Below are 57,671 nucleotides of genomic sequence, written 5' to 3' on the forward strand. Positions count from 1 at the left end.
CGTCTAAGGCGTCATCCAGCGCTTCCAGTACGGCCGAGGCGAGGTTCGTCGCGTGTACGATGCCCTCGTGCGCAGGGAGGCCGGACACTGTGGCGGCTTCGACGATGGTCCGGCCTGCGATGATTTCCGCGAGGATCGCGCGGCCGTGTGCTTCGGAGAACGCGTCGATACCGGCGAATTGCGGAAGCGGCGGAGGTCCAGGCCAATGCGCCGGGCGGGGCGGCTTCTTCTCGTTCATGGTTTGTACTCCGATCAGGCCGCGTGAAGGCGAGGTGGGGTTTCTAGGTCCGGCCCAAACACGGCCACCAGGGCGGGAGGCAAAGCGTCGGGAAGGTGCTGGCGGGGCGGGAGAAGGAGACGAAGAGCCGTCTGCCGGCCGTCCGTCCCCTCCGGGTCGGCGAGGTCTCGCATCTGCCGCTCGGCGGCCCGGAGGACGTCCGAAATCAGCGGCCGTCCGAGGGTGTCCGGGTGCTCCTCGACGATGTCGCGGATTGCTGCCTGGAGCGCGATCCCGGACCAAAGCCGGTCGAGGTCTCGCGCGCGATCAACCTTCCTCGCCATTGCTGTGCCCGGAGCCGGCGAGCCATGCCGGGCAACCAGACTGGCGGCGTGGGCGGCATGCCCCCTCGATAAGGCGCGCGCGGCCTCCACGAGCGCGAGGGCGGGAAGGTGCGCGAACCTTGCCTCCACCCGCTCTGCCGCTGCGCAATTCGACAGGCCGGTCATTTGAAGTTGTCGCCCGGCACCAAGCCGTCACGTCCCCAGACATTGCCGGAACGGACCCGAACCACTTGCGCGGCAAGCAGCTCCGAGCGGATCGCGTGGACGCGGTCGAAATCGAGACCCGTCGCCTTCGCGATATCGAACCCATCGAGTTCGAGGGGTTCGCCGGTACGGGTGTGATGCTCCACCACGAGGCCGAGAACCTTCGCGGCATCGGCCTTCAGCCTGCGGGTCTCGGCGAACTTGGCAACGCGCTCAGCGGTGGTGGTCACCACCGGGGCGGCCTTCTGTGTGGCGATCCCCCCGGAGAAGAGGTTGGTATGAGGGCCGCGCGTGCCGGGCCGGGCGCCTGCATTTCTGGCGGCAAGGGCGATGTCGGCCTTCTGGGACAGAGCCGCCGTAGCGGGAGTGGCGGAGGCCTTGCGCGTCGCGCGGGTGATCTGAGCATGGAACATGTGACACCTATGAGTGTGCCGGCGTGCAACTTGTTGCACGGCTCCGGCGGTGATTGCGAATGTAATCCGTGCACGCGGCACGGACGATAGAAGCTCTTGTGACGCGGCCCGGCGTCTTGCCCGCTTCAACCCGAACGATATCGTCGAGCTGATCTAGCAAGTCCGTCGGAGCGCGAACCTTGATGATTTGCACCGACAATTGTTCTCTCCCGTCACGGAGGAAGGATGGGTCCATTCCTCGCGGCTAGTACGTTCATGGACCGCGCCATTCCCGCTATGTTCCGCTTACCTTGCGGCCCCTAAGGTGGTCAATGGGGGGCAGCAGGTATTTTTCTAGACCATACCCTGTGCACGATCCCTCGTTACTTCACGATCCCTCGTCAACACTTTATCCGGACCTGACAGACGTCGAACTCTTACTGAAAAGGGACGGTGCACCCCTCGCCGAAGGGCGCCTTTCGCAGGCGCGCCTTCTCCGAGACACCTGAGCGGGGGGCGCGGTGTTGGCGCCCGCCGGTAGGGGGGAAGGTTGGGGCTGCAACGCTATGCCCCGTTACCTTCGCGCCATGCCGGTGGCGGAGAAGAGCCCGCCGCCGCGCATGTTGCTCTGAAGCTCCTCGCGGACCATGGCCCGCATGCTTTCCTTCACCTCGCGGGCCATCGCCTTTTGGTGCGCCTGATCCTGCGCCGCGTTCCCAGAGGAGCCCTGCGTCTGGATGATGATGTCTCCGAAGGTGACGTTGCCGCCCCCGCCGTTGCCGCCGTTGCCACCGCCGGACCCCGTGAAGCCTGTTGCACGGATGCCGAAGTTGCCGTCGGACATGCGGACGGTCGGGAAGATCGCCTCATCATCCTTCGCGATGATTGCCCGCTCGCGGCTCTTGAGCCCCATGCCGGGGGCACCGCCGCTCTGGACGATACCGCCCGCGTGGTAGCGCGGCGCGCCGTCCCAGAGGGAGCTTCCCGCCGGGGTCGAGCGCGTCACACCGGCACCCGTGCCGACGATGCCGCCCGTATGCATGACCCAACTGGAGAGCGAGCCCGCTCCGAGGTCGAGCCCGTCGCCCGCGAAGCCGGAGCCCACGTTGAACAGCTTCCCGATCCCGAGGTTCGCCCACGCGCCATCGCTGGAGCCGAGGGACTGGACCATCTTTTGGAAGGCGTTCTGGAGCGCGTTGCCGCTGGACGACACGTCCAGAGCGACGTCGTTGAACGCCTTGCCGAGCTGGGAGCCGCCCTGGTTGAGCGAGCCGGTCACGCCCTCCACGCCGTTGAGGATTTGCGGGTTCGCCCGGTCGAGCGAGTTGCCCATCTGGGAGAACGACGTATCGAGCCCGGCCGTCTTCGTGCTGATCTCGTCGAACTGCGAGTTGAGCTTGTTGACGGTCTCGTCCGACAGGGTTGCGCCCTGGAGGTCGAAGCCGCCGGCCTGCTGAGATGCCGTCGGGCCGAGCCCAGTCGTGGCGAAGCCCCGCGCGTTCTTCAGGCGAGCGCCGTAATCGTTGACTAGGGACAGGTCTCCGGCCGCCACCGCCTTCACGTAGCCTTCCGGCCGCTCGAACCGGATGCCGGCCTTCACGCCGTCCTCCAGGGTCGTGGCGCTCCGGAGCATCTTGAGTGACGCACCCTCGGAGGACGTCAGCTCCTTGCGGATGAACTCGATTTGCTGATCCGCCGTCGGATTGGGGCCGTACTCTCCGAGGAGCGCACGCTTGCGCGGGCCGAGAGCCTGGATCAGGCCATAAGCGCCACCGTTCGAGTTGACGACGTTCGGCTTGAAGCCACTCTCCGCCTGGACGTTGCCGAGGAAGCCGGCCACGCCCGCGTCCGTCGCCCCCAGGCCCTTGAGCATGGAGGAGAGCTTGGACGGGATGTCGCCGAAGCTGCCCGTGGCGCTGGTCGCTGCCGAGGACAGGTTCGCCACGGCGGTTGCCGCACCGTTGGCCGAGCTGGACAGAGAGGCCGAAACCGCCCCGCCGGCCCCGCCGCCCACGACGTTCGATAGGGTCGAGCCGATCCCGGCCGCCGCGACGCTGGACGCTGACGCAGCCGTGGTCGGAGCTGCCTTCACGCCGAAGGCCGACATGATCATGGTGCCGATGCTGCCGATCCCGCCGGCACCGGCCGTGCCACCCTGGCCGTCGCCGAACACGCTGGACAGGAGCGACCGGAAGAGCTGCCGCGAGGCGAACTTCAGGAGGTCGTTCGCGATGCTGTCCAGCATGTTCTTGAAGCCGGAGGAGCCGTTCTTAACGACGTCGACGAAGCCATCCTCAATCGTGTTGAAGATGGAGCCGAACATGCGGGCGCTTTCGTCGCCGACCTTCCGCGCGTCCTCGATGTAGCGCGTCACGGCGGTGTTGAAGCCGTCGCCGATGGTCTGGCGCGACTGCTTGGCCTTCTCCAGGGCATCGTATTCCTTGCCGTAGGCCGCCACCATGGCGTCCACGTCGGCCACGCCCGCCTTGCGTGCCGCGCGCTCCACCTCAATCATGGCCGCTGCACGCTCGCGCGCCTCGCCAGATAGGCCGAGAAGGCGGGCCTCGTCCTGCATCGCCGTGATGCGATCCTTCAGGTCTCCGTTCTGGAACTTCGTGTCGATGTTGTTAATTTCCTGCGCGCGCATAGCATTGCGAGCGGCAATGATGCGGTTCATCTCGGCTTCGTCTGTGACTTGCTCTTTCGTTGCACGGTTGAGCCGGTCGTATTTGATGTTGATCTCCTCGACGGCCTTGGCACGGTCCTGGCGCATGTCCGCCCGGAGGTCGCGGTCGGCGTCGGCAAGGTCGCGCTGTGCCTGCGTGACGCCGTTGATCGCTGCCTTGGCGCGGGCAAGCGTGGTTTCCGCGTCCAGCACCTTCGCATTGAAGGACCCCTGAGAGAGGGTGCCGGCATCGAGCGCCACCTTCAGGTCGCGAAGCACGGCCGTGTAGGTGTTCTGCGCAGCCGAGACGGCCGCCTGATTGTCGGCGAGCGTCTTCAGCGCGGGCACCTCGGCCGCGATTTTCTTCAGGTTCTCCGTGGCCTGCTGAAGGGCGATGGTGCCGTCCACCTTGGCAGGGCGGTCCAGCGTCGAGTTCACGCCGGCCACGGCCGCCTCCGTGGCAGTCGCGGTCTCCTTCAGCACCTTCATAGTAGCGGCGGCCCGGCCGAAGCCGTCCTGCGCCTTGGCGCCGGCCTCCGCCGCCTCCATCAGCTCCGTCGCGGCCCCGCGTAGGGCCGGGTTCGCCTCCGCCTTGATCGCGGCTGCATCCTGGAGGCCCTTGAAGTCGGCCTTGCCCGCCTGGACGCTCTTGCGGAAGGCTTCGATCTCCGTCCGGAACGGCAGGAACCGAGAGGAGAGCTTCGCGCCGTTCGTGGCCTCGAAGAAGCCGGGTGCGATGGCCGAGTTGAGGGCCTTGGCCTGCGCCTGGATTTCGTCGGCGAAGCCTTTGAGAGAGTTGCCCGTCTTCAGCGTCTCGCGGGCGCGCTCGGCAGCGGTGAGGCCCTTTACCGAGTTCGTGGCCGCGTCATAGTTCGCCCGGAGCTTGTCCGTCACGGCGGCGAGGTCGGTGCCGGCGGTAACCGACGCCTTGGTCTGCGTCAGCCAATAGGTGAGCGCGCCGGCCGCTGCCGTGATGGCGAGACCGATAGGACCACCGATGGCGCCCATGGCGACGGACAGGCCGCGCGTGGCAATGCTGGCGGCTGAAGCAGCCACGGCCACCCCGCGCGTCGCGACGCTGTAAACGAGGAGCTGGGACGCGGCTCCGCTGGCCGCCGCCCCCATTGCGAGGAACATCGGGACGATGCGCAGGGCCGCGATCACGGCGAGACCCGTTGCAACAAGTTGCACGTTCTCCGAGAGGAGTCGGAGAGCCGACAAGGCCGTGCTCACCGCCGAGGCGAAACCGCTCAAGGCGGTCTGCATCGCCGAGATGGCGGCCGGGTTCTGGAGGCCCTTCACGGCCTGGATGATGGCCTCGCCGATCCGGCGGGAGGCTCCGGTCGCAGCGTCCGCCTTGCCCACGAAGTCGATGGCGTAGTTTTTCGCCACCTCGAACGCCTGTCCGATGGTCACGCCCGTCTTGGCGAAGTCCGCCTCCAGGGCAACACGCTGGTTGCGCAGGGCGTTGAAGATGGCTTCGGTGGTGAGCTTGCCCTGTTCGGCATAGGTGCGCAGGGCGCCAATCGGGATGCCGACACCGCCTTCCGCATTCTTCAAGCCGGCGGCGATGGCCGCCGCGAGGCGCGGCGCCTGTTCCAGGACCGAGTTCAATTCCTCGCCCCGGAGCGTGCCGGAGGAGAGGCCCTGCGAGAACTGGAAGAGCGCGGCCTGCGCCGACTGCGAGTTGCCGCCAAAGATCGCAACGGCCTTGCTGACGCTGTCCGTCACCTCCAGCACTTCGCGCTGAGAGACGCCGAGCGTGCGGGTCGCCTGATTGAACTTCGTGTAGATTTCCGTGGTGCTCGCCATGGAAGTGCGGTTTCGGTTCGAGACCGCGAGCAAGGCGTCGTAGCTGTCCGTAAGGTTCTGAGTGCCGTCGGTGACCAGTTTGAGCTGGCTGATGACCTTCGTGTATTCGTCGGCGAGACCAAGCACGCGCCGCGCGCCGAAGGCCGTCGCCGATAGGATCGCGAAGGCGGCCAAGGCCGAGCGCACCTGTCCAATGCGGGACTGTGTCTCTCCGAGCGCGCGGTTGAAATCGAGCTGACTGCGGGTGCTTCCGGCCGAACCGTTGCCGGTTCCGCTACCACCTCCAGCCGGGCGCGGGGCCGGGGTTGGCGCAGGTATGGGACCGGGGGCCGGGATCGGGACAGGCGGAACGGGTCCGCTGCCGCCCAAACCGGCCATGCGCTGTGCGAGCGCGATCACCTTCCGATAGTCGCCCTGGAGCTGGACAAGCGAGGCGCTGAGGCTGGCGAGCTGCGCCCGGTAGGCTCCGATCCCGGCGGTGGAGGCCAGGGCCGTGTCCAGTCGGGCCACCTCCTTTCGCAGGGAAGCGAATACAGAGGCATTGGCAGTTAGGGTGGCAAGAGTAGCCGCCAGATTTTTGATGCCGCTGGCGGTGCCTCCAAGGCCATTTGCGGCCCTACTCGACTCACGGAGCTTCGTGGCGGTGTTCGATGCCTCCTGCCCAACCTGCGCAAGGGCGACACGTGCGGCCTGAAGCAGGCGCGCCATACGCGCGGCGTTCTGCTGGGCAGCGGCGGTGAAGGTATCGTTCGGGGACGTAGGGGCCGGCGAGGGGGAAGACGCTGGCGGGAGGATCGTCGGAGCAACCGGGCTCACGGGCGGAGGAGTCGTTGGCGGAGACGCGCCGCCACCGGCCCCGGTCGCCGGAAGGCGCGGAGGCGTGGTGCTGGCATATGCGGCAGCGGCGGCCGACGCGGCAGCGAACTGCGCTGGCAGAGCGGCAAGAGTGCCCTGGAGGGCCATGAGGCGCTGACGATACACCGTGACGCCTTGAGCGCTGCGCATCGTGGTATCGGCGCCCTGCACAGCCGTGGCGAGCTGCCCGGCGTTACGGGCCGCGCCGGACATGGCGGAGCCCATCTTGTTCGCCTGCGCCTGGGCATCCGCCATCTGCCGGGCAACCTGCCGGAGGGTGGTGCCCTGTGCCTGCAAGTCCGAACTGAGCTGCCGTATCGCAGCGCGCGCCTCGTTGCGCATGCGGATGGTGTAGAGGATTTCGCGACCTGTGGGCATAGCAGTGCCTCCCGTTGAGTTTGCTCAACTGAGACGGCTCACAAGCACAATGTCAATAATTCCTGCTATGCGCTGTAAATATTGATGCAGAAATTTACCCTCTAATATGCATAGCTCAGCCAGTGGCTACTCAGACCCTTAAGTGTTCGAGAGAAAGTCCTGGAAATTTGACGCTTGCAATGTCTTCAGCGAGCATTTTCGTCGGAAACCCACGGCCGTAGCCGGCGTCAACTCCAGTGTCGGCCCAACCGCCCAAGGCCCGCCGACGATCCTCTGGGACGCCAGCCTCGCGAAGTCGGTCGGCCCAGCCGTGTCGGAAGGAGTGGAATGTGGTCGAGGCCTTCGCTGCGCCGCAGCTCTTCAAAAAGCGAGCGAACCACTTCTGAAACGCGTCGGAGAAGTAGCCACGGCTATCCGCGCTCAACTCTGGGAACAGCCTACCTTGGGACGCCTTTCGAGCGTCGGCTACGAAGTCGAGAAAACCCATGGCGAGGATTTCCGGGTGTAGCGGGACGATGCGGGTTCCCGCCTTGCTCTTAACCCGCTGTGTGGCTTCTGCCGCCCGTACCAGGATGACCGGAACCCCATCGCGCTCCGCAATGTCATCCGGCGCGAGCTGGCAGCACTCATTCAGCCGAAGCCCATGGAACAGGCTCAGGATTGGAACCCAAAATCGTGCACGGCGTGGGCGGAGAGAACCAACCTTGGCGTAGCCTATCTCGTCGTCAGTGCATCCGGCGTAGAGCGGCGCGTTGAAAATGGCCCACATTTGTTGAAGCGAGAACGGCTCCCGCTTCGCTTGGGGGGCTTCCTCAATCGTTAGCCCAGCGGCGGGGTTCTTGCTCAACCACTCCTCCCGGACGGCCCAATTGAAGAGCGTTGCCATCTTCGTGATGTGCGAGTTCACGGTCTGTGTGTTGAGCGGAGCCAGCCCTTCACGCTTTGCAGTCTCAGCAGCCTGCGCCAGCGAGAAGGCGGGGAACCGCTTCGTCGCATTCGGTGGTAGCGCCCGGAACAGGTCACGAACCTGCTTAGCGTGGTCGCGCGAGAGCCCGGTGACGTCCATGTCCGTACCGACCAACTCTCGGAGGGCGCGGAAGACCATCCCATAGTCCGCGTTCGTTTTCCCGGTACGCGAGCCCCGACCGGGGTCGCTTTCGAAAGCGCGGATGAGATCGTCCAGCGTCCGTTTAGGCTGCACATCAGGTCGCGGCGTGCCGTCGAAGAGTGGATCGCCTTTGCTACCTGTGCTGCCCGCGAGGGCGGCCACTTGTCGGGCGTTGAGCGCGAGCATGGCGCGCCGCACCACGCTTGCCAATCGGCGGTAGGGATCGCCGTTCCAGTCAACGTTCGGCCGGCGCACCGAACGGCGCAGCTTTCCAGGGCCGTGCGGCTCCGGAGGCATGCCAGCGCGCAGTAGGATTTGATCTGTCGTCGCCCGCACCGCTTCGAGGTAATCGTCCGGCCGGGGGCTTTCGAGGATTTGGCCCTCCGCCCGCGCATCGGCCAGGACCACATCCCAATCCACAAAACGCAGCTCGTCCCTCTCTTCGGGCGAGCGTGCAACTTGTTGCACGGCTTCTTCGAACCACCGGACGGCAAGGTCTTCGATTTCGCGCGGTGCCAGCCTCTCTAGGCGGCCGGATACGAGAAGCTGCCGCGTATGAGCGATTTCTGAGCGCTGCCGCCTCACCGTCTCCCACTCTCGCTCCAGCCGCGCTTGCTCGATGCGAAACCGGGTAAGCGCGACGCGCCGATCCTTCGTCCGAAGGCTGCGAACGAGATGTGACCGCCCGACGTCACGGGCGATATCCACCGGCACCCGCATGCGGAGATAGAACGTGCCTTCGCGGGTCGTGAGATTGGGGTGGTGGGCCACAGGTTCACCGCTCAATGTGTCACAGTCGTGTGTCACAGTCGCGTCTGAGAAGCTGTTTTCCATCAGTATCTTGTGCCACCACAGGCACTTAGAAGGCAAGTGGTGGGGCACGCATCCTGTCCAAACCGGTCTCTGCTGCCGTTTCCCTGCTAACAGGGAAAACAACAGGGAAAACGGAGGGATGCAGCTGCCGGGGTCGATTTTGGCAAGCAATACCGCAGCGGATGCAATGATTTAGGGGGCAATTCCCTGTGCGGCGGAACAGGGAATTGGTCTCAGCCAAACAGGGACGCGCTTGGTCGAAACAGGCAAGCCGATCGGTTGGAACAGGGATCGTCTCGGGCCAAACGCAAAAAGGCCGGAGAGCCGCGAGGCTCTCCGGCTGTATGGAGTTTCGAGGATCAGGGGAGGGGGCTCAGGTCTCTCCCAGCTTCGAGCACATATCACCAGCGTCGACGAACCGAACCGTGATGCCAGGAGGATCCTTTGGTCCTTCATCGAGAAGCAGCAACCGCTCCTCGAACGACATGCCATCGGGCTCGTCCGCCGGCGCCAGGGCCTTGATGTTATCGAAGAGGAGTTTGGCGGCTTTCATATCGCCCTGCATGGCCTTCCGGGTGAGCTGCTGGGCGAGTGCCTCGATCTGGGTTGTCCGGATCGTGCGGCCATCCTTGGTGATGGTGATCGGCTCACGTGCAGCCTGGGTAAATGCGTCCAGAAGATCGCGCCGGCCGAGTGGGGCCGAGTGGCCTCGGGGCCGGCCGCGGGGATTGCCGGACTGGCCCTTCCGGAAGCGATGGTTGGCCGGCGGCTTGCCATACCCGACTTCGTACCCGGTGGGCCGCTTGGGTTTGATCATCGTGGTGTTCGCAGCGTCAGCCATCACGCAGCCTCCTCGAGCAGGGCAGGGGCCGTACGGGTCGATCGGACCTCGTCCCAGGTCTCGTCCGTACCGTCGAGAATGACGTCACGGCCCGTGAACGCCTGCCAGCGCCGAACAGCGACATCGACATAGACCGGGTCCAGTTCGAGCACCCGCGCCTCACGTCCCGTCTTCTCCGCAGCCAGCAAGGTCGTACCGCTGCCCGAGAACGGATCGAGGACGATCGCACCGCGGCGCGTGACGTCCTTGATCGCATCGACGACCAGGGCCACCGGCTTGACTGTCGGATGCAGTGCCAGATCCCCCGCGCCCTTGAAGGTGTTGACCCCGGAATAGGTCCACACGTTCGAACGGTTGCGCCCATGCCGGCCGAGCTCGACGTTGTTGGTGTGGATGGCCGTGCCGACCTTGTAGAGCGCGATCAGCTCGTGCTGCGAGCGGTAGAGCGAGCCCTGCCCCGGATTGGTCTTGCTCCACACGATCAGGTTCTTCTGCTCGCCGTAGAGCGGGCGGGTCGCGGCATGTAGCTCCGGTAGGTGACGCCAATCCATGCAGACGTAGTGCAGGGCGCCATCACGGGAGACCGAGACCGCATGTCCGAGGCTCTCGCTCAGGAAAGCCGTGAAGGCCTCCTCCGTCATCTCACCCGAGCCCATGACGAACTCGCGATGCTGGACGCGGCCGCGGCCCATGACGTGGCCGTTGACGGGCACGTTGTAGGGTGGATCGGTGAAGACCATGTCGGCCTCTCGTCCACCCATCAGACGCTCGACATCATCGCGGCTGCACGCGCTGCCGCACAGGATCCGGTGAGGTCCGAGCTGCCACAGGTCGCCGAGCCGGGAGACCGGTGCTTCCGGCTCAAAACACTCGTCCTCGCGCGAGGCGAGGCGCTCCTCTTCGAGATCCCCCGTCAGCAGATCGAGTTCGGCGATCTCGAAACCGGTGATCGACAGATCGAGGCCGATCTCGGGCAGGTGGATGGCGAGCTCACCGAGTTCGAGGGCAAGCGTTGCCCGATCCCAGCCGGCGAGGGTCGCGATCTTGTTGTCGGCGATCGCATAGGCGCGCTTCTGCGTCTCGCTCAGGTGATCGAGCTGGACGGTCGGGACCGTGGGCAGGCCGAGCTGCTTGGCCGCCAGCAACCGTCCGTGCCCAGCGAGCACGAGGCCGGCGTTGTCGACGACGAGCGGCACGGTGAAGCCGAACGCCCTGATGCTGTCGGCGATCTTGGCGATCTGCTTCTTCGAATGGGTGCGGGCGTTGCGCGGGTTGGCCCTGAGGGCAGCCGGAGCCTGGTCGAGGATGGTCAATCCGGCCGTGGGGAAGGCAGGCGTGTTCGTCGTCATGATGAGGATGTCCTTGGAAAAGCGCGCACGACGACGGGCCCGCATGCCCGAAGGCAGCAGGGTAGGAGTCAGCGCGGTGATCTGAGAGAAGGGCCGCTCGGCCCGGAGGCAGGAACGCCCCGGAGCAGGCGCTGCGGGGCGAGGGGACATGCAATCGCGCGGCGGGCTGTGCAAGCGCGCCGTTCGGGGAGGATCACAATTGCGGGTGGATCCAAGCCGGTGCGCTGCGGACGCAAAGACTTCGACTTAACGAAAGTGCGCAGTTTGCCCGTCGGGTGTCAAGATCGTCTCTCACCAGCATCTCCGCAGGGGGACTACTCATCGAAGATTTCGAGGAAATCCCTTCGGGTTCCGACATGCTAAGAGGAAGCACACAGGGTGGAGTTTCTGCCCATCATCCGTGCTTGATGGGATCTCGTAAGCCCGGTCTATGACTGAGTCGGTTGAAACTTCGCCAGTCCGGTCTGAAGAAACGAGATCAATGAAGCGGACGTTCGTCCGGGAAATGAGGATTGACGGCTCCGCGCCTATAGTTACCATCCGGTCTAATACGACGGCATCTCCTAAGCAAGGTATCGTGGTGAACCGCAGCAGGACTGTATCATTTTAGTATAATACACAATAAAAATCACCAATCATCTTAATTTCGTTTTCTATTTTGTTGTTACTTTTTTTATTCAATTATAAACGGAATCCTTATTGCAAGACCGCTCGAATGAAACTTGATACTGGAAACAGCCTCGAACATTAATAATGTTGATATTATTCAGCATTCATATTTTTGGGGTTATAAGCGATCGCGGGTATAATAACATAATCAACGAACAGCAGGTAATTTTCCGTGAGTTTTTAGTTTTGCTCGCCATACATTACTTTCGACAAGTTTCGCGATCACTGACGCGAGCACCTTCGCGACCCCTTCACTCCCGCGAACGTTTAACGTGCGCTGAGAAACCACGACCGATAGCCGCCAAGAAGGCGTCGGATCTACGATTGGGATTGCGACCATCTCGCCCCGTGCGATCTCCGCCGATAACGCGAAATGCGGCATAATTGCCGCGTACTTCTTCGAGCGCACGAGTTCCGCGATGGCCGGCAGGCTTTCGCAATCGATTGCCGTCGGCGTGACCTCGTGGCGTGCGGCCAATTGCTCGATCACAACGCGAAGGATGTTCGGACGCCCTGGCAACACGAGCGGCAATGGCAGCCGGAAGACATCCTGGAAGCTGATATGATCCTGGCAGGCGATCGGGTGGCGCGAAGGCATGATGAGCATCAGGTCCTCGATCATCATTTCGGTCCACGCCACATGCTCGAAAGCTTTGTGGTCGTAGAGCAGCGCCACGTCGAGGCGACCAGCCTGTATCCATTCGTCGAGGGTGCCGCTCATCGCCTCGACGATATGGAGCGTGATGTTCGGCAGCGCCTTGGCGATTTCCTCGTAGAGTGGCAGCGACAGTCCACGGCATGCGGAAGTCGGCAGGCCGATGGAGATGCGTCCGCTTGGGCTCGTAGCCTGGGAGCGAACGGTGTCCTTTGCCCGTTCGACCTCGTGCAGGATGCGACGGGCATGCTCGTAGAACGTCAGGCCCTGCTCGGTTGGCGTGACGCCACGAGCGTGGCGGAAAAACAGCTCGACGCCCAGCTCGTCTTCAAGATTCCGGATCTGCTGACTGAGCGAGGGCTGGGCCACGCTCAGAACTTCGGCAGCGCGGGAGACGTTCCCACTCTCCGCAATCTGTACGAAGTACCGAAGCTGACGAAGATCCATGTACGCTCGCTTTCCGACGAGAGATCCGCAAATTTCGAGGCTCGCGTCAAATGCTCTGCCAGAGAGCAATTTGCCTATCCTATGGGCAGTGATAAGAAATTTTCATACTTCTACCAATGAGTTATTCTCTACATCACTCGATCGATTCTGCCTATCGAGCAGGCCGATAGTTTTTTCCTATAGTAAGTATCGGAAATCGGTCTTTGATATTCGTTGTCTTGAGTGACCAATCTTATAAGTGTTCCGAGTGGAGCGAGCGCTATCCAGCGGCGCATATTAGGTAATCAGAGAGTTTTGCATGAAGGCGCAGAGATACTTGTGCAGCCTCGTCCTGGCTGCTCCGATCGTCCTTGGCGTGCCGACGTCCGTATTGGCGCAGCAGGAGTCCTGCATCGGGAATTCCGCAGCCATCACGGGTCCCGCAGCCTTCGGTGGTCAAGCCATCAAGATGGGCGCCGAAATCGCCATCGACGAAATCAACGCCAAGGGTGGCGTGCTGGGTAAGCCGCTGCGCTTCGTCCAGTACGACGATGCCGGGGCACCGCCCCGCGGCGTCGACAACACCCGCCGCATCGCTCTGGCGGACAAGTGCGTGGTGATCCTCGGAGGCTATCACTCCACCGTATCGGTCGCGCAGGTCGAGCCGGTGCACGCCCTTGGTATCCCGTTCGTCGGCGTGCTCGCCGCAAACACGCAGGCAATCGAGAACGGCCGTAGCCCGAACTACATGTTCCGGGTCTCGGCGAAGGACAAATGGGTCGCTCGATTCCTGGTCGAGCAGGCCGCGAAGGTTTCGAAAACTGGCAAGATCGCGTTCTTCTACGAGAATACCGGTTGGGGCAACGGCGCACTGCCCGACGTCAAGGACGCAGTTGCAAAGGCTGGTAAGCAACTCGTCGCGACGGAGACCTTCAACTGGAATGATCAGGACATGACTCCGCAGGCGATCCGCGCCCGGGATGCCGGCGCGGACGTGGCTCTGTTCTGGGCACTCGACCGCGAGGGCAACCAGATCCTGCGCTCGATGGACAAGGTCGGATACAAGCCGACGATCATCGGTGCTTGGGGCATCGCCGGCAATCTCGGTGAGCTCGCCGGGCCGCTCGCCAACGGCGTCGAGGTCGTGCAGACCTACAGCTTCATGGGCGATCTCGACCCGAAGGGCCAGGCGCTCTGGCAGAAGATCCAGGCCAAGTACGGCTTGAAGGATCCCGCGCAGATCAAGATGGGCTCGGGCGTCGCGAACGCCTACGACGCGGTCTTCATCGTAGCCAAGGCGATCGAGAAGGCCGGCGCCTACGATTGGAAGAAGGTCCGCGAGGGGTTGTACGGCGTCAGCCATGACGGGCTGGTTGCCAAGTACGCCCCGGCCTTCGACGTCTCGGATCCCGAGCGCCAGGACGCAATTCTGCCGCGCGACTACAAGCTCACTGTCTGGTTCGACGGCAAGCTGCTGCCGATCGCGCAAACTCCGTACGGTAAGGCGAACTGAGCGGGTTGCGGACCGGCGCTTCGTTGCCGGTCGACCACGCTGCGATGGGCGGGAAGCGGATCATGACGACGGCGCTGCAGTACACCCTCTCGGGCCTCGCCATCGGCGGGATCTACGCCCTGGTGGCGCTCGGCTTCCATATCATGTGGTCCGCCGCCAGGGCCGTGAACTTCGCCCATGGCGACACCCTCATGCTGGGAGCTGTGCTCGCGGTGCTCGGCGTCGATGCCGGTCTGCCCCTTCCGCTTGCCTGTCTGCTCGCCATCGCCGCCGGAGGGGTCTTCGGTATCGTGCTGGAGCGCTTCGCGGTGCGGCCCTTCACAGGCACGAACGCCTCGATCGGCTGGATGCTCACCACCATCGCGGTGGGCATCATGATCGAGTCGCTGGCAACGATGCAGTTCGGCGGCTTCTCGCGCCCGCTGCCCTCGCCGGGGGTCGCGAAGCCCATCACGATATGGGGGGCTGGCATCTACCCGCAGGAACTCCTGATCCCGGTCGTGGCCGTGGTGGCAATGATCGGCTTCCGCCTGCTCCAGAAGCGGACCCTGGTCGGGCGCGCCATGCAGGCCGTGGCACACAACCGACAGGCGGCCTCTCTCATGGGCATCGACGTCAACCGCATTGTGATGCTGTCGTTCGGGCTGGCCGCCCTGTTCGGCGCCGGGGCCGGGGTGCTGGTCGCGCCGGTCATCCAGGTCTCCGCCACGATGGGCGTGCTGCTCGGCCTGAAGGGCTTCGCGGTCGCGATCATCGGCGGCATCACCAGCGCGCCCGGCGTCGTCGTGGCCGGCTTGATTTTCGGCGTCATGGAGAAATTCGTCGAAGGATACGTCTCGACGGCAGCCCGCGAGATTGTCGGCTTCGGTTCGATGATCGTTGTCCTTCTCGCCTTTCCTCAGGGCCTGTTCGGCAAGCGGGAAATCTTCAAGGTATGAACGCGCTCTTCCGCCTCGGCTTTGCGCTCCTCGCGCTGACCCTCGTCGCCGTCCCCCTGACGGCCGGCAACGAGTACGAGCTCCGGCTCTTCATGCTCTTCCTGATCTACGGGATCATCGCCGTCGGTCTGAACGTGCTTGTCGGGCTCACCGGCCTCGTCTCCCTCGGTCAGGCTGGCTTGTTCGCGCTAGGCGCCTACACGGGCGGCATTCTGGCGATTCGGTTCGGCTTCGACATCCTGCTCGCCAGCCTCGGGGCGGCCGTGGTGTCCGGCCTGTTCGGCGTCCTCCTGGCATATCCCACGGTCCGGGTGCGCGGGGTCTATCTCGCGGTGGTGACCATCGCCTTCGGCCTCATCGTCGAGAATGTCGCGATCGAGTGGCAGTCGCTTACCGGCGGCACCACAGGCTTGAGTGGCATTCCGGGCCCCAACATCCTTGGTTTCCCGCTGACGGGCTACGCCTTCTACGGGGTTCTCGCCGTCACCCTGTTCACCGTCACCCTGCTTGCCCATCACCTCAAGTGGTCGCCCTATGGCCGCGCCATGCTGGCGGTTTCCCAGAGCGAGACCGCGGCGCGCAGCCTCGGCGTCAACGTGACGGCGATCCGCACCCTGGCCTTTGTGGTGGCGGCCATGACCGCCGGAATAGCCGGCAGCTTCTACGCGTTCCTCAATGCCTACATCTCGCCGGACATCTTCACCTTCTCGGATTCGATCCGCTTCCTGCTGATGGTCATCCTCGGCGGTGCGGCCTCAACGTTCGGTCCCGTCATCGGCGCGGCCGTCCTGACCTACCTTCCGGAGCTGCTGCAGCAGTTCGCCGAGTGGCAGAAGTTCGCCTACGGGGCGCTCCTCCTCCTCGTGATGTTCGGCTTGCCGCGGGGCATTCTCGGCACTTTGAGCAACCTGTCAGGCCGTCTGCGGCCGGTGGCGCGCGGCATCGATCCTCGTGAGGGGACCCTGGCAGCCGAGTTCCTGCGGGACGGTGCGCGTGGGTCGGCCGAACTGGTGACGGACAGTCTGACTGTGCGCTTCGGCGGGTTGACGGCGCTGTCGGCGGCCTCGGTCCGCGTCAGACCCGGCGAGATCCATGCTCTCATTGGTCCAAACGGTGCCGGCAAGTCGACCTTCGTGAACACGATCTCGGGTTTCTACAGTCCGACCGAAGGTTCGTTCAGCCTCGATGGCATCCCGCTCGCGGGCCTCAAGCCGCATCGGATCGCCCGGCTCGGCCTCGCCCGCACCTTCCAGAACACAGAGCTGTTCGGCGAGATGAGCGTGCTGGAGAACGTCATGGTCGGGGTCGAGCAACGCCGGCGCTACGGCTTGGCCAGCGCCCTCCTGCGGACCCCCGGTTTCCGGCACGAGCAGGATGCATGCCGCCGTGCCGCGATCGGCCTCTTGGACTTCGTCGGATTGGCAGAATACGCCAACGAGGCCGCGCGCTTCCTGCCCTTCGGCCATCAGCGCCGCCTGGAGATCGCCAGGGCCCTCGCGGCCCGGCCCCGCTTGCTCCTGCTGGACGAGCCGGCCGCCGGCCTCACCAGCGGGGAGATCGACGATCTGGAGCTCATGATCCGGAAGATTGCCGCCCTGGACGTCTCGGTCTTGCTGATTGAGCATCACGTCGACCTGATCATGGCGGTGGCCGACACTGTGACGGTGCTGGATTACGGCCAGATCATCGCCAGCGCATCACCCTCTGTCGTCCAGGCCGATCCTCGGGTGATCGAGGCCTATTTCGGCAGCCCCCTGGTGCAAGCATCCGTGACGGAGGCCGCATGAGCATTCCTGATCCCCTTCTCTCGGTCGAGGGTATCGAGGTCCGCTATGGCGCCGCCACGGCTCTGCGCGCGGCCAACCTGTCGATCCGGCCCGGCCAGCTCGTTGCGGTGATTGGCAACAACGGTGCCGGAAAGACATCGCTGATGCGTGGCCTCACCGGCCTCGTCCGGCCTTCCGCCGGGCGGGTGATGTTCAAGGGCGAGGACACGACGCGCCTGGCCGCCCACGCCAAGGTCGCGCGCGGGCTCGTGATGGTGCCCGAGGGCCGGATGCTGTTTCCCGACCAGAGCGTCGAGGACAATCTGATCCTAGGGGCCTACGTCCACGGCGGGTTGAAGCGGCTCGAGGCCAAACGCAACCTGGAACGGTCCCTGACCCTGTTTCCGCGCCTGCGCGAGCGCCTTCAGCAGCCGGCCGGCAGCATGTCGGGCGGCGAGCAGCAGATGCTAGCCATCGCCCGCGGCCTGATGACGGAGCCGGACCTCCTCGTCATCGACGAACTCTCCCTCGGCCTAGCGCCGAAGATCGTCGAACAACTCATCGGCATCCTGCGCGATCTCAACCGCCAGGGCCTTAGTATTCTTCTCGTCGAGCAGCTTGCCTCGTACGCCCTCGCCATCACGGACTACGCCTACGTAGTGGCGCATGGGCACGTCGAGCGCGAAGGGCCGAGCGCCGTCCTGGTGCGGGACCCGGACGTCATGGCGGCGTTTCTCGGCAAGAAGAAAGCCGCCTGATCCCGGGGCGGCCAGCCTCGCGACACGGTCGACAGAGACGCGCTTCGGTAAGCTTCGGAGCACGAACGATCCCCCACGTCCCAATCGAAGGACAAGCCATGCCCCAACGCGTCGTCGACCTGAGCCTCCTGATCGAGGACAACATGCCGGCCCACAAGCTGTTTCAGCGGCCGGTCATCACGACACATATGAGCCACGAGAGTTCGAAGGCGCTCAACCTCGGCGTCCCTGGCGACGCGATGACGTTCCAGACCAACTTCATCGCAATGCTTGACCACGTCGGTACCCATGTGGACGCTTTTCGCCACGTGAACCCGAACGGTGCGGCCGTCGACGAGATGCCGCTCGACCTGTTCATGGGCAAGGCGGTGTGCTTCGACCTGCGCCACATCCCAGATCTCGGCGACATCACGGTGGCCGACATGGAAGCGGCCGAGGAACAATGTGGCGTTAGGGTCGACGGTCACATCGTGCTGCTCTGCACCGGTTTCCATGCGCGCAACTACCCTGGCCTGGATTCCGTCTGGAAGAACCCACTGCTGACGGCGGAAGCCACGCGATGGCTCCACGCGCGCGGCTCGAAGATGCACGGCGTCGAGGGTCCCTCGACTGACAAGCCAAGCGACGACATCTTCGCCCAGCACCGGCTCTGTCGCGAACTTGGCATAAGCCATTGGGAATGGCTGGTGAACCTTGAGGAACTCGTCGGACAGGGAGTGGTGCAGTTCTTCGGGGTTCCGCTGAAGTTCAAGGGCGGCTCCGGCTCGCCGGTGCGTGCCTTCGCGATCCTCGACGCCTGATACCGCCGCCGGAGCCACGAACTTCGTGGGCTTCGGCCCCGGCATCCGTTTTTGAACCCAGGCCCCGTTCCGCAGCCACCTCGCCCGGAGGATCGTGATGAGCGAGTTCGACTTCATGAGTGCGCTGGACCTGCGGCGCCTCGTGGCGACCCGGCAGGTCTCACCGGTCGAGCTGACCGAGCGGGCCCTGAATCGGGCCGAGGCCACCCAATCCAGCCTGAACGCCTTCTTCGTGCTGATGCCGGAGGAAGCCCGCGCCGCCGCCCGGCAGGCGGAGGCGGCGGTCATGCAGGGGGGAGCGCTCGGCCTGCTGCACGGCCTGCCGGTGTCGGTGAAGGACCTCATCTCCATTGCGGGCCAACCCTTCGCCTCGGGCTCCCGGGCGATGGCGGACAACGTCGCCGCCGTCGATGCCCCTTCGGTGGAGCGCCTGGGGAGGCACGGGGCCGTCATCATCGGCAAGACCACGACCAGCGAGTTCGGCTGCAAGCCGGTCGGGGACTCGCCCCTGACTGGGATCACGCGCCACCCCTGGGATCTGGCCAAAACCCCCGGAGGATCGAGCGCCGGGGCCGCGGCGTCGGTCGCGGCCGGCATCACCCCGTTCGCACTCGGAACCGACGGTGGGGGCTCGCTCCGGATCCCCGCCGCGCTTACGGGTCTCGTCGGTCTCAAAGCGCAGTTCGGACGTATCCCCGTATGGCCGACCTCCGCGACCCCGACGCTCGCCCATGTCGGCGCGCTGGCCCGGTCCGTCGGGGATGCGGCGCTGCTAACCACGGCCGTGGCTGGCCACGACACACGGGACCCGTTCTCCGTCGCCGGCCCCGTTCCGGATCTCCTAGGAGCGGTCCAGTCTTCCGTCGCCGGACTGCGCGTCGCCTGGAGCCCGACGCTCGGCTATGCCCGGCCGGACCGGGACGTGGTCGAGATCTGCCGCGCTGCCGCGATGGCGCTAGCCGAACAAGGCGCCGTCGTCGAGGAGGTCGAGACCGTGTTCGACGGCGATCCCGGCGATCTCTGGACGGCTGAGTTCTATGCCGGCGTCGGCACGCGCCTGCGCGGCGTCCTGGAGACGCAGCGCGATCTCCTCGACCCGGCCGTGGCGGACGTGCTCGATGCGGCCCTCGCGCAGGAGATGCGTGCCTATTACGAGAGCGTGTTCCGGCGCTACGCGCTTCGCGATGCCATGGTTCGCTTCTTCGACCGCTACGACGTGCTGCTCTCGCCGACCGTTCCGGTCTCGTCGCTCGCGGCCGGATGCGATCTGCCCGCGCGGTTGTCGGACCGCAGCCTCGTCACCTGGGTATTCTATACCTATCCTTTCAATCTCACGGGGCAGCCGGCCGCCTCGGTCTGCGCGGGCCTGGGCGCGGACGGAATGCCGGTGGGTCTCCAGATCGTCGGCCGCAGCCTCGGTGAGGTGGACGTGGTTCGGGCGGCGGCGGCTATCGAGCGTACCAAGCCTCCGGGCTACAACCTCAAGCGGCCGGTCGTCTGATCGAGCCGTGTCGGTAGCCCCGATCAGGGAGCCGACTCCCTGTGGAATGTCCCGCAACCTTGCGTGCGCACGGCGGCCCTGTCTGTGGAGCGGAGCTGAAACATGGCCATCTCAAAATTCTACTTCGGTCATCGCTGAAGCGAGGGAATATCCCTGCCGAGCGCGGTCAGGATCGGCGCCGATCCTGACCGCGCCAAAATCTTGAATCCTGTTGATTTTTGAGAGACTTGGCGACGAGTATCATGGGGGTCATGCTTCGACGCCGATCCATAGCGATAGCCCGCCCTTTCGCGAGCGTAGAACGGTAAGCCTGTCCCCGAAAGAGGCTGGGTTGTTGAATGTTGCCGACGGTAGTTGCGGCGCTTGAGATCGATAGGATCGCCTTCGATCCCGAAGAGCGCCCGGTAGAGTGGCGTCACCTATTTGGCATCACCGCGATCAGGGCGAGGCTGATCAGGATGAGCACGGCCAGGGATGCCGATACCGCCAGCGCGACTTGCCGTCCGACACGTATGACCGCCCGCAAATCCACGCCAAGGCCAAGTGCTCCCATGGAGACGACAGTCAGCGTTGCGGCTAAGTCAGAGATCGGCGTCCTAAGCGAAAACGGGACAAGTTCGAGGGACCGCAAAGCGGCGAGGGTTAGAAATCCGAGAATGAACCAGGGCGCCACCTTGGAGAGAGCGATGCGCTCGTGCTGGACGGATGGGGCCGTGCTATTGGCACCGCCGCCGACCAGCCGGGGTGCCAGTATCATGAAGGCCATTACCATAGGCCCGAGCATCAGCACGCGTACCAGCTTCACCAAAGTGCCGACCTGCGTGCTAACGAGTCCTACCGGAGAGGTTGCGGCAATGACCTGCGGAACCGCGTAGACGGTCAGGCCAGCCAAGACGCCGTACTGGTGCTGGCTCAGGTTCAACAGTGGAACAAACAAGGGAAGCGCGACCACCAGGAGCACCCCAAGAATTGCAGTGAAGGCGATCGAGGCGGCAACGTCCTGTTCGTCCGCTCCGATCACGGGTGCGAGCGCCACGATAGCCGAGTTTCCGCAGATCGCGTTACCACAAGCGATCAGGATCGCCATCCGGATCGGGACACGAAGCGCTTGGCAGATCCACAATCCCGCACCGATCGAGATGACGACTATGGCAATGATCCCGCTCACCAGTAGTGGTCCCGTTTCAGCAATCTTGCCAATGCTCACGGAGGCGCCGAGAAGCGCGACGGCGAATTCGAGAAGAGGCTTTGCACTGAACTGGATGCCAGGCTGGAAGCCGGAGGCGGGTTGCCAAGCGGTTCGTATCGCTGCCCCGACCAGAATGGCGATAATCAACGCGTCGAGATAGGGCTGACCGAAGACACCTCGCTCGAGTTCGACGAGCTGGAACGAGATGAACGCGAGACCAGTGCAAAGCGCGATGCCCAGCAGGCGCGAGACGATCCATGTCCAGCAGGCTCGGATGACACTCAGCCTCTTTCTGGCGCAACGGTCGTGCGGGCTCGGCGCGAGTAAATCAACGGGTTCAACCGCCCTCGCGTGGACGATCTCGGGACGCCGCTCGTACGCACTCTGTTCGAGCAATCGGCACGTTTCCTTGAGTAGGGCATCTATTTCCGCGTCGCTGAAACGAAGGCTCACTTCTCGACGAAGGCCTTCTCGATGACGTAGTGGCCAGCCTCGCCGTGGTTACCTTCCACGTACCCGCCGCTGATCAGCATCTCGCGGGTGTCGCGGATCATGTCCGGCGAGCCGCACAGCATGAACCGGTCGTTCTCCACGGACATCGGCGGCAGTCCGATATCCTCGAACAGCTTACCGGAGGTAATCAGGTCAGTGATCCGGCCGCGGTTGCGGAAGGGCTCGCGGGTGACGGTGGGGTAATAGATCAGGCCGGCGGTGATGACCTCGCCGAGGAACTCGTGGTTGGGCAAGTCCTGCGTGATCGTCTCGCCATAGGCGAGCTCCGAGACCTGCCGGCAACCATGGACGAGAACGACCCTCTCGAAGCGCTCGTAGGTCTCAGGATCCTTGATGATCGACATGAACGGCGCGAGGCCAGTGCCAGTGCCTAGGAGATAGAGGTTTTTACCCGGCATCAAATTGTCGAGCACCAGCGTACCGGTAGGCTTCTTGCCGACGATGATCGGGTCCCCGACCTTGAGGTGCTGCAGCCGCGAGGTGAGCGGGCCGTTCTCGACTTTGATCGAGAAGAACTCAAGCTCTTCCTCGTAATTGGCCGAGACGACGCTGTAGGCGCGCAGCAGCGGACGGCCCTCGACCTCGATTCCCATCATCACGAACTCGCCGTTGCGGAAGCGGAACGCCGGGTCACGGGTGGTGCGGAAAGAGAACAGTGTGTCGGTCCAGTGGTGGACGCTGAGAACCCGTTCTTCAAGATACTTGCTCATGACATCACCTGCGGCGTCTAAATGAAATCACGCGGCTGCCGGGTCGGAGACGCCGAAGACGGCTTTGAGCTTGTCGCTGCGTCCGTCCCACTCAGCCGCGTCGGCGAGCGGGTCGAGCTTTTCACTGATATTCGGCCAGATAGCGGAATACTTTGCGTTGAGGGCAAGCCAGCCGTTGAGGGCCGGCTCAGTATCGGCTTTGATCGCCTCGGCGGGACATTCCGGCTCGCAGACGCCGCAATCGATGCACTCGTCGGGATTAATCACAAGCATGGTATCGCCGACATAGAAGCAATCGACCGGGCAGACTTCGACGCAGTCAGTGTATTTGCAGCGGATACAGTTGTCTGTGACGACATATGTCATTACAAAACCTTGCTAATTTATTCAGATTTCTGGCGCAATTAGAGAACAGCCGAGAGATCCTGTCCTTCGAGATTGATCGCGAGCCCCTTGAGCGAATCGAGGCTAACTTCGCCGCCCATGGCACGGATGCTTTCCTCGCGGATAAGCGACATCAGCCCCCGGCGCAGGCCCAGAAATTCCGATGACAGGGTCATCGAGGGCTCGCGCGGCCTCGGCAACGGCACCGCAACCTCGGCCTTGATGCCGCCGGGACGGGCCGTCATCACGTAGATGCGGTCCGACAGGAAGATCGCCTCGTCAATGTCGTGCGTCACGAAAAGGACCGAGATCTTTAACCGCTGCCACATATTGGTGAGGATCTGCTGCATGATCAGCCTGGTCTGCGCATCGAGCGCCCCGAACGGCTCGTCCAAGAGCAGGATGCGCGGTCCAGTGGCCAGCGCCCGCACGATGCCGACGCGCTGCTTCATGCCGCCGGACAGACGATCGGGATAGTGGTTCTCGAACGGGGTGAGACCTGCGAGACCGAGCAACGTGCGGGCACGGCGCTCGCGCTCGCTGCGGGACACGCCCTTCATCTTAAGGCCGAACTCGACATTCTCGCGGACGGTCTTCCAGGGGAACAGCGAGTATTGTTGGAAGATCATCCCCCGATCCGCGCTAGGGCCGGAGATCGCCTCGCCATCCACGGTCACGGTTCCGCCCGATGGCGTCAGGAAGCCAGCAAGCGCGTTCAGAAGAGTCGACTTCCCGCACCCGGATGGACCGACAATCGAGACGAACTCGCCGGGCTGGACGTTGAGAGAGACGTCGGAGACCGCATCGACGGCGCCCTCCATGGTCTCGTAGCGTAGGCAGAAGTCGTGGACCTCGATCAGGCCTCGAGCCGTTCCGGCCATGGCGTGTCCCCTTTGTCCAGTGAAACAGGAGGTCGAGTTGGAGTCGGCCTCAGCGGGCCGTCCCCCCGGGCATCACGATGCGGCCGAGCACGCGGATCGCGAAGCTCGATCCGAGACCGAGGACGCCGATCGTAATCATCCCGAGTGCGATGTCGGAATACTGGACCAGGGAGTATGCCTCCCAAGTGAAATAGCCGATGCCGAATTGGCCAGAGATCATTTCGGCGGCGATGAGCGAGACCCAGGCGACGCCCATGCCGACCGTCAGGCCAGTGAAAATCTGCGGGAGCGAGGCCGGAAGGTAGACCTCGCGGAAGACCGAGGCCTCCCGAGCACCAAGGCAGCGCGCGGCTCGCACCAGCACCGGATCGACGGTCGCCATACCCTGGAGCGTGTTGATGAGGATCGGGAAGAACGACCCGAGGAACGTGATGAAGACGATGGATTCCTCATTCGTCGGCCACAGCATGATCGCCATCGGCACCCAGGCGATGGCCGGGATCGGCCGCGTGAACTCGCAGATCGGAAACACGATCTCGCGAAGGATCTGAAAACGGCCCATCAACAGACCGAGGGGGATCGCGACTGAGCTGGCGAGGGTGAAACCGTAGACGATCCTTCGGCAGCTCATCCAGATATGCTCGCCGAATATGGGATTGTGGAACGCGAGGATCGCACGGTCCAGCACGTCGGCAGGGCTCGGGACGTTGGTGAAACGGACGTAGAACGTCGCACGGTTGACGGTCAAAAGCTGCCAGATTGCTACGAAGATGGCGATAGAGACGAGACCGAGCGCCATGGCCCGCAGCTGTCCACGATGAAGCCGGAGCCAGCGTGCCACGCGATCCGTCGGGACAGCCGGGAGGGGCGCCGGTCCAGCTTTGGCTTTGGCGGGTGCCTCGGCGGGAAGCGTCAACGCTGGCACGGTCTCAGGGAGTTGGCGAAGTGCGGCTTCCATGGGATCAACCTCCCGACACAGCGGCCTTGATGGCCTCGTCGTAGGGCATCACCCTCGCCCCGGATTTCTCGGCCGCAGCTTCGGCATCCCGCTTCAGCAGGTAGGGGGAAATGTCTCCCTTGCCACCGACCGCGTAGAACGCCTCCTTGGCGAAAAGCTTGATACCGCGCGATGTATCGAAGACGTAGGCAACGTTGATCTCCTTGCCCTTGGCCTTAAGATCATCGAGAGCGCCCAGCGTGCAGGCTGCACTCGAATAGGGATAGATATTTCCGCCCTTGACCCAGATTTCGCCGGCCTTCCGCGGATCGGAAACGGGTTTTTTGCAGAAGCCGTCCTTGCCCGAAACCTCGTAATTTGAGGTGCTAACGACCTGCTTCTCGTAGTCGAGCCCGCTGTCGGCAAAGACCCTGCGCAGCGGCTTGTCGTTTACCCAAGACGTAACGTCGAACTCCTTCACGCGGTCGAGCTTCTGCAGGACCTTCACGTCCTCCTTGGCCGCGTCGACCAGTTGCGGCTTAATGGTCGGATCGATGGTCATGATCCCGCCCGGACCGAGGAAGATGTAGACGACCTCCTTATCCGTACCGGTCCAGGCCGAGATCTGCTCGGCCGCGCGCTTCGGGTCGGCCTTCACCCAGGCCTGTGCATCGAGGATCGCTCTCAGATAGGCGTCGACGATTTCAGGATATCGCTTGGCGAAGTCGGTGCGGACCACGACGCCGTGCCAGGTCGGCAGATTGGTCTCGACGCCGTCGAAGACCTTGCGGGCAAAACCCCGGAACGGCAGCAATTCGGCGAACGGGACGAAATCGGCGTGCGCGTCGATCTTCTTCTCCTGGAGATTGGTCGAGCCGACTTCGGGGCTCTGGTTGACTAAGCGGAACCAAGTCTGCGGATAACCCTTGTCCTGCAATGCCTTGAGTACCATGCCGTGCGCGGCCGAGCCGAATGGGACGCTAACCACCTTCCCCTTCAGGTCATCGAAGGAAAACGCGTCGGTCTCTTTGTTAACGACGATGCCATTGCCGGAGCCGTAGAGATTGTAGGCTGCGACGGCAATGAGCTCGGACTGGCTCTCCGGGTTGTTCTTAAAGGTGAAGCCGTTCACGACAAGCGGATAATCGCCCATCGCTCCGAACTGCAGCTTGCCGGCCATCATGCCGTTGGTGACCGGCGGCCCGGAGGTGAAATTCTGCCAGTCAAGGGTAATCTTGACGTCGGCATACTTGCCGGTTTTCGGCAGGTGCTTCTCGAGCAGCTTAAGCTGGCGGATCACGACGCCGACGGTGGCGGTGTTCGTCGTGGTATCCTGCGTGCCGATGCCGACCGTCAGAGCGGTCTCGGCACAGGCGGGGGTCGCGAGCATCGCACCGGCTGCAGCGAGCAGCGCAATAGCAGAGACCGCACTTCGTCCAACCCAAGTCGACGTCATCATGCGCTCCCTTTGATGAAATGCCGTTTCGACATCCAGGGCATGATCGGGCGCTTGATGGATCGCGATCAAATGGAGAGACCAATGTCGAGTTGATTAGTTGCCCAAAAAGTTTGGCCCACCGCGGACGTGATGCAAATCTGTGCGAGAAGCATTCTAATTAAGCGTCTTTCTTGTCTCCCGGCATACGCGCGAGGACATCGGGACGCTGGATCAGGATCTGCGAGCGGCGGGCGGAGACGATACCCTGCTCCGTCAACCGCTTCAGGCTGATCGTGACCCATTGGCGGGTGGCGCCGACCATGTGCGCGAGATCGGCATGGGTGAAATCGGCGGCAATCAGGATGCCGCCCTCCTCCTCCACGCCATAGAGCCCTGAGAGGTGCATCAGCAGGAAGGCGAGGCGATCCGTGATGGATCGCGTGCCGAGCATTTGAGCGAGCGCCGAATAGCAGCGGCCCTTGAAGGAGAGGCCCTCGATGATTCCGAAAGCCAGTGCGGGAATCTTCGTCACGAGTTGGCGAAGCGCCGCGCCCGGGAGATGGAGAACGGTCGAGTTGCTCGCAGCCATGCCCGACCAGCTATGGGTACCTGTTCCGAACACCTCAGGGCCGCCGACGAAATTGCCGGGATACCAATAGGCCAGGGTGATCTCGCGCCCGGTCGGCGCGGCGTAGAACACGCGGATACGTCCTGTCTCGATCAGCCAGATGCCGTCGTTTGGCGCCTCCTGGGTGAACAGCGTCGCGCCACGGTAAAGGACCCGGCGACGTCCCTGCTCCATCACTAGGTTACGTTCGAGCTCACTTAGCCCATAGAGCAGCGGCCGAGGACCGGCTGGCTGCGGAAACGCCTCCATGGGGTTCGGGCCTCCGGAGCATGTGAGAAGCGAAAGGCCCGAAGAGAAATGGGCTGTCTCCGTCCGAACGGGGGTGGGCTGCATCGCTGAACCTCGCAGGTGACCAAGTGCGATGCCGCAAAGCCTATACCAGCTCTAAACTACGAATCAGTCCGATACCCAGAGAATGCGAGACTCAAGACAGGCAGCCAATGTCCGCAAAGAAGCGGCGCAGGACCTTGGAGGTCCTGCGCCGCTTCGTCGGCGTCATGGGCTGAGGTCTTCGTTCAAACCTCCGCCCGACACCGGCCGATGGCCCAGCGGATCAACTTGCGAACGTCCGGATCGGGGTCCTCCGACGCGCTTTCAAGGAAGCCAAGCGCCTCTGGATGGGCGATCTCGCCGAGAGCCGCAGCAGCTTCCTTGCGCACGTTACTGATGTCCGAATCGAGGGCGCGGCCGAGCACGTCTATGGCCGCAGTCGACTTAATCCGCCCAAGGGCATTGGCCGCCTTGGTCTTCACCTGCCAGACTTGGTCAGCCATAGCCGCGATCAGCGGCTCGACGGCCTCCGGAAGTCGGCTCTTCGCGATGGAAACGGCGGCCTCCTCTCGCACCTGCCAGTTCTCATCCTGCAGGCCGGCCAGCAGCGTCGAGACGCCGGGCCCACCCGAACGCAGGAAGACGAGGGCCGCCATCGTGGCGCGGCGCACGCTCGCATCGCTGTCGCGTGCCGTAGCGAGCAGGGCTGGAAGCGCCTCCTCGGCCTTGAGGTAGCCAATCACCCCGAGCCCTTCGCGGCGCACTTCGGGTGAGCCGCTGCATAGGGCTTTCAGCGCGGCGGAGAGAGCATCCGGGATAATCAACTCCCGGAGCGCCCGGAGGGCTGCGGCCTGGACGAAGGGATCGCTGTGCTCTGCCCGCTCGATGAGCAGCGGTCCACAGGTCGGCTCCTTTTTCTCGGAGAGGGTCTCGGCTGCGGTGCGGCGCACGTCCTCGTCCGCATCCTCGAGCGAAGCCACCAGGCCCTCGACCACATCGGGACCGTCATGTTCGTCAAGCGCCTTGGCGGCGGCGGCGCGGACCATCGGATCGTCGTCGCCGAGACCCTTAAGTAAAAGGACCTTAGCCTCGGATCCTACGGCCTCAGCGAGTTCCATCATCGCCACACGGCGAATGCCGGCATCGGGGCTGGCTGCGCGCTCGGCGAGATCCTCCAGATCATCGTCGAAGGTTTCGATTACGGGGCTCATTTTGACCTCTTGGATCACAACGTGGTGGTCTGGCCGGGGCCAATGCTCAGCGGAGCAAGTAGGGAATATTGACTTTGACAGCATTCGTTGGGCAATCAACTTCGCATGGCATGCAGTACCAGCACTCATCGTACTTCATATAAGCTTTTTGCCGCGTTTCATCGATCGCGAGGATGTCGAGTGGGCAGACGTCGACACATACGCGACAACCCTTCTCCGCGATGCACTTCTCGTCGTCGATAACGACCGCTGCGCTCTTGGCTTGTGTGATGATGGGCATGGAGGTCTCCGTGTCTCTGGGAAAAAGGCCGTCGCGGCGCGCTACTCGGCGGCGACTGGCGTCTTGATGCGGAGTTGATGGTAGGCGCTCATCTCTTCGTCCGCGACGGGAACGATGAAGGGGTCGACTTCGCGCTTGGCACTCGCCATGCGGCCGCACTCGTCCTTGAACAAGACTGTATGGCAGGCCCAGTTCGGATCGGTTTCGGGGTGGTCGACGCGCAGGTGGTAGAAGCCCCAGCGGCTCTCGGTGCGGTACAGCGAAGCGTGTGCTGCCATGTCGGCGCAATCAAGAATGGTCTGTGTCTCCAAAGCCCGCAGCAATTCGTGCGGGTCGCGAGCAACGAGGTGGCCAAGATCCTCGCGGATCTCCGCAAACCGGCGCTGGCCGAGCTCCATTTTAGCCGTGACCTTCGGCGGCTCGAGATAGTCGTTCACGAAGCGCCGGGTCTTGAACTCCATCTCGTTCGGGGTGATGCCATCCTCGCGCCGTGTCGGCGCCAGCACTCGCTCCTGCTCGGTCAGGAAGTCGCTCTCGTCGTAATTGGCGAGGGTCGTTGAAGCGCAATAGGCTGCTGCATCCGCACCGGCGATGCCGCCATTCACGAAGGCGCCGAGCATGTAGTTGTGCGGTACAGCCGCCATGTCGCCCACGGCGTAGAGGCCGGGAATGGTGGTACGAGCATACTCGTCGACCCAAACGCCCGAGGCGGAGTGGCCGGAGCAGAAGCCGATCTCCGAGATGTGCATCTCGACGGCACGCTGACGGTAGTTGGTGCCGCGGCGCTCGTGGAAGCGGCCTCGCGAGGGGCGCTCGTTCGAGTGCAGGATCGTTTCAATTTCCGAAATTGTCTCCTCGCGCAGGTGGTCCATCTTGAGGAAGACCGGGCCGTTGCCGCCCTGCAGTTCCCGCCAGAATTCGAGCATCATCTGACCCGACCAGTAGTCGCACTCGATGAAGCGTTCACCTTTGTTGTTGGCTGTGAAGCCGCCGAACGGGCCGGTAACGTAGGCGCAGGACGGGCCGTTGTAATCCTTGATGAGCGGGTTGATTTGGTAGCATTCGAGGTTCGCGAGCTGCGCACCGGCGTGGTAGGCCATCGCATAGCCGTCGCCGCAATTGGCCGCGTTCTCGTAGGTGCCGAACAGATAACCGGAAGCGGGCAGGCCGAGCCGCCCGGCAGCACCGCAGGCCAGCACCACCGCCTTGGCCTTGATCACGAGGAATTCGGAGGTGCGTGTGTTGACGCCGATCGCCCCCGCAATGCGGCCGTCTGGCCCCTTCAGCAGCCGGGTCGCCATGTAGCGATTGGTGACCGCGACCTGGAGGCGGCGCAGCTGCCTATAAAGCACCTTCTTGACGTTGTGCCCCTCTGGCATGGGCAGCACGTAGGTCCCCATATGGTGGACCTTGCGCATGTTGTATTCGCCCGAGCCGTCCTTCTCGAACTTGACCCCGAGCTTGTCGAGATACTGGATCATCGGGAAGGAGCCTTGGGCGTAGGCCATCACCGCCTTTTGATTGACGATGCCGTCATTGGCGACGGTGATTTCCTTCACGTATTGCTCGGGCGTGGCATAGCCCGGCACGACGGCGTTGTTCAGCCCATCCATGCCCATGCTGATTGCGCCTGAGCGCTTCACATTCGCCTTCTCCATCAGCAGCACCCGCAGCTTCGGATCGGCCTCCTTGGCCTTGATCGCGGCCATCGGACCGCCCGTGCCGCCGCCGATGACGAGAAGATCGGTCTCGATGATTTCGACCTTGGGGCTGGTGACGCTCATGATGTGCACTCGCATGTCGGGCGCAGATGCGGACCGCGCGCTCGGGAAAGGAAAGACGGGTCAGCGATCAGGCAGCCTTGGGCGTCCGGTCATCGGCCGTGCCGATTTCCAGCTTTGCGGCCTCGCGAGCCAGGTCGCGGAGATAGACCCACGGGAAGATTCCACGCGCGTGTCCGTCGGAGAACCCGAGGTTCACCGCATATCCGCCCATCGGGTCGATTTTGGTAACGGCGACGGTCTCGAAGGATATAGGAAAATTGCCCTGTACTCGGTCCCGCGTGCACCAGGCGCAGCGGCAGCGCAGCCGCAGCGTCTCCGCCTGCAGTACAGCTTCCTCACCATTGGGCCAGACAAGGCGCATATCGCGACCACCACGGGAGACCACGGCATCGGTCGGGATCGCTTCCGGATCAAACGGCGGCTGTTCGGGCAGTCTCATCGGCATGTCCGTTATCTACTGGTGCCAGAAGGCAGACGGATTAGACCCGGCGAGGCGGATGCCAGCGAGCAATTAGTTGCCGAAAGCGGCCGAAATAATTATGCAAGGTAGAAGCGAGTGCCCTGCGAGATTTATAAATCAGAGGGGAGCACAAGCCCGTCATCGATGGCGCCCCAATGCACATTCAACGTCAAGCTAACAACATCCGATAGGTTATCGCATTGGCAACACTGCGGTCATGCCTTCTAACCATTATCCAAAACCAAAAGATGAAAATTATATAAATATAATTATCATTTTTATCTGAAATAATTATAATCTATAGCTGTAAGAATCGATCAATTGCCATATGTATATTTTTAAATATAAATAAATACAAATATGTACGCGCCGCAATCAGCAAGCTTCAGTCGCACAATGACTCCTCACTCTACGAAAGCCTCGGGCATCACGTCAATTGAGTAGAACTCCTTTGCTGGATCGAACCCTGCATCACTGATTTGAACAATCGAACTAGAGAAAAGGCCGTTGAACGCATATTTTTCAATGGTTCCTGACCCGGAGCGGACGCAGGGACGGTCCGCCTGTCGGCGTCGAGCCAGAGTCTGCCGAAAGCGCTATGTGGCGACAGTTGATGGCCGCAAATGTGAAGGACGATCGCTTCAGGCGTCTCGCCGGGGGTATGCGATCTACGCTCGCGCCAGCCGCTTAATCGCTTCGTCGATCTGGGTGTCACCTTTGGTCAGCTCAATGCTGGCCCGGCTCTCCTGGCCGACGAGGGAAGAGATCAAGGCGATCCGTGCATCCCGGCGCTGCTGGGCCTCCTCGATATCCCAATTCAGGTTGAGAAGGCGGCAGCAATCGACAATCGCGCCGTTACCAGGCTGGCTCGACCAGCAGGCAGGGGCGGGGATCATGGGCGGCCTCCGGAACTGGAGGCGCCATGCAGGTTCTATGGTCAACGCGGGGCAAACGCCGGCATGTGGAGCATCAACAGGTTGTCCTCGGATAATCCGAGGCGGCTGATGGGTGTCTGGCGGTTGATGCCCATGTGAGGCCGCTGCCAGTTGTAGCGGAAGAGGAAGGCTGGGAGCTCCTTCCCGCGTTGATCGGACGTGTCGTAGGCACGGGCATAAGCCCATTCGCGCAAGGACGTCTGGACGAAGCGCTCGGCCTTGCCGTTGGTCTTCGGGGTGTAGGGCCGGGTGCGTTTATGGGCGATTCCGAGCCATCGCAAGGCTTTGGCGTAGCGCCTGGATTTGAAGGCCGATCCGTTGTCGGTCATCACGCGCTCGACCGCGATGCCATGGCGACGGAAGAAGCGCAGGGCGTTGAGGAGAAAGGTCAGGCAGGAGCCTCGCTTCTCGTTGGGGTGGATCTCGGAATAGGCCAGCCGGGAATGATCGTCGACGGCCAAGTGCAGGTACTCCCATCCGGTCCCGCGGCCTTTGCCCTAACCCGTGCGCTTGACCCTGACCCAGCAAACTGGTCCGCACGGGGCGCGCCGCGACGATCGCGCACAACATGCCTCCGCTCGACGGCTGCTTCCTCGGGTCGGATCAGACGGCAGAGGAGACGCAAGCCGAGGTTACCGAGCGGGAAGCCGAACGCATCCGCATCGCCAAGGACGTGATAGCCGAGCGGGAGGTTACGGTGGTGGTGATCGCAATCGGCACGCTCATCAACGGGTACGGGCCCGCGCTCGTGCGTCTCCTCGGCTTTGAGATCTCATCATGAGCGACGCCGAGTTCGAGCATCTGCTGCCAGCCCATATTGACATCACCCGATGCAACCCGATGTTAAGCTTCAGAACAGTACGTATTTATCTTTAAAATTCCATTCTCTAAAAACTATCTCTACATGTCGCACAGTCTACAAGTTCGCCCCTTGGGGGGATATTGTACTGTCCTGTAAGTGGATCTCTACCATACCGCAGACAGGGGTATGGAGGTGGCCCAGTCCGAACGCACACAAATGGCGGCGGAGCCATAAAGGCGGAAGTACTAGCAACAAGAAGATGAACTTCGGCTTCGGATAATGACTTTTTTCTTCTGTATCCTTTGGGCGGCTTACTCGTATGGCTCCCTTTTGCGACCGCGGTAACAAGTTGGCCAACAGTTTCAGTGATCTTACGATCTTCAACAGGCTCATTAGGCATAGTTCAACCTCCAAAGAATATGTGCTCACCGCTGAAAGGCATTCCTGATGCCCGCCTCAATCGATCCAGACAGGACAGTCGAGAAGTGTAGTTCTGCTCCTTGCCGGCTAGGATTTACAATCGTTTTGCTACGTTGCTGACCATTACTGGCTACGGCCTTGATTACTTCTTCTGATGCTGGAGAAAAGGTAATAACTAAATCATGCGTCCTCGTTCTGCTAGTACTAAAGAAATTTCCATCAGAATTACCGGTAAATTCTTTCAGCTTCCATGTAGGAGTTGCTGACGCTGTGGTCGTAATCTCAAACGTGACTTGATGCTGAAATACATTTTCTTTAACGACAAGAGGAGTTGTCTTAAAATTAATTGTATTAGTTATTGCAGCACTGACTGCGGTGAAAAGCCATTGTGATAGAAGTAGATCACTTTGCAGCAGGAATAGGCCATTCGAGCGAGATTCATCTGAGCATCGTGCGTTCACAAGATCTGAAACTAAATAATATCCATTTATTAGATTTTTCCGCTTTGCGTCGGACGAGAAGTTGAGACCGGCTCCAAGTGAGAACGCTGGATTTGTAGGAGTAAGGGGTGACCAAAGGACACTTGGTGTTAGTCCTACTTTTTCATCCTGTGAGAGAGTCAAAGTCATCTGGGCACCCCATGTATCTAGAAAGGTGCCCTCTGGATAAGCAGCGCGCAAATCAGACACCGCACTACGCAGATCACAGGTAATATTAGTTAGTATTTCTTGTACCAACCTCTGGCCTTCGACTCGACCGCCGCCCTCCTGTATCTCTGGGACTCTAAATCCACAGGCTGTCAAAAAATGAATTGCAAAAAGGGAAAATACAAACAACAAGCGCATGACGTACTCACTTGACAACATCCGCCAAGCAGACGAATCGTTCGAATACTTGGATCAGACGCACTTCATTTACGCAATCTGACATCTATAAAAAACAAGCATCTGTGTTTTTTATGCAACACATCAAGCCACAGAAGAACACAGTGCGGCTCTGGCGCTGCGCCTATCGGGGTGGCAGCCCGGAGGCGTTGCGTCGCCGCCTGGCCGCCGGGCCGCCTCCTGTGAAGGCCAAGGCGGCGCTGCGCGTGGCGGCTCCGTTGCTGAGCGCGCCGGTGGCCGACCGGACCAACTGGACCCTGGCGCGGCTGGCCGAGGAGATTGGACGCCAGGAAGGCGTAACGATCTCGCGCTCGCAACTCTCAAAGGTCCTGCGCCGAAAAGGGAGCTGCGCTACCGGCGCCCGCGCCACACACAGAAGGGGCGCCAGGATGCTGACGCCATGGCCCGAGTCGGCCTGCGGTTAATCCTGCGCAAGCAGCAGCTTGACGCCCCAAGCCATCGCCAACCAAGCTGTCACAGCCCGAGAACTTGCATAGGCTGTGGAGCGCAAAGCGGGTCAACTCCACCTGCGGCTGTCGCGAGCGAATCTAATCAGTTTTAGACATTGCGGATACTGTAGTGTTGATAGAAGCTGCAGACGCGAAGTCCAGCAGGCGCGGGCAGTGTAGGAAGCGGGAGGAGAGCAGCTATGGCCATAGCGATTAAGCCGGCGATGACGGGTAAGAAGCAACTCGGGCCGTTAGGACTTCTCCCGGATTTTGTTAGCGCATCAGCTCTCGCCCAGGACATAGTAGACAAGATACGATTTTTGGAAGATTTTGACATGGAGCGAGAGAGAAAGATTCTGACAGCAGAGATCAATGATGAATTTCTTTCACACGTTATGGTCCGAGAATTTAAGAGGTTCTTTTCTCTCGAACTCCTTTTCCCTGATGCAGATTATCCTTTTGTTCCGTCTGAGGAAATCGACCCAATTTGGCATGACATCGTCTTAGACTCAAGGCGTTATGTTGGTATTTGTGAAAAACTGTACGGTGGATATGTTCATCATACACCTGTTGACACTTGCCCTGGCGAGATGGCTCAGAACGCCGGAGAACGTTTCGGCCATACCAAACGTCTCTTGGAACGAGCTTTCGGCGGGATTACACCGTCGGCTTGGGGGGTAGCGGCCTACTGCAATCGAGCAGCTTGCACGTGGCCGTAGGCCGAGCCATAACTTCTTGGATCAGTGACTCAAAACATGAACACTGAAATTTCCGCCTTTCGATCATCATACCCGCCTTGAGCGGGTTTTTTTCATGCCCGAGATCCAGTGGGCACGCCTACCATATTACCTCTCATGACTCGGCGACCGGACGACGGTGGAGTTGCAGGCAGAAGCTACCGGACCGAAGTAGGCGGCTGGCACCTCGTCACGGCGCGGACGTCGTTCTTCGCGGCAGCCTGTGTGCTTCTCGAAGAAGGCGCTTGCCAGCACTTCGTCAGCGACGATCCGCAGGACCGCGAGTTGCCCGGCGGTGAACCGCGCGGCCAGGGTGTTCGTGCGGATCCTGCGCGAAGCGATCCGGGGAGCCGGTAAAGACGCACTTCAGCCCCGTCCATGGGACGGTGCGGCTCGGGTCCGAGACATTGCGGCAGGCACCTGGCGCGGCAAAGCGCGACCGCAGATCAAGTCCTCGGGCTACGTGATCGACACCCTGGAGGCGGCGCTCTGGTGCACGAGCCAGTCTGCGAGCTTCGAGGAGGCACTGGTGCTCGCCGTCAATCTCGCGGGCGACGCGGATACCGTCGGTGCGGTCACCGGTCAGATCGCCGGCGCTGTGTTCGGAGCCCCATCCATCCCTCTGCACTGGCTCGAGCCCCTGGCTTGGCGCGGTCGGTTGGAGACCCTCGCCGCACAGCTCGTCCGATTGTCCGACCCATCCATGTAGAAGGTTGGCGCAATGGAGGCAGTCATGGCGGACTCCATGCCTAGCGTCGGCCTCTTCTGAGGCTTTCCTGCCGCGAGCGGCTCGATTGCCCTCACATCGATTTCACCTCAGTCGTCCAGCGGGTTCAGACGCGGATGCAATTCGGAGCGTTTCATTATCCGAGTTCAGAAATGCTGCGCAGCACCGACACGTAGCGCTCGGTTTCAGCGTCTAACCATCTGATGATCCGTTCACGTTCGCCTTCGTCGACATAGCGAACCGACAACTTTTTGATGAAGAAGTATGGGCTAGTGGGATTGAAGGGAGTTCCGAGCCGCTCGCTTAGGGTTGACGCCAACGGTGCGAGGCGCTCCGCAGTCAGTGATGGTGCGGTGCGGGCGGGCCCACGGATGAACAATCCAACTTCTTGAACAGCAAGATAGCGAGCCACGACAAGACCCTTGTCGTCGAGTGGTACCGTGCGGCTGGATGCAGCCGTCGGCACGCCATAGGCACTCTCGTTGGGAAGACGCTCGCAGAAAGCCGTCCAGAAAGTGAGACGTTGCTCACCCAAAGCAGTACGCCGTCCGCTCTCCTGTGTGCTTCCTTGAAGCCGTCGCTCCCAACCGTTAGGGCGCTCCAGTACGTCGAAGAGCGGAGCGAGAGGCGAGTCTCCAATTCGCACAATTCTGAGTTGAACTGCGAAAAACGCAAAGTCTTCGGCTGTGTGCTGGTTGAGCCAGCGAATGGCAGATAGATGCGGTTCGCGGAACTGAGGCGCTACCCAGATTACAGCGCGAGCGTCCAAGCCCGCAAGGTAGGTCATGATTTGACCGAGGTGGGTGTGATCGCTGACCTCGAGCTGGTTCTCGATCAAAACGTGTGAACTGTCTTGCACGTTGCGGGCGAGTATGTCGGCAGCGAACGAATCGACAGCAGCCTCGGACTGGACGTGCTCCAACTGGAGCCCGACCGCGCTGCCCAAGCGGCCGAGGTTCTGAGCCAGCCAGGGCGTAAAAGCATGGGCCTCGTGCGACCAACCAATCCGGACAGGCACATCTTCCAGCACACCAAATTCTGCCATTTCACTCACCCGTGCCGAGGATCTGTCGCATAGCTCGCTCAAGCGGAGCCATCGGATTTAATTGAGGGAACCTGGCGTGCTGTGCTCCCATAGCGCTCGATGATAGGCGAGGTACTCGGCAGCAACGGAATGACCCCGGGCCAACCGTAAGCATCCAGTTAGCCCTCGAAGGGATAGATCCTCCTCAATCGTGAACCCACCATTGTCGAACAGGACATGATGGTTCGGGCACAGACACAGGATGTTCTCCGTCCGGTCAGGCCCATGGTGAGGCGACCCTAATGGCTTTACATGAGCAGCCTCCGCGTAGGGTCCTCCCTCGCAGAGCAGTCGAATCCCACAGGCCTGGCAGGTGTAGTCGTGAAGCCTCTTGATGGATCGACCAAGAGCGGTATCGCGCACGACCCGCAAGGCCGTGACCTGGGTCCGGCGTGTTGAGTCTTCACCTGGTAGCTCGCTCCCGGGTCGGGGATCAGCCCTTGCAGATTCACCAACTTCAGCCTCAAGCTGAAACCGGCAGATTAGGAATCCGTCTCGACCCCGCTCACGCCAGTACCGCTCAACGCGAAATAGGCCATCGTAGCGGTAACCGAATGGCGGCGAGTGTGGTGAGCGATGTACTGCGCCACGTACGACTCGAACCAGCAAACCGTTGAGGCAGCTCGTGACAAGCGCCTGGTTGTGACCCGTGAAATCCTGGTCGGCGATCTGCCTGCCGGTCTTGGGATCCCGTCCACCTGCACCGGTGTAGATAATTGAGGAGCCGTGGTCCTCGTCGTCAAAGTAGCCTCCCGACAGCACGATTGACTCGGCTCCGAACTCGCGGCGACCCACAATGCCAGCCTGAAGAGCCCGGTGCGCACCTGCGTCGTGGAGCGCGCGCCGGCTGTCGAACAGGCTGCCCACCTCAACGCCTCGCAGGGAGCCGATCAGAGTCTTGTTTACGCGGGTGGACTCACCAGTCTCGTTGGCCGTCGTAGGCATGATACCCCCCCAGAATGCGCCTGTGGTAAGACCAAGGCCGATGGCTCATTCATCATCAGAGGTCAGAATGACAGGGACGGCTGCCCGAGGCAAACGTCATCTGCGGCGACAATTAAATCATAATGTGATATTACACAGTTACCAAGACCTAATTATTTATTTGCGATGCCCCGCAATGCTTGGGAATACTACTTATTAATAAGATTTATAAAAGTATTTTTGTTTTAGATGCCCAATGTATTATTGTTTTAATCTTAGAGGAGTGAATCCTGTCACACGCCGACGGGTCGGAGAAGTGACAGGCAAGTGAGTGGCATTGGACGCTAGTGCACTGACGCGGACGAAGGATTCACGCATACAGTGAGACGTGCGAGTCTGGGCAATGGCTCAGACAGTATGCGTGCTTCTCGATGCGACAGATGCGGCACGGCTGGCTGCGATCGCCAGCGACCGCTCCCGTCCGCTCAAGCACACTCAGCGCGCCCGCATCGTCCTGCTCTCAGCCGAGCGCCTAAGCGTCCAGGACGTTGCCCGGGGGGCGGGCGTCAGCTGTCCGGCTGTGTAGCGCTGGCAGCTGCGCTATGCTGAGGTGGGCGTCGAAGGTCTGCTGCGCGACAAGACGCGCCCGCCCGGGACACCACCCCATTCGACTGAGACGCTGGCCGAGGTACTAGCGCTGACCTGCTCAGAGCCGCCGGGCGAGGTCACGCACTGGACCGGCCGTGCCGTGGCCCGCTCTGTCGGGATCTCGCTCCGCTCCGTGCAGCGGATCTGGGACGCTCACCGCCTCCAGCCGCATCGGCTGCGCACGTTCAAGCCCTCGCACGATCCCGCCTTCGCCACCAAGGTCGAGGATGTGGTCGGCCACAACACGAGACCCACCCGCCCGCGCGGTGGTGCTGTCCATCGATGATCCTTCGAGGACCTCAGGATGAGGAGAGCCAGATCTAGGCGCTGGAGAGGACCCGCCCCGACGGTCCGCTCGCCTTTGGCCATCCCGCCGCTCAGACCCACGACTATACCCGTCACGGCACCACGACGCTGTTTGCCGCCCTCGACGTCCTGGCGGGCATCGTGCTCGGCCGCTGCATGCAGCGCCACCGGAACAGTGAGTTCATCCGCTTCCTCAACGCCGTCGAGGCCACCGTCCCGCCCGAGAAGGCGATCCACGCGATCCTCGACAACGTCGCCACCCACAAGCATCCGAAGGTGCACGCCTGGCTTGCCCGCCACCCGCGCTAGACCTTCCACTTCACCCCGACCTCCGCCTCCTGGCTCAACGCGGTCGAGGGCTTCTTCTCAGCGCTCACCCGGCGTCGGTTGCGGCGCGGCTCCTCCACCGGCGTCGTCGACCTGCAGGCGGCGATCAAACGCTACATCGCCTAGCATAACCGACGCGCCAGACCCTTCGTATGGACCAAACCCGCTACCGACATCCTCGCAGCCGTCAGCCGAACCCCTGAACCATCCGTCTGAGTCAGTGCACTAGGCACCTGTTAACCAGGTCCGCGTTCGACCCGACATTGTCATTCGAGATCGCTCCTTCAAGCTGAGAAACCGGACCTTCAATAGGCATCGGTACTTGTATCGGTGGCCGGCCCCCACTCGCGGCCTCGGCTACCCTGAACTCGGCTTCGTGCCCCTGTCGGAGTTGCAGAATGTGCGCCGCAAACTGGGCTTGCCGGTCGAGTGTAATCTCTGGTCCGAGGCCAAGGGACCGCTGTTCGCCTTCGCTGCGGTCGCCCATCGGACGGAACACATCGTCGAGCTGATGGCGGCTGCATGAGCGCCGGTCCCCGCTACATCGAGGAGCACACTGCGCCAGCGTGCGGCGTGCTCTACAAGAGGGTCACTTGCCAGAAATGAGCAGGTCCCAAGTATATCCTGATTTCCGGTTATAATTGTATGTGTTCTTGATGTCTGATGCCACACCCTCGCGATCGATAAGATTTATACCATTGATATTCATCAGCTCCAACTTTGCAAATACTCTTCCAGCCTCGCTATGAGGAACAAGGAATTTATAAGCTGTAGGCTTTTTGCCGCCGCCCGGTTGAGAAGGCTCTTGTATCTTTTCAACAAAATCATGAAACGAGCGGAATTGCGCACCTGATGCGTTGGTTAGTGCATCATATACAAAACAGCCCTGCTGGCTTTGCATGCGTCGGTTCCAGCTGGCCGGAAAGTGGATAAACTTTAAAACATCCGCAGGGTACTCAGTGGCAAAGAAATCGGGGGACTCGTAGAGGAAATTATCGTACTCCTCCGGGCGTAATTGAAAAGATTTCACCCAGCCTTGAGCCAGTAATTGTGTATCGAGAGCTATTATAGCCGCATTTTGTGCTTCATTTGTTTCTGTATTTACTGGCGCAGCGTATCGCCATTGAATACTGCTGAAAGCAAAATAAGTTGCAACATACGGCGACCAGCTGAAATCTATAACGGGCGTGGGAACTCCGTAATGACGGCCAAATTCCAAAATTGATCGGCGATCAAAATTATCGAAAGGTATAGAGTCCAAGGATTTCATTTTATACATGAAATAAATTAGCATTTCTTCTAAATCGGCCTGAAAGCTATTCATAGGTATATTTGTATATCGAGTCAGAGTAGACTCAATTAGCCAATTAGAATTTTGGTGCCCCCGAAATGCATATTGTCCACCAGATAATGCAAGATCCTCTAGTTTGCCGAAGAGGGTAGTAGCGTCCGTATATGGGATCGTTTTTATTGTCATGCTTATAAACCTGTCAGTGCTTTGAGATAACTCAGTATGAATGACATCTAATTTATGAGGGAGAGAAATTCGCCAGAAAGCCATTCCTTCGCGTATGGCAGATTTGTAAAATTACTTGGCAACTTGTATATGTGGTTGCTCCTCTCGTTTTTATAAAGGACCACCGAGCCATTAAGTTTTCCACAAAAAGGATGTAGAGATTGTTCGATATTTTCGTCGACTTGCCTATAATCGTTTTTTCGAGATAGATATTTCCAATACTTCGTCCGCTCGTTGTGGATCCTGATAAAATCTCCCATGTAAGGAACTGACAAAGTGCCATGTATCTTATGGTAAGAATTTTTATCAAAAGATAAATCTGTTTTAGCGATTAATCTATCTATCATTGTCAAAAGACTAAGGTCGCCAAGGTAGCGATCAGCATACGCGCCGCCGACATCCGAATGTACGCCGGGCATCCAAATCTGTTCGAAATGAGCTGAAGTTTTATTTCTTTTGATTTCCTGAGACACTTGCCTACCGGCCCAGAGTGTTGGACGAAAAAATTTTCTCGTCTCATCAATTGCCATTATATGTACAGCATTTTTTACATTAGGCAACAATCTACGTTGGCCCAGCCTAAGTACTTGTGCAACCTCAGCAAGCCCATAACCTCCTGACACTGTGTCAAAAGCTCCTACGAACTCAATAGACGGTTCGACATCTGAGCATTTTGATTTGTACTCGCCAATGTTTCTATGTGCTGAGGTTTCTTCGGGTGCCCCCAGGAAGGAAACATCATCTTTGCCCGTGAAATCTCGCCAGACGTGCTCAAATAAATTAATATGCTTGGCATCCAGAATCCCCAGCGACAGCAGGCCAGTCAACGCTCGCGCAACAACCGCACCGCGAGAAAAGCCGAACAAATAAATTTTGTCGCCCGGCTCATAATTGGAGCATATGTTTAGATAGATATCGGCAATATTGGCATCAATGCCGTACGAAAATCCTCCGGACCTGTACTTGTCCATGCCAGATATTGAGCCTAGGCCCCTCGAATAATAAACAATTTGGGCTTTACCATCTTTTGCCTCTTGCTCCAGCAGTAAATTCAATCTGTAAATATTTGAATATCTGTCGAGAGATCGATCACTGCCGGCCCAGAGCCAAGTGCCATCAATTAAGTATATTAGATGCCTGTGGCCACCTTTTCTTGACATGAACCTCTCGCATAATTTGAGCTAGAAAAAACGATGAATCTTTAGACTACAGGGATGGAGGTGCCAAGTGGGTTTTAGAATTTGTCAACAGCACCAACTTCTTCGTCGATGGTTTTGCCGTGGTTCAGACCGTATGATTCGAACAGAGTGCGACAAGACGAAGGAAGAATACCAAAGCTCCGCGCCGGTGAGGGCTGTGGGGCTTCTGAAAGTCTTCTCTGACTAGTTGTCTGGTTGTGAGACCTCCTTGGCATCTGCAACGATGCGAAGGGCTTTCCGGAGGATGCCGGGCTTGAGCGGTCTGTAAGCTGGATTGGCCAGCGCAGGATCGGCTTCGATGCGCAGGCGCAGGACCATCTCGGGCGAAAGCCCCTTCAGTACGCGCTGGCGGCGACCATTGCAGGCCGCGTTGAAGCCGCGCAGGACGATCTCCAAGTCGCCGTGGCTGCAGAGCGTAATGTCCAACACCTCCCGCTGCACCCGACCGTTGAAGCGCTCGACCATGCCATTGGTCTTTGGCGTGTAGGGTCGGGTCTTGCGGTGCTGCACGGCGTGGCGCTGACAGGCGGCCTCGAAGGCATCGGCGGTGAAGCAGGATCCGCGGTCGGTCAGCAGGGGGAGCACCCGGAAGGGAAAGGCACCGAGCGCATCTGTCAGGAAGGCGACGGCGGATGCGGCCGTCTCGTCGTCTTTGACAGCGAGGTGGACAAAGCGCGAGGCGCGGTCCATGGCGACGTACAGGTAGCGCTTGCGGGTGATGCCATCTCGATCACGCAGTTTGGGAAGGTGCTTCACGTCGACGTGCACGAAGCCGACCTCGTAGTCTTTGAAGATGCCATGTGGCTTGCGGACGTATTCGGAGGGCGGCAGGCGATTGAGGCCCTAGGCCTTGAGGATGCGGTAGACCGCATCCCGGTTCAGGTGCGGCAGGAAGTGGCTGACGACGAAGGTCAGCGCATCGAGAGGAAAGCCGGTGCTGCGGCGGAGCGCACACACAATGGCGCGCTCTCCATCGCTGGCACGCCAGGGTAGCTTGTGGGGTCGGGCCGAGCGATCCCGACAGTCGGTGGGACCGCGCTGCCGCCACTTGCGAATGGTCTCGGTCGAGACGCCGTAGCGCCGGTCCAGAACGCTGGAGCCCTCAGAGGAACTGGCGATCTCGGCGCGCACGGCCGGGGTGGTGCGGGCATTCGGATGGATGGCGAGCATCAGCGGCTCCTCCTGATGGTCGCAGCGCGGCGCGATCCCTCAAAACGCCAAGCGTGTTCCTCGATTGCCCAACGAGCAGCATCCCAACAACGTTCCGCAACCAAACAGCCCTCATCTTGTGGAACAACCTTGACGGTCGACATCTCCCCAAGGGCGACCTACCGTTATGAACGAAGAGCTCAGACGTATGAGGGGCCGGTGGGCAAGATTGAGATCGATCTGGATTGGGCGGGATCCGGCGACGGCGAGTCGTACGGCGGCAACGTAGAGACCGGCATCCGGCAGGATGCCATGCGGCAGGTCCTGCGCAAGCTCGCGGCAATGCCAGGTCGGGAGGAGCCCGAGCAGGACGACCGCTTCAAGTCCCGGCCCCGCGCGCTCAATGTCATGCCCAACCGCCGCCACGAGGCCATCCTAGTGAGTGCACGGCGAGGGGACGGCAAGACAACCTTCCTGATCGACATCCTGCGTCTCATCGAGAAGGGCGCATCGGCCTACAGACCGTATGTGCCCACGGGCAAGGCGGACGAAAAGCTGGCGGCCCTCTACAGCCTCGGGATCGTCGACCCGACCCTCATCGAGACGAAGCAGAACATCGTCGTCATCGTCATCGAGAAGATCAAGGTCGCAGTGGACCATGTGCACCGCCGCAACGAGGCTGCGAAGAAGGGTACGTACGAAGATTTCAAAGCGGCACTGCGCGAGCTGGCCGCTGGCCTCACCCTCCTCGACGGCATTGGTAACGACGCACTTTATGGCAAGGACTGGGCGGACGCCGACTACGTGCTCGATCGCGGCCTTGACAAGGCGCGCAGCGCCGGCGGGTTCGAGCGGGCGTTCCACCACTACGTCAGGGAAGCCTGCTCTTTCATAGGCGCGGATGCCTTCGTCCTCGCCATCGACGACGTAGACACATCCTTTGATAAAGGCTGGCCGGTTCTTGAGGCGCTCCGAAAGTACTTCGCGACGCCGCACCTGAAGGTGATCCTCGCCGGCGACCTAAAACTCTACAATTTGCTAGTGCGCCAGCAGCAGTGGAAGCAGATCACGAAGGACTTCCTGGACGTCGAACAGAAGGTTTTCAAAATTGAGCAGGAGGTGGGCGGATCGGGCTCGTACGCCGATCAGCTAGTTAAGACAGTGGACGTTCTCCAGGACCAATACCTCGTAAAGATCGTGCGCCCGGAGAACCGGATAGAGCTGGCTCCGCTGCTGCATCTGACGAGCCAAAGCAATGAAATAGAGTTTCACGCCTCGCGGTCGGCGACGCCGGGGTCGGCGAAAGAGCGCGATACCTCCCGTCGATTCGCAGAGCGGCTTCTCTGCATTAAATCGAGCGCCGATCAGGAGCTAATCCGCGCGACCGTGCTCCGGCTTCCGATGCGGAGCGGCTTGCAAGTGATGGCAGGCGCCTGGGACCTTGTCGCCGCGAAGGAAGCGCCCTCCGGTGGCGAACTCGAACGAGCCAGCGCCGCCGCATTGGACATACTGAGACAGGTCGCGTCGACGTCCCTGATGAGTCTCGATCTTGATGAGTCCGGTCTCACGGATCCGAACTCGGGCCGGGTACTGGGAGCACTGAGCGAGTGGATGGCCTCAAAGCCTGATCTCTGGTTGGCAATGTCGCGCTGCCATCCAGGCGGCGTCGATGAGAAAATCGACTTCGTCAGCATCCGGATCGCGGCTCAGCTCGTCGAACTGTTCCTCCGCCAGCCTCACGCTATGGTCGATTACTGGCTTCGGATCTCGACGATCCGCGAGAAGCTGGATCGAGGCGAGGTCATTTGGATCCCTCAGAGGGCATCGGATCGGTCTACCGAAAACGGTGCGCGAGACCTTCAAGCCTTGCTAGAGCACGTCAATGCCGGGATGGCGGAACGCGCAACCCAGTTCGTTAGCCGGTTGGCAGCCTGGGATGCTGGCCGGGGGCGTCAGGTTAATCGTCGCATACGGCTGAGCGGCGCCATTGTATTGGCTAAGCACACGATGCCCGGCGATGCTGCAGCGCTACAACTGTACGGAGTTGCGAAAGCGGAGGACGTCAGAGCCTTCTTGAAGAAGGCTTTCGAAGGAAGTGCGACGGACCAAAAGAGTCGGCTTCTGGATGCGATTCCAGCACCGATGCACGGCTATCACCAAGCTCTGAAAGAAGCCTCAGGAGGCTCTCCGACGCAACTCCTTTCCGAAACCGGATCCAGATCGATCCTTGCCAACTCTCTTGCAAGCCTCGAGGCCGGCCTCACCGGAGACGCGTGCTTCGCCGCCATGTTGCCGGCTTTTCACATCGTCAGTGGTCAAGGAGCAGAGAACGGAGCCTACTCGGTCCTCCGCCTCATCGCATTCATCTCCGAGATGATCGGTTCAAGACAGCCGAGCATCTCAGAGGAGACAGTCAAGAGCATCATGAACACGCTCGTGAGCCGTAGGAGCTATCCCACGACGACGTTCTCCGGAGGTGACAGCTCGACCGATGAACGACCGGGCAACGAGGGTTCTCCGCGTGAGACGGCCGCGAACACTGCCTCTACCCCTGGCGACAAGCCTGTCGCACCCCCGACCCCACTTTCTCATCTGCTCGCAGAATGGCTCAAAAGCCTTGAGATCGAGCAGAGGCCCATAACGGTCGCTCCAGTCACGCTCTCCCGCATGTGGACGAGGTTTACCTACGCGTTCGACGCCATATCCAGCGAGCTCAAGCTCGGCGAAACCCGCTATCTGGGAGTGTTGATGCACCGATCTATCACGGCCTTTCTACATGCGGTGGGCCTGGAGGCGGTGCGCGCATCGGGCATTTCGCCGGAACCTCAGGCGATGAACAACCCAGTTAGACATAGCGCACCGCTTCTTGAAGTGTTGAAAACCCTTAAAAAGAATCCAAACGTAAAGAATGACCAGAACGTCCGCTTCTTCAAATCAGTTTTTTCGTGCCCCCTGTGGGGGTATTATCTTGCTAGCGGCAAAATTGCATTCACTGGACGCGTCGCGCCTCGGAGTGCAGATAGAGAAGTATTTGATCTCTACAAAGCGGCCGTTGTGGAGGCGACGAAGCAGGTTCCGAGTTTTGAGATTGAGTTTAAGACTTCTGAATATGTTCTAAAACTGGAAGGCCCACAACTCCTTCTAAACTCTGTTCCTATTCAGGGACAAGCAGCCAGCTCAAAGCCAGCCCAGCAGAGAACTTCTGAATTAGGGGAATTAATTTCCTCAGTATCTACTGAGATAAAAACTGAGGAAAGGCCTTTGAGGCCAAGGGCAGTGACGAAGGTTTCCAGAAAAAGTCCAAAAAAGCAGATTTAATCCGCATGGCCTCTCTCATTTACCGCCGCGGCTTCAGCGACACTTACGGCTTGGCCATGCTTGGCCGGGGGCAGGTGCCGTCTATTGAGGAGACGCGGCGGCGGATCTTTATCGCCGAGCGGCGGTCGGGTGTCGGGCGGCCGGACCACTTCTACAAGGGCTACCTTGAGCATCGCCTCGGGGACGCCCAACACGTGGGAGACTTACCCTGGATCGTCCTTGGGAGCCTCGCCGAGCGCTATCTGGAGCGGCGGGGTCGGCGCGTGGCTGTGCGCTACGAGCTATTTGGGGAGTGGCACGAGCTCCTGCCGTTCCTCTCGCCGCTTGCCGTAATAGTCGCCTTTCTAGTGAACGAGGGGCGCGGGCCCGCCCATGGCGTGGACCCGCGCCCGTTCCTGGCGAAGGAGATCGGCGAGACGGCGCTCATCGGGGCCGCGGATCCCAGCCTCGACGACCTTGTCGCTCGCGAGGGGCTGAACGAGCTGCACATGCACCTCAACGGCTCGACGGAGCTCGACGTGCTGTGGCCGGACGCGTGTAGCGCACCGGACGCGTTCTATGCCGAGCTCAAAGAGGCGCAAGGCAAGAGCCCGGAGCCGTCTCTAGAGCTCTACGAACAGCTGGAGCCGGGGCTGGGGCCCTACGGTGTCTACCAGCGGCTTCGCGCGGCCCGGCGCGTGCGCCGGCACCTCGTCGCGGAGCTTAAGCCCGACCTCGGAGGAAAGGCGGGAAAGGCCCCCCTGGCGACAGGCCTCGAAGCCTTGCTGCGGGCGGCGGTGTTCGACCTTCCGGACGGTGACTGGCCCCGCCCGCTGGGCAGTCCCCTGAGCATGCATCCGGCCTGCGTACTGTTCGGCGGGCCACCGCACCGGCCGATAATCGAAGAGGCGGCCTTCCTATACTGCTGCCTTGCCACTCTTCGGCGCGACCCGGGACACAAGGTGATCGGGGCCGGGCTCTACTTCAACCTCCTAATGCTCACCCAGCTGGCGCGCCTTGCGGTCCAGCAGGTCGACGAGAGCGGCTTCGACCAATTCCAGAAGTACACCCTGCTCGGTACCCGGGAAAGGATTGAGCGCCGCTACCTCGCCCGCTTCCGCCAGTTGAATGGCCACGAGCCCTTCGACACGCTTCGACACCTGGAAGGCCGCTTCGCGCCCAAGGCAACCGTAACCAAGACCCGGACCCTCATCGCTGACATCGTGGGTGGCTATCTTGATTTCCGGGGCTGCCGGTCCGATCGGCGGGAGCGAGACCTCCGAGGCGCGCCGCCGCGGTGCCTTTTCGGCCGCCATTGCGGGATCGCCCCCTGCGGCCCGTCGGGGCGTGCGAATGCAGAGTTCGCCCTCGTCGCCCACTTCATTAAGCGTCGTGCAACCGACGACAACGACCGCAGCCGGCGATGCCGCGACAGCGACTTGCGGATCGGGCTCAACGAGCAGGCCCGCGTCCTAGAGACGCTCCGGAAGGGCAGCGCGACGGTGAGAGCGCTGCTCCAGGGGATCGACGGGGCTTCCAACGAGCTGCACGCCCCACCCGAACCGTTCGCGCCCGCCTTCCGCCTCGCGCGCCGCGCGGGCATCTCCCGCGCTACTTTCCACGTCGGTGAGGACTTTCGGCACCTGTTGTCGGGAATCAGGTCGGTTGTGGAGGCGCTTGTCTTTTTGGACCTTCGCTCCGGGGATCGTATCGGCCACGCGACGGCTCTCGGCATCGATCCGGCGCTCTGGCTATCCAGGACGGCCCCGCGCGCGGTGCTGAGCCGGATTGACGTTCTGGACGACGCGGTCTTTGCCTTCCGCTCACTGGCGGCGGTCGGGGGGTACGCCCAGGACATGCTCCTTCTCGGGCGTCTGATCGCCGAGCACTCTGAGATCCTCTACGGGCAAGAGCGAAGCCCCGATCTTCTCCACCGGGCCTGGGAGCTGCGCCGCCTCGATGCGCTCGAAGTGCGGGCGGTGGAGCGAAGCCTTCTGAGAAACGGCCAGGTGCTCACGGGCGAGGCCGTCGCCCAAGAAGCACAGTTCCTGTCTCAGACTGCCTTGGACGAGCAGCGCTCATCCGAGCTTCGCTTGATCGCGGACATGGTCGCCCGGTCCGGGGCCGCCTACGAGGTCTTCAGCGAGCGGCACGCCCTCGACCCGAAGCGGGCGAACGAGCGCGTCGACGTGGAGGCGGCGCAGATCTCAGAAAAAGCTTTCACGGCATTGCAGGACCACGCACTCGGTTTCGTCAACGAACGCGGGGTGGTCTTAGAGACGCTGCCGACAAGCAACCTGCGGATCAGTTTCTATGACAGCATGGCCGAGCATCATCTCTACCGCTGGCTCGGCCTGTGCGAGCCGACGATCACGAACTGGCCCACCGTTTGCGTTGGGAGCGACGACCCCGGAATCTTCGCGACAAACCTCCGCAACGAGTACGCTGCGATTGGGAGTGTCCTGCGCCAAAGGTTCAAGCTGACCGCGTCCGAGACAGCTGGTCGGTTGGAGCAGCTAAACGCGAACGGCCGCGCACACCGCTTTCCTCCTGACTGCGATCCTTGAAAGCGTTTGCAGGACCTATCTGAAGGCCGCAGGCCACCCTGTGCCGAAGATGAGGGGGCTTGGCGCTCTCTGGCCAGAAACGGCAAAACATCTTGGCTTGGCTCCCGGCGCGCTTGCCGATGATGACCTCAGACGAATCCTGCAAGGCTTACTTAGCGTTGCTAATGGAGTAGCCGCATTGCGCGCACCCATGAAGGATCGGCTCAAGGCAAGGGAAACGTTGAAAAGAAAAGGCATAACTTAGAGCCACGTCACGCTTGGCTGGCAGTGCATGCTGCGCATACGATGGCTCTTTTGATAATCGAAACGTGGTCAGCGCGAAAGATATAAAAAGCTGCATTGAGACAAAATTGGCGGGTATGATTAAAGACGGTCAGCCCGGAAGATAAGTACGGGCATAATCATCCTACAAAAGGGGGAAGGATTTTTTACGTCATACTGGAACCAAAGATCCGGAGATCCTCGAGACACACTTTATAATTTTTTAAGAGCCAAAGTGATTGTGTCCGCAACGGCTTTTATATAGCTCATATTTCCAGCTCTGTATTTTTTAGGGGACTGATAAAACTGGGCAGGCTGGTGATTTTTTTTGGTGGATTTGTGAACCGAATTCTGCAGCAGAGGGTGCTCTATGCCGCGTGATCAACGGCCGGGAGACGCTCCAACTTCGCCAACTGAGCCTGTAGCACCTCTCGGCACCAAAACTGCGGATGAACCAAAGTTGTACGCCGAAACACACTTTTGACGGCTCCAGGGTGGCACGTGTGGTGACGCCGGGGGCGTGGGGAAGTGGGGCACGTCAGGGCCTTTTGAGAGCACTCGGCGGCCACGTAGCAGAGCGTCGGCGATTGCCGCGAAAAGTCATTGCAGATGTCTCCGTGCATGTTATGCACGGGTAGGTTCACTCAGTCACACTGCTAATGACAAATTGTATTCGAGGGCAAATCGGGGCTCACTATGCAGTTAAGCAAAGAAGTGTTTCAGCAACAACTTAAGGTCATGCAAGATCGGGTTTTACGAAAAACCAAAATTCCTTTTGTCTCATTTAATGAGGGCCTGCCGTTTGAATGGGAGGGCTACAAGGAAGGGCTACGGCAGCGAGGCCTGAAACGCCTCCAAGTCCATACTTGGCAGAAAAGCTCTGTCGGCAGCGGCGCCATCCTGAAGCGGCTGATCTACGCAATCGAAATCCCAAAGGGGGTTGAAGGAGACGCCAACGGCTTTGTCAGCTGGGCGAATGAGCATGGGCACGCCAGTCGCTCCCATCGTGAACTGCTTGATGCGCAGGAAGAGCCGGCGCTGACGAAGCGCGCCGAGTCATGGGCTTTTGAATTCTATCGCGAGAATGGCGATCCTGAAGATGCCTTTGAGGAGCTGCTGGAGATCGCAGGACCTCGCTACGATTTGGTCGCCTATCTGTTCTTCCTGCGGGATTCGCAGCGCTTCATGCCGATCCGCGTGCAGACGTTCGACAAGGCTTTTCGCGATTTGCAATTGAGTCTGAAGACCGAAGGTCATTGTACCTGGGCGAACTATCAGCAATACATCGAAGCGCTGAAATCGGTGCAGGCCGAGCTCCAGACCATGCCCAATCTATCCGACGCCGGATTGGTCGATGCTCACTCCTTCTGTTGGCTACTTGTGCGCCCGGAACTCGATGGGGATGACGATCGGTTGATCGCGAGCGCAAAAGGCAAAGCTTCGAACTCGAAGAAATACGACGGCAGGCAAGTTGCCGTCTTTGACATGGCAAATATGACCATGGAAACGGTGCGCCAAGCAAATGGGCAGATAGTAGAGACGACCCGGAAGGTCAAAGAGCTGTGGATGTCAAAAACCGGCCTGCAAACCTACATCGAGGCATTGCTCGAAAAGCAGGAGGATAAGTGTGCGCTGACTGGCATAACATTCCATTACGTTGGAAAGGGCGATGATAAACAGAGGCGCCCGTCCCTAGATCGAAAAGATAGCGACAAGCATTATGAGGTCGGAAACCTGCAAGTTGTATGCAAGTTCATAAATAAATGGAAAAGTAACGCTCGCGACGAGGAGTTTCTTCGTCTAATAGGTCTTGTTAGGAAGCCGCCGGGAGAAATTTGAGTGTCGTATTTGAATAAAATAATGTTGGAATCGAGATAGGGGCGTTTATTGGCGTTTTCGCTCCCCTCTATTTCATAAATGCCAGCGAGGAGAACCGGAATAAAGAACGTCAGATGGCGACGGCGCCAGCAGAAGAACGTCCTACTTATTTCATAAATGCGACCGGGGGAGTCATGATCCTCGTACGGGAGAATTACGCTCTCCCTGCATTGCGTCCTCGAAAAAACGCCGCAGGGGCGGTGAGGTAATGATTCGCCGCCATTGAAGTGGCTCTTCGCCAAGTCTGGTGGATTGGGTTGTTGGGGCGAATGCTGGGAGGGAGCTCCTGGCTGAACCGGGCGGGGATTCTCAGATCAGGGCATGACCCTACTCTGTCATATCCCCGGTTGTCGCCTTCTCCACGTCAGGCGTGAGGAGAGCGCTGCTCTTTGCATTGCCGCTCAAGCGAAGCGCGATCATGCCCGTTGCCCACGCTGTCATACAGTCAGCCGGTCGGTGCATAGTCGCTATCACCGGCGTCCCGCCTACCTGCCGACGATCGGTCAGGAGGTGCGTCTGACCCTGACGATCCGACGTTTCTACTGCCACGATCCTGTTTGCGCGCGTCGGACCTTCGCCGAGCGTCTGCCCCGCCTCCTCGACCGCTACGCTCAGAGGACCCGCCGCCTGGCCGATGCCCAGGTTCGGACCGCGCTGGCGCTCGGTGCCACACCCACCGCCCGGCTGCTGCCGCACCTGGCGATGCCGACCAGTGCCACGACGCTGCTGCGGGGTATCCGCAAATGGCCGCTGCCGCCCGGATCCAAACCGATCATCGTCGGTGTCGACGACTGGGTCCTGCGCAAGGGCCGAACCTATGGCACCATTCTCGTCGACCTCGAACGCCGCCGTCCCATCGACCTGCTACCGGATCGTTCGGCCTCGACGCTGGCGGCCCGGCTCCGGCGCGACCCACATATCCAGGTCGTGGCACGGGACCGCTCGACCGAATATGCGCGCGGGACCGCCATGGGTGCGCCCGATGCCGTTCAGGTCGCGGATCGGTGGCATCTCCTGCTCAATACCCGACAGATGGTCGAGCGCTGGCTCGCCCGCGTCCATCCGCGTCTGAAGCTGTTGCCGGCCGTGGCCCCGTCATCGCCATTGATTCAGCGCGTCGCGCCCTACCCGCGCGCACGGTCCGAGATGCTCGTGCGGGCCGCGGCCCGTGGTCGATGGGAAGCGGCCTATGACGACGTGCGTCGCCGCCATGCGGAGGGGCACTCGCTTCGGCGCATCAATCGCGAGACTGGCTTGGCCCGAGCGACGGTACGCAAGTACGCCTTCGCCGAGAGCTTCCCCCGGAACGGTATGCGTGAACCGAAGCCGAGCATGCTCGATCCTTATCTCGGGCATCTGCATGGCCGCCTCGAGGAGGGCTGCGAGAACGCTGCGCAGCTCTGGCGCGAACTTCAGGGTATCGGCTTTGCTGGCACCTCGAAGCAGGTGCGTCGCTGGTTGTCCGAGTGGCGCGCAGGCCCGGCTGGAACGACTATTCGGTCGTCGCCAGCACCGGCTGACATCCGTGTTGCGACCTCCACCGCATCACCCCTGGCCTCATCCAAGAAGCTGTCCTGGTATCTCCTACGGGAGCCCGAAGACCTCGGCCCCGAGGCAGCCGCGGTCGTCTCGCGCGTCCTGCAGGATACCGAGGCGGCCAAGGTCGTCGATTTCGGCCGCCGGTTCTGCCGGATCGTCCGGAGCCGCTGTGGCCAGCAGCCGTCAGGAAAATCAGATGTCACGGCGTTCGATGAATGGCTGGGCGACGCGCAAACCTGCGGTGTCCGGATCGTCGAGAGCTTCGCTGCTGGCCTCGGTCAGGATAGAGATGCTGTTCGCTCCGCGCTGACACTGCCTTGGAGCAGTGGACAAGCCGAATGGCAGATCACGCGTCTCAAGCTCTTGAAGCGCGCCATGTACGGCCTCGCCAATCTCGATCTCCTACGACGACGGTTCCTCCTCGCAGCCTAATCCACCAAACTTGGCGAAGAGCCACCTCGTTGGGGCCGATCAATAGGACTGCATGGATATTTGGTGAAGCCTAGCAAGTGCTCTTTCACTTTGCGTTGCCGTCGCAAGCGTTAGGATATTCGCTCCAGACCATGGGCACGTTCATGAGCACGGAGATACCGGCCCCTTCCGGCAATGTGCCGGCGATCGCTGCTTGAATGACGGACGGGGCGAGGAAGGCGAGGTTGAGGGTCATACGCACCGAGCGCTCACTGCAGCCTTCCGCTACGGCGATGGCATGGGTGTCGGCGACACGGCCGCTGACAAGATCATCGAGCCAGAAGCGCGCCTTGGCGATCCCGTCGACGAGGCGCGCTCGGGTCTCGACCCGCATCGGCCGCGGCGACGCTGCCCCCTCATCACCCTCAGCGTGGATGACCTCGCGCCGACGACGGATTGGTCGGGCCGACCAGGGCACACGGAGCGGAGACGGCTCGGTGCCTTCTGCTCCGCCAGCCCTCTCGTCGCGCCCTACCTCGCCCGGCTCGACGAAGCTGATCGCCAGGTGGCTCGGGTGAACGACGATGCGGCTCACCTGGGCGAGCAGCGGCATCTCTTCGGATGGTGAAGGTTGGTTAGGGGAGGGTGGTGTTAGCGCCTCCCGCACGGCCTGCTCGATCTCGGGTGCAGAAACCCGCGAGACCGAGCCCGCCTCGCTGCGCTGCCCCGTTTCGAGGGCGCGTGAGACGTAGTAGCGGTAGTGCAGAGCGCCCTTCCTCGCCGAGCTTGGCGTCATCCGATTGCCGCGATCGTCGTAGAGCAGCCCCGTCAGCCATGATCCGGTGTTGCCCCGGATGGAACCTTGCGCCTGCGCCTTCTCGCTCAGCGCTGCCTGGACCGCATCGAACAGCTCGCGTGGGACGATGCCCTCGTGCTCTCCGGGGTAATGCCGGTCCTTGTGGATCACCTCGCCGATATAGACCCGGTTGCGCAGGAGATAGGCCAGCGGACCCTTGGTGAAGGGGATGCCGCCCCGGATCGTGCCATCTCGGCGGGGGGATCGCTTCGTCAGAATACCCCGGCTTTGCAGATCGGCCGCCAATCCGTTCAAGCATCCAAGCGCGAGGTAGCGCTCAAAAATCGTTCGCACCTGATCAGCCTCCATGGGGCAGGGGACCAGTTTTTTGTCATGGACGCGGTAGCCTAGTGGCACAGGTCCGCCCATGCGCATGCCCTTACGCTTCGAGGCCGCGATCTTGTCGCGGATGCGCTCGGCCGTGACCTCGCGCTCGAACTGGGCAAACGACAGCAGGACGTTAAGCGTCAGCCGCCCCATGCTGTTGGTGGTATTGAAGGCCTGGGTCACCGAGACGAAAGAGACGCCGTGCGCGTCGAACAGCTCGACGAGCTTGGCAAAGTCCGAGAGGGCGCGGGTGAGCCGGTCGACCTTGTAGACCACCACCACATCGACGCGTCCCGCCTCGACTTCGGCAAGCAGCCGCTGCAGGGCCGGACGCTCGAGGCTGCCGCCTGAGACACCGCCATCGTCGTAGGCCTCCGGCAGCAGGCGCCAGCCCTCATGCGCCTGGCTCTTGATGTAGGCCTCGGCGGCCTCGCGCTGGTTGTCGAGGGAGTTGAAGGCCTGATCGAGACCGTGCTCGGTGGATTTGCGGGTGTAGATCGCACAGCGCAGGGACTTCTGGGCTTGGGATTTAGGAGCCTGGCTTTTGGGTGCTTGGATCTTCGGAGGCTGGGCTTTGAGGTGCGACGGCTTGGAGAGGGATGCCATCACGACATCCCTCCCACGGCCACAACTATCGATGCCGCTTCGGCCCCGCTTGGCGCTCCGGTGGGGACCTTGTCCCACAGGCCGAAGAAGCGGGGTCCGTTCCAGCGGGTGCCGGTGATGGCGCGAGCAACCTCCGACAGGCTGGCATAGGTCGTCTCCCTCCAGGCAAACCTACCCGTCATCACGGTGACGGTTTGAACCTCGCCCCCGAACTCCCGCACCAGCAGCGTGCCGGGCCGAAGCCCGGGCGCCGGGATCGGCGGGACGATAGGCGGCGCCTTCGGCTTGGCCGCGCGTTCGGCGGCGGCGCGGCGGCGCAGACGTTCCCTCGCGATCCGATCGAGCAGCCGAGCGCTGTCGCGATCGAGGTCGCCCAGCACCTTGGCCTGGATGCGGTACGCGAGGAGCCGAACCATCAGGGTGCGGGACAGATGCGGGGGAGGGGCGGTTCGCAGGTGCTGCCGCCAGCGGATGCGCAGGTCGCCCAGATCGAGGGAGGCAAGCGCCTCGATCTCGCGCTTGAGCTTGGGGCTGATCACGGCGGCCATCACCGGACCTCAACCGTGGCATCGTCGGTCAGGCGGTAGACGGTCCGACCCTCGGCATCGCATCCCTTCGTGAGGATCATCCCGCGCTTGCGCAGGCCGGTCAGGGCGGCACGCGTCGAATGGGCGAGCCAGCCGGTGGCAGCCATCAGGTCGGCGAGCGTGGCGCCCTCGTCACGCCGCAGCATCGCGATGATCAGCGCCTGCTTCGTACCGGATCGCGGCTTCATCTCAGCCCTGTCCGATCCGGCATCCAGAACCGGCCGCGAGGCGGCGAGGACGCTTACGGCGAGCCCGAAGCCAAGGCTTTGCTGGCCGGCTGGCGTCAGGCGCAGCCCGATCGGACCGCGCTGGTCTTGATGCCAGTGCCGCTCATCCCCGGTGACGACGACCTCGACCGCCAGCGCGGTCCTGCAGAGCTTGGCGAACAGCGCCTTGGCGGCTCTGGTGTTCAGCCCTGCGGGCCGGGCGATCAGCTGGTCGTGTGACTCGGCGGCGGTCTTCAGCAGTGCGTGGTGCGTGTCGTCGATCATTACGGGTGGACCTTGCGAGGGTTGGGCAGCGGGTCTGCTGCCACCAGCGCAACCCTGCGGATCGCGAGGGATCGGCAGGGGGTCGAAGGCGTACCGCGTCGGCGGCCTCAAGGACGCTGACAGTTCCGCTCCATTCGCAGCGCAAGTCCAGTCCGAAGTGGCGGTAATCGCTCACACGCCAGTGCACGGCCGCCAGCGAACCAAGGCTCCGCTGGCCTGCGAACCGGTCTCCAGCTAAGCCACCTGCAAGGCTGCGGAAGCTGCACCGACGACCAGCGAGAAACTAGCCGAAATCGCCGAGAATCCGGGCCGCAGGAACGCCCCGGAGAAGAGGCCTAAAAACGGCAGCTTTTCGCTATGCCCTTGAGACGCGGCACGTCTCCGGCCAAACGCGAACGTCCGTCGTTCGTGGGGAGTGAGTGGTGGGGCACGCATCCCGTCCAAACCGGTCTCTAGCGCCGTTTCCCTGCTAACAGGGAAAACAACAGGGAAAACGGAGGAGTGCAGCTCTCGGGCGCGATTTTGGTCGGCAATACTGCAGCAGATGCAATGATTTAAGGACCAATTCCCTGTGCGGCGGAACAGGGAATTGGTCTCATCCGAACAGGGACGCGTGTCGTCGAAACAGGCAAGCCGATCGCTGTGAGCAGGGATCGTCTCGGGTCAAACGCAAGAAAGCCGGAGAGCCGCGAGGCTCTCCGGCTGCACGATGTTCTACGGATCGGGGCAGGACGCTCAGGTGCCCGCGGGTTCCAGAAGGACGTCTCCCGGGCTGACGAACCGAACCTCGATGCTGGGTGGATCTTTTGGACTGTCGTCCAGAACGTCCAGCCATTCCTCATGGGACATGCCGTCGGGCTCTGTCTTCGGCGCCAAGGCCTTGATGTTATCGAAAAGGAGCTTGGCGGCTTTCATATCGCCCTGCATGGCCTTCCGGGTGAGCTGATGGGCCAGGGCCTCGATCTGGGTTGTCCGGATCGTGCGGCCATCCTTGGTGATGGTGATCGGCTCACGTGCAGCCTGGGTAAATGCGTCCAGAAGATCGCGCCGGCCGAGTGGCGCCGAGTGGCCTCGGGGCCGGCCGCGGGGATTGCCGGACTGGCCCTTCCGGAAGCGATGGTCGGCCGGCGGCTTGCCGTATCCGACCTCGTACCCGGTGGGCCGCTTGGGTTCGGTCATCGTGGTGCTCGTGTTCCCAGCCATCACGCAGCCTCCTCGAGCAGGGCAGGGGCCGTACGGGCCGATCGGACCTCGTCCCAGGTCTCGTCCGTGCCGTCGAGGATGGCGTCTCGTCCCGTGAAGGCCTGCCAGCGCCGGATAGCGACATCGACATAGACCGGGTCGAGTTCGAGCACCCGCGCCTCCCGCCCCGTCTTCTCCGCAGCCAGCAGGGTCGTACCGCTGCCGGAGAACGGATCGAGGACGATCGCACCGCGGCGCGTCACATCCTTGATCGCATCGACGACCAGGGCCACCGGCTTGACCGTGGGATGCAGCGCCAGATCGCCCGCGCCCTTGAAGGTGTTGACCCCGGAATAGATCCACACGTTCGAACGGTTGCGGCCGTGCCGGCCAAGCTCGACGTTGTTGGTGTGGCTGGCTGTACCGACTTTGTAGAGCGCGATCAGTTCGTGCTGCGAGCGGTAGAGCGAGCCCTGCCCCGGATTGGTCTTGCTCCACACGATCAGGTTCTTCTGCTCGCCGTAGAGCGGGCGGGTCGCGGCATGCAGCTCCGGTAGGTGACGCCAATCCATGCAGACGTAGTGCAGGGCCCCATCACACGAGACCGAGACGGCATTGCCGAGGCTCTCGGTTAGGAAGGCGGTGAAGGCCTCCTCCGTCATCTCGCCCGAGCCCATGACGAACTCGCGATGCTGGACCCGGCCACGGCCCATGACGTGGCCGTTGACGGGCACGTTGTAGGGTGGATCGGTGAAGACCATGTCGGCCTCTCGTCCACCCATCAGACGCTCGACATCATCGCGGCTGCACGCGCTGCCGCAAAGGATCCGGTGCGGGCCAAGCTGCCACAGGTCACCGAGCTGCGAGACCGGT

46 protein-coding genes and 3 pseudogenes (1 of these 49 running past the window's edge) are annotated in these 57,671 nt (G+C 61.5%); 16 read left to right on the forward strand and 33 right to left on the reverse strand.

What is annotated here, in order from left to right; translation table 11 throughout:
• The 8 genes from MBTS_RS00025 to MBTS_RS00060 form a co-directional block, all read right to left on the reverse strand.
• On the reverse strand, positions 1–238 hold a 238-nt coding region (locus MBTS_RS00025), incomplete at its 3' end, for a hypothetical protein (protein ID WP_192214809.1).
• Positions 239–252: 14 nt separating this feature from the next.
• Entirely contained in the window at positions 253–561 is a 309-nt protein-coding gene (locus MBTS_RS00030; RefSeq protein WP_192214810.1) for a hypothetical protein, read from the reverse strand.
• A gap of 161 nt (positions 562–722) precedes the next feature.
• Positions 723–1,178 carry a hypothetical protein gene (locus tag MBTS_RS00035; protein ID WP_192214811.1) on the reverse strand — a complete coding sequence of 152 codons (456 nt, stop codon included), beginning with the start codon at positions 1,176–1,178 and terminating at the stop codon, positions 723–725.
• A 553-nt stretch (positions 1,179–1,731) separates the two neighbouring features.
• Positions 1,732–6,867, reverse strand: coding sequence for a phage tail tip lysozyme (locus MBTS_RS00040; RefSeq protein WP_192214812.1), 5,136 nt, complete (start codon positions 6,865–6,867; stop codon positions 1,732–1,734).
• 130 nt (positions 6,868–6,997) lie between these two features.
• The gene (locus MBTS_RS00045) at positions 6,998–8,809 is read right to left on the reverse strand and encodes a site-specific integrase (RefSeq protein WP_192214813.1); all 1,812 of its coding nucleotides are present in this window, start codon (positions 8,807–8,809) and stop codon (positions 6,998–7,000) included.
• A gap of 352 nt (positions 8,810–9,161) precedes the next feature.
• Positions 9,162–9,629 carry a DUF5681 domain-containing protein gene (locus MBTS_RS00050; protein WP_192214814.1) on the reverse strand — a complete coding sequence of 156 codons (468 nt, stop codon included), beginning with the start codon at positions 9,627–9,629 and terminating at the stop codon, positions 9,162–9,164.
• Positions 9,629–10,978 carry a site-specific DNA-methyltransferase gene (locus MBTS_RS00055; protein WP_238254110.1) on the reverse strand — a complete coding sequence of 450 codons (1,350 nt, stop codon included), beginning with the start codon at positions 10,976–10,978 and terminating at the stop codon, positions 9,629–9,631. The genes MBTS_RS00050 and MBTS_RS00055 overlap by 1 nt, the downstream gene beginning before the upstream one ends.
• An 817-nt stretch (positions 10,979–11,795) precedes the next feature.
• Complete coding sequence (locus MBTS_RS00060; protein ID WP_192214815.1) at positions 11,796–12,749, reverse strand: LysR family transcriptional regulator; 954 nt, start codon at positions 12,747–12,749, stop codon at positions 11,796–11,798.
• 298 nt (positions 12,750–13,047) lie between these two features.
• On the opposite strand from MBTS_RS00060, the gene MBTS_RS00065 reads away from it, so the two are divergent.
• The 6 genes from MBTS_RS00065 (at position 13,048) to MBTS_RS00090 (ending at position 20,004) form a co-directional block, all read left to right on the forward strand.
• Positions 13,048–14,241 carry an ABC transporter substrate-binding protein gene (locus MBTS_RS00065; RefSeq protein WP_192214816.1) on the forward strand — a complete coding sequence of 398 codons (1,194 nt, stop codon included), beginning with the start codon at positions 13,048–13,050 and terminating at the stop codon, positions 14,239–14,241.
• Positions 14,242–14,303: 62 nt separating this feature from the next.
• Complete coding sequence (locus MBTS_RS00070; protein WP_192214817.1) at positions 14,304–15,179, forward strand: branched-chain amino acid ABC transporter permease; 876 nt, start codon at positions 14,304–14,306, stop codon at positions 15,177–15,179.
• Positions 15,176–16,966: a branched-chain amino acid ABC transporter ATP-binding protein/permease gene (locus tag MBTS_RS00075; protein WP_192214818.1), complete on the forward strand. Its 1,791-nt coding sequence runs from the start codon at positions 15,176–15,178 to the stop codon at positions 16,964–16,966. The genes MBTS_RS00070 and MBTS_RS00075 overlap by 4 nt, the downstream gene beginning before the upstream one ends.
• Positions 16,963–17,703 carry an ABC transporter ATP-binding protein gene (locus MBTS_RS00080; RefSeq protein WP_192214819.1) on the forward strand — a complete coding sequence of 247 codons (741 nt, stop codon included), beginning with the start codon at positions 16,963–16,965 and terminating at the stop codon, positions 17,701–17,703. The genes MBTS_RS00075 and MBTS_RS00080 overlap by 4 nt, the downstream gene beginning before the upstream one ends.
• Before the next feature lie 98 nt (positions 17,704–17,801).
• Positions 17,802–18,503 carry a cyclase family protein gene (locus MBTS_RS00085; protein ID WP_192214820.1) on the forward strand — a complete coding sequence of 234 codons (702 nt, stop codon included), beginning with the start codon at positions 17,802–17,804 and terminating at the stop codon, positions 18,501–18,503.
• A 94-nt stretch (positions 18,504–18,597) separates the two neighbouring features.
• Positions 18,598–20,004 (forward strand): amidase family protein, encoded by a 1,407-nt coding sequence (locus MBTS_RS00090; protein ID WP_192214821.1) that lies wholly within the window; start codon positions 18,598–18,600, stop codon positions 20,002–20,004.
• A 128-nt stretch (positions 20,005–20,132) separates the two neighbouring features.
• Here MBTS_RS00090 and MBTS_RS00095 read toward each other — a convergent pair whose 3' ends face one another.
• The 14 genes and pseudogenes from MBTS_RS00095 to MBTS_RS00160 form a co-directional block, all read right to left on the reverse strand.
• Positions 20,133–20,423, reverse strand: coding sequence for a hypothetical protein (locus MBTS_RS00095; protein WP_192214822.1), 291 nt, complete (start codon positions 20,421–20,423; stop codon positions 20,133–20,135).
• Positions 20,420–21,469 carry a YeiH family protein gene (locus tag MBTS_RS00100; RefSeq protein ID WP_192214864.1) on the reverse strand — a complete coding sequence of 350 codons (1,050 nt, stop codon included), beginning with the start codon at positions 21,467–21,469 and terminating at the stop codon, positions 20,420–20,422. The genes MBTS_RS00095 and MBTS_RS00100 overlap by 4 nt, the downstream gene beginning before the upstream one ends.
• A 173-nt stretch (positions 21,470–21,642) precedes the next feature.
• Positions 21,643–22,416 (reverse strand): ferredoxin--NADP reductase, encoded by a 774-nt coding sequence (locus MBTS_RS00105; protein ID WP_192214823.1) that lies wholly within the window; start codon positions 22,414–22,416, stop codon positions 21,643–21,645.
• 27 nt (positions 22,417–22,443) lie between these two features.
• On the reverse strand, positions 22,444–22,782 hold the full coding sequence (gene fdxA, locus MBTS_RS00110) for a ferredoxin FdxA (RefSeq protein ID WP_192214824.1): 339 nt from the start codon (positions 22,780–22,782) through the stop codon (positions 22,444–22,446).
• A 38-nt stretch (positions 22,783–22,820) separates the two neighbouring features.
• Positions 22,821–23,681: an ABC transporter ATP-binding protein gene (locus tag MBTS_RS00115; protein ID WP_192214825.1), complete on the reverse strand. Its 861-nt coding sequence runs from the start codon at positions 23,679–23,681 to the stop codon at positions 22,821–22,823.
• Positions 23,682–23,730: 49 nt separating this feature from the next.
• Positions 23,731–24,639 (reverse strand): ABC transporter permease, encoded by a 909-nt coding sequence (locus tag MBTS_RS00120; protein ID WP_192214826.1) that lies wholly within the window; start codon positions 24,637–24,639, stop codon positions 23,731–23,733.
• 4 nt (positions 24,640–24,643) lie between these two features.
• Positions 24,644–26,008: an ABC transporter substrate-binding protein gene (locus MBTS_RS00125; protein WP_238254126.1), complete on the reverse strand. Its 1,365-nt coding sequence runs from the start codon at positions 26,006–26,008 to the stop codon at positions 24,644–24,646.
• Positions 26,009–26,234: 226 nt separating this feature from the next.
• Entirely contained in the window at positions 26,235–26,933 is a 699-nt protein-coding gene (locus tag MBTS_RS00130; protein WP_238254109.1) for a Crp/Fnr family transcriptional regulator, read from the reverse strand.
• Between the two features lie 266 nt (positions 26,934–27,199).
• Complete coding sequence (locus tag MBTS_RS00135; protein ID WP_192214828.1) at positions 27,200–28,165, reverse strand: HEAT repeat domain-containing protein; 966 nt, start codon at positions 28,163–28,165, stop codon at positions 27,200–27,202.
• 46 nt (positions 28,166–28,211) lie between these two features.
• Positions 28,212–28,445 carry a 4Fe-4S dicluster domain-containing protein gene (locus tag MBTS_RS00140; protein ID WP_017486815.1) on the reverse strand — a complete coding sequence of 78 codons (234 nt, stop codon included), beginning with the start codon at positions 28,443–28,445 and terminating at the stop codon, positions 28,212–28,214.
• A gap of 41 nt (positions 28,446–28,486) precedes the next feature.
• Positions 28,487–30,229, reverse strand: a complete 1,743-nt coding sequence (locus tag MBTS_RS00145; RefSeq protein WP_192214829.1) for a fumarate reductase/succinate dehydrogenase flavoprotein subunit — start codon at positions 30,227–30,229, stop codon at positions 28,487–28,489.
• Positions 30,230–30,296: 67 nt separating this feature from the next.
• Positions 30,297–30,668 (reverse strand): gamma-butyrobetaine hydroxylase-like domain-containing protein, encoded by a 372-nt coding sequence (locus MBTS_RS00150; protein ID WP_192214830.1) that lies wholly within the window; start codon positions 30,666–30,668, stop codon positions 30,297–30,299.
• 689 nt (positions 30,669–31,357) lie between these two features.
• The gene (locus tag MBTS_RS00155; protein WP_192214831.1) at positions 31,358–31,585 is read right to left on the reverse strand and encodes a hypothetical protein; all 228 of its coding nucleotides are present in this window, start codon (positions 31,583–31,585) and stop codon (positions 31,358–31,360) included.
• Between the two features lie 41 nt (positions 31,586–31,626).
• A pseudogene (locus MBTS_RS00160) lies at positions 31,627–32,115 on the reverse strand (integrase core domain-containing protein); the annotation flags it as partial.
• 77 nt (positions 32,116–32,192) lie between these two features.
• Here MBTS_RS00160 and MBTS_RS00165 point away from each other — a divergent pair.
• Positions 32,193–32,405: a hypothetical protein gene (locus MBTS_RS00165; protein ID WP_192214832.1), complete on the forward strand. Its 213-nt coding sequence runs from the start codon at positions 32,193–32,195 to the stop codon at positions 32,403–32,405.
• A gap of 446 nt (positions 32,406–32,851) precedes the next feature.
• On the opposite strand, the gene MBTS_RS00170 is transcribed toward MBTS_RS00165, so the two are convergent.
• Complete coding sequence (locus MBTS_RS00170; RefSeq protein WP_192214833.1) at positions 32,852–33,691, reverse strand: hypothetical protein; 840 nt, start codon at positions 33,689–33,691, stop codon at positions 32,852–32,854.
• A 113-nt stretch (positions 33,692–33,804) separates the two neighbouring features.
• On the opposite strand from MBTS_RS00170, the gene MBTS_RS00175 reads away from it, so the two are divergent.
• The 3 genes from MBTS_RS00175 (at position 33,805) to MBTS_RS00185 (ending at position 35,625) form a co-directional block, all read left to right on the forward strand.
• On the forward strand, positions 33,805–34,155 hold the full coding sequence (locus tag MBTS_RS00175) for a winged helix-turn-helix domain-containing protein (protein ID WP_192214834.1): 351 nt from the start codon (positions 33,805–33,807) through the stop codon (positions 34,153–34,155).
• 224 nt (positions 34,156–34,379) lie between these two features.
• On the forward strand, positions 34,380–34,898 hold the full coding sequence (locus MBTS_RS00180; RefSeq protein WP_192214835.1) for a glycine-rich domain-containing protein: 519 nt from the start codon (positions 34,380–34,382) through the stop codon (positions 34,896–34,898).
• 241 nt (positions 34,899–35,139) lie between these two features.
• On the forward strand, positions 35,140–35,625 hold the full coding sequence (locus tag MBTS_RS00185) for an ADP-ribosylglycohydrolase family protein (protein WP_283206635.1): 486 nt from the start codon (positions 35,140–35,142) through the stop codon (positions 35,623–35,625).
• A gap of 154 nt (positions 35,626–35,779) precedes the next feature.
• Here the strand turns inward: MBTS_RS00185 and MBTS_RS00190 are convergent, their stop codons facing one another.
• Both MBTS_RS00190 and MBTS_RS00195 read right to left on the reverse strand, forming a co-directional pair.
• Complete coding sequence (locus MBTS_RS00190) at positions 35,780–36,688, reverse strand: hypothetical protein (RefSeq protein WP_192214836.1); 909 nt, start codon at positions 36,686–36,688, stop codon at positions 35,780–35,782.
• Between the two features lie 57 nt (positions 36,689–36,745).
• On the reverse strand, positions 36,746–37,672 hold the full coding sequence (locus tag MBTS_RS00195) for a YDG/SRA domain-containing protein (protein WP_192214837.1): 927 nt from the start codon (positions 37,670–37,672) through the stop codon (positions 36,746–36,748).
• Positions 37,673–38,054: 382 nt separating this feature from the next.
• Here MBTS_RS00195 and MBTS_RS00200 point away from each other — a divergent pair.
• Positions 38,055–39,148: pseudogene (locus MBTS_RS00200) on the forward strand (IS630 family transposase).
• Between the two features lie 106 nt (positions 39,149–39,254).
• The gene (locus tag MBTS_RS00205) at positions 39,255–39,458 is read left to right on the forward strand and encodes a DUF2958 domain-containing protein (protein ID WP_192214838.1); all 204 of its coding nucleotides are present in this window, start codon (positions 39,255–39,257) and stop codon (positions 39,456–39,458) included.
• A 63-nt stretch (positions 39,459–39,521) separates the two neighbouring features.
• Here MBTS_RS00205 and MBTS_RS00210 read toward each other — a convergent pair whose 3' ends face one another.
• From MBTS_RS00210 to MBTS_RS00220, 3 genes and pseudogenes are all read right to left on the reverse strand, one after another.
• The gene (locus MBTS_RS00210; RefSeq protein WP_192214839.1) at positions 39,522–40,493 is read right to left on the reverse strand and encodes an FRG domain-containing protein; all 972 of its coding nucleotides are present in this window, start codon (positions 40,491–40,493) and stop codon (positions 39,522–39,524) included.
• Positions 40,457–41,608, reverse strand: a complete 1,152-nt coding sequence (locus MBTS_RS00215; RefSeq protein WP_192214840.1) for a T6SS phospholipase effector Tle1-like catalytic domain-containing protein — start codon at positions 41,606–41,608, stop codon at positions 40,457–40,459. The genes MBTS_RS00210 and MBTS_RS00215 overlap by 37 nt, the downstream gene beginning before the upstream one ends.
• Before the next feature lie 222 nt (positions 41,609–41,830).
• Positions 41,831–42,817, reverse strand: a pseudogene (locus tag MBTS_RS00220) (DDE-type integrase/transposase/recombinase).
• Between the two features lie 129 nt (positions 42,818–42,946).
• Here MBTS_RS00220 and MBTS_RS00225 point away from each other — a divergent pair.
• The 4 genes from MBTS_RS00225 to MBTS_RS00240 all read left to right on the forward strand — a co-directional run bounded on the left by MBTS_RS00225 (position 42,947) and on the right by MBTS_RS00240 (position 52,770).
• Positions 42,947–46,114, forward strand: coding sequence for a hypothetical protein (locus MBTS_RS00225; RefSeq protein ID WP_192214841.1), 3,168 nt, complete (start codon positions 42,947–42,949; stop codon positions 46,112–46,114).
• A 5-nt stretch (positions 46,115–46,119) separates the two neighbouring features.
• Positions 46,120–48,660 carry an amidohydrolase family protein gene (locus tag MBTS_RS00230; protein ID WP_192214842.1) on the forward strand — a complete coding sequence of 847 codons (2,541 nt, stop codon included), beginning with the start codon at positions 46,120–46,122 and terminating at the stop codon, positions 48,658–48,660.
• A gap of 957 nt (positions 48,661–49,617) precedes the next feature.
• Positions 49,618–50,760, forward strand: a complete 1,143-nt coding sequence (locus MBTS_RS00235) for a hypothetical protein (protein ID WP_192214843.1) — start codon at positions 49,618–49,620, stop codon at positions 50,758–50,760.
• Positions 50,761–51,120: 360 nt separating this feature from the next.
• Entirely contained in the window at positions 51,121–52,770 is a 1,650-nt protein-coding gene (locus MBTS_RS00240) for an ISL3 family transposase (protein WP_192214844.1), read from the forward strand.
• Between the two features lie 85 nt (positions 52,771–52,855).
• Here MBTS_RS00240 and MBTS_RS00245 read toward each other — a convergent pair whose 3' ends face one another.
• The 5 genes from MBTS_RS00245 to MBTS_RS00265 form a co-directional block, all read right to left on the reverse strand.
• Positions 52,856–54,538 carry a recombinase family protein gene (locus MBTS_RS00245; RefSeq protein WP_192214845.1) on the reverse strand — a complete coding sequence of 561 codons (1,683 nt, stop codon included), beginning with the start codon at positions 54,536–54,538 and terminating at the stop codon, positions 52,856–52,858.
• The gene (locus MBTS_RS00250; protein ID WP_192214846.1) at positions 54,538–55,086 is read right to left on the reverse strand and encodes a DUF2924 domain-containing protein; all 549 of its coding nucleotides are present in this window, start codon (positions 55,084–55,086) and stop codon (positions 54,538–54,540) included. The genes MBTS_RS00245 and MBTS_RS00250 overlap by 1 nt, the downstream gene beginning before the upstream one ends.
• Positions 55,086–55,616 carry a DUF3489 domain-containing protein gene (locus tag MBTS_RS00255; RefSeq protein WP_192214847.1) on the reverse strand — a complete coding sequence of 177 codons (531 nt, stop codon included), beginning with the start codon at positions 55,614–55,616 and terminating at the stop codon, positions 55,086–55,088. Before MBTS_RS00255 ends, MBTS_RS00250 begins: the two co-directional genes overlap by 1 nt.
• 735 nt (positions 55,617–56,351) lie before the next feature.
• Entirely contained in the window at positions 56,352–56,795 is a 444-nt protein-coding gene (locus MBTS_RS00260; protein ID WP_192214848.1) for a DUF5681 domain-containing protein, read from the reverse strand.
• 23 nt (positions 56,796–56,818) lie between these two features.
• On the reverse strand, positions 56,819–57,671 hold the 3' portion of the coding sequence (locus MBTS_RS00265; protein WP_238254106.1) for a site-specific DNA-methyltransferase. The gene runs 497 nt beyond the window's last position; the window shows 853 of its 1,350 coding nt (coding positions 498–1,350); its start codon lies beyond the right edge, outside the window; the stop codon is at positions 56,819–56,821.

The sequence above is a fragment of the Methylobacterium bullatum genome, assembly GCF_014845095.1.
In the GTDB taxonomy this organism is placed as follows: Bacteria; Pseudomonadota; Alphaproteobacteria; order Rhizobiales; family Beijerinckiaceae; genus Methylobacterium; species Methylobacterium bullatum.

What these genes read in the sequence shown, in the direction of transcription:
- MBTS_RS00030 (WP_192214810.1), bottom strand. Translation starts at nt 561, where the DNA reads ATGGCGAGGAAGGTTGATCGCGCGCGAGACCTCGACCGGCTTTGGTCC.
- MBTS_RS00035 (WP_192214811.1), bottom strand. Translation starts at nt 1,178, where the DNA reads ATGTTCCATGCTCAGATCACCCGCGCGACGCGCAAGGCCTCCGCCACT.
- MBTS_RS00040 (WP_192214812.1), bottom strand. Translation starts at nt 6,867, where the DNA reads ATGCCCACAGGTCGCGAAATCCTCTACACCATCCGCATGCGCAACGAG.
- MBTS_RS00045 (WP_192214813.1), bottom strand. Translation starts at nt 8,809, where the DNA reads ATGGAAAACAGCTTCTCAGACGCGACTGTGACACACGACTGTGACACA.
- MBTS_RS00050 (WP_192214814.1), bottom strand. Translation starts at nt 9,629, where the DNA reads ATGGCTGACGCTGCGAACACCACGATGATCAAACCCAAGCGGCCCACC.
- MBTS_RS00055 (WP_238254110.1), bottom strand. Translation starts at nt 10,978, where the DNA reads ATGACGACGAACACGCCTGCCTTCCCCACGGCCGGATTGACCATCCTC.
- MBTS_RS00060 (WP_192214815.1), bottom strand. Translation starts at nt 12,749, where the DNA reads ATGGATCTTCGTCAGCTTCGGTACTTCGTACAGATTGCGGAGAGTGGG.
- MBTS_RS00065 (WP_192214816.1), top strand. Translation starts at nt 13,048, where the DNA reads ATGAAGGCGCAGAGATACTTGTGCAGCCTCGTCCTGGCTGCTCCGATC.
- MBTS_RS00070 (WP_192214817.1), top strand. Translation starts at nt 14,304, where the DNA reads ATGACGACGGCGCTGCAGTACACCCTCTCGGGCCTCGCCATCGGCGGG.
- MBTS_RS00075 (WP_192214818.1), top strand. Translation starts at nt 15,176, where the DNA reads ATGAACGCGCTCTTCCGCCTCGGCTTTGCGCTCCTCGCGCTGACCCTC.
- MBTS_RS00080 (WP_192214819.1), top strand. Translation starts at nt 16,963, where the DNA reads ATGAGCATTCCTGATCCCCTTCTCTCGGTCGAGGGTATCGAGGTCCGC.
- MBTS_RS00085 (WP_192214820.1), top strand. Translation starts at nt 17,802, where the DNA reads ATGCCCCAACGCGTCGTCGACCTGAGCCTCCTGATCGAGGACAACATG.
- MBTS_RS00105 (WP_192214823.1), bottom strand. Translation starts at nt 22,416, where the DNA reads ATGAGCAAGTATCTTGAAGAACGGGTTCTCAGCGTCCACCACTGGACC.
- fdxA (WP_192214824.1), bottom strand. Translation starts at nt 22,782, where the DNA reads ATGACATATGTCGTCACAGACAACTGTATCCGCTGCAAATACACTGAC.
- MBTS_RS00115 (WP_192214825.1), bottom strand. Translation starts at nt 23,681, where the DNA reads ATGGCCGGAACGGCTCGAGGCCTGATCGAGGTCCACGACTTCTGCCTA.
- MBTS_RS00120 (WP_192214826.1), bottom strand. Translation starts at nt 24,639, where the DNA reads ATGGAAGCCGCACTTCGCCAACTCCCTGAGACCGTGCCAGCGTTGACG.
- MBTS_RS00125 (WP_238254126.1), bottom strand. Translation starts at nt 26,008, where the DNA reads ATGCTCGCGACCCCCGCCTGTGCCGAGACCGCTCTGACGGTCGGCATC.
- MBTS_RS00130 (WP_238254109.1), bottom strand. Translation starts at nt 26,933, where the DNA reads ATGGAGGCGTTTCCGCAGCCAGCCGGTCCTCGGCCGCTGCTCTATGGG.
- MBTS_RS00135 (WP_192214828.1), bottom strand. Translation starts at nt 28,165, where the DNA reads ATGAGCCCCGTAATCGAAACCTTCGACGATGATCTGGAGGATCTCGCC.
- MBTS_RS00140 (WP_017486815.1), bottom strand. Translation starts at nt 28,445, where the DNA reads ATGCCCATCATCACACAAGCCAAGAGCGCAGCGGTCGTTATCGACGAC.
- MBTS_RS00145 (WP_192214829.1), bottom strand. Translation starts at nt 30,229, where the DNA reads ATGAGCGTCACCAGCCCCAAGGTCGAAATCATCGAGACCGATCTTCTC.
- MBTS_RS00150 (WP_192214830.1), bottom strand. Translation starts at nt 30,668, where the DNA reads ATGAGACTGCCCGAACAGCCGCCGTTTGATCCGGAAGCGATCCCGACC.
- MBTS_RS00155 (WP_192214831.1), bottom strand. Translation starts at nt 31,585, where the DNA reads ATGATCCCCGCCCCTGCCTGCTGGTCGAGCCAGCCTGGTAACGGCGCG.
- MBTS_RS00165 (WP_192214832.1), top strand. Translation starts at nt 32,193, where the DNA reads ATGCCTCCGCTCGACGGCTGCTTCCTCGGGTCGGATCAGACGGCAGAG.
- MBTS_RS00170 (WP_192214833.1), bottom strand. Translation starts at nt 33,691, where the DNA reads ATGCGCTTGTTGTTTGTATTTTCCCTTTTTGCAATTCATTTTTTGACA.
- MBTS_RS00175 (WP_192214834.1), top strand. Translation starts at nt 33,805, where the DNA reads ATGCAACACATCAAGCCACAGAAGAACACAGTGCGGCTCTGGCGCTGC.
- MBTS_RS00180 (WP_192214835.1), top strand. Translation starts at nt 34,380, where the DNA reads ATGGCCATAGCGATTAAGCCGGCGATGACGGGTAAGAAGCAACTCGGG.
- MBTS_RS00190 (WP_192214836.1), bottom strand. Translation starts at nt 36,688, where the DNA reads ATGGCAGAATTTGGTGTGCTGGAAGATGTGCCTGTCCGGATTGGTTGG.
- MBTS_RS00195 (WP_192214837.1), bottom strand. Translation starts at nt 37,672, where the DNA reads ATGCCTACGACGGCCAACGAGACTGGTGAGTCCACCCGCGTAAACAAG.
- MBTS_RS00210 (WP_192214839.1), bottom strand. Translation starts at nt 40,493, where the DNA reads ATGGCTTTCTGGCGAATTTCTCTCCCTCATAAATTAGATGTCATTCAT.
- MBTS_RS00215 (WP_192214840.1), bottom strand. Translation starts at nt 41,608, where the DNA reads ATGTCAAGAAAAGGTGGCCACAGGCATCTAATATACTTAATTGATGGC.
- MBTS_RS00230 (WP_192214842.1), top strand. Translation starts at nt 46,120, where the DNA reads ATGGCCTCTCTCATTTACCGCCGCGGCTTCAGCGACACTTACGGCTTG.
- MBTS_RS00235 (WP_192214843.1), top strand. Translation starts at nt 49,618, where the DNA reads ATGCAGTTAAGCAAAGAAGTGTTTCAGCAACAACTTAAGGTCATGCAA.
- MBTS_RS00240 (WP_192214844.1), top strand. Translation starts at nt 51,121, where the DNA reads ATGACCCTACTCTGTCATATCCCCGGTTGTCGCCTTCTCCACGTCAGG.
- MBTS_RS00245 (WP_192214845.1), bottom strand. Translation starts at nt 54,538, where the DNA reads ATGGCATCCCTCTCCAAGCCGTCGCACCTCAAAGCCCAGCCTCCGAAG.
- MBTS_RS00250 (WP_192214846.1), bottom strand. Translation starts at nt 55,086, where the DNA reads ATGGCCGCCGTGATCAGCCCCAAGCTCAAGCGCGAGATCGAGGCGCTT.
- MBTS_RS00255 (WP_192214847.1), bottom strand. Translation starts at nt 55,616, where the DNA reads ATGATCGACGACACGCACCACGCACTGCTGAAGACCGCCGCCGAGTCA.
- MBTS_RS00260 (WP_192214848.1), bottom strand. Translation starts at nt 56,795, where the DNA reads ATGACCGAACCCAAGCGGCCCACCGGGTACGAGGTCGGATACGGCAAG.